General features: G+C 57.4%; 55 protein-coding genes. 27 read left to right on the forward strand and 28 right to left on the reverse strand.

The annotated features are described in order from the left end of the window. Positions 1-333 precede the first annotated feature (333 nt). Positions 334-1179 (reverse strand): EamA family transporter, encoded by an 846-nt coding sequence (locus AC2FLG_RS15370; RefSeq protein ID WP_496702429.1) that lies wholly within the window; start codon positions 1177-1179, stop codon positions 334-336. Positions 1180-1318: 139 nt separating this feature from the next. Here AC2FLG_RS15370 and AC2FLG_RS15375 point away from each other — a divergent pair, with 139 nt between their 5' ends. Then, positions 1319-1753 (forward strand): group II truncated hemoglobin, encoded by a 435-nt coding sequence (locus AC2FLG_RS15375; protein WP_496702431.1) that lies wholly within the window; start codon positions 1319-1321, stop codon positions 1751-1753. Positions 1754-2184: 431 nt separating this feature from the next. On the opposite strand, the gene glnT is transcribed toward AC2FLG_RS15375, so the two are convergent. The 6 genes from glnT to AC2FLG_RS15405 all read right to left on the reverse strand — a co-directional run bounded on the left by glnT (position 2185) and on the right by AC2FLG_RS15405 (position 8306). Next, positions 2185-3513 (reverse strand): type III glutamate--ammonia ligase, encoded by a 1329-nt coding sequence (gene glnT, locus AC2FLG_RS15380; RefSeq protein ID WP_142638474.1) that lies wholly within the window; start codon positions 3511-3513, stop codon positions 2185-2187. A gap of 80 nt (positions 3514-3593) precedes the next feature. Next, positions 3594-4922, reverse strand: coding sequence for an FMN-binding glutamate synthase family protein (locus AC2FLG_RS15385; protein WP_142638687.1), 1329 nt, complete (start codon positions 4920-4922; stop codon positions 3594-3596). A gap of 20 nt (positions 4923-4942) precedes the next feature. Then, positions 4943-5626, reverse strand: coding sequence for a GltB/FmdC/FwdC-like GXGXG domain-containing protein (locus AC2FLG_RS15390; RefSeq protein ID WP_142638476.1), 684 nt, complete (start codon positions 5624-5626; stop codon positions 4943-4945). A gap of 1 nt (position 5627) precedes the next feature. Next, positions 5628-6557, reverse strand: a complete 930-nt coding sequence (locus AC2FLG_RS15395; RefSeq protein ID WP_496678510.1) for a class II glutamine amidotransferase — start codon at positions 6555-6557, stop codon at positions 5628-5630. Positions 6558-6705: 148 nt separating this feature from the next. Continuing rightward, a complete protein-coding gene (locus tag AC2FLG_RS15400) occupies positions 6706-6921 on the reverse strand; it encodes a hypothetical protein (protein ID WP_142638480.1) in 216 nt (71 codons plus the stop codon). An 11-nt stretch (positions 6922-6932) separates the two neighbouring features. Beyond that, positions 6933-8306: an ammonium transporter gene (locus AC2FLG_RS15405; protein WP_271951763.1), complete on the reverse strand. Its 1374-nt coding sequence runs from the start codon at positions 8304-8306 to the stop codon at positions 6933-6935. A gap of 339 nt (positions 8307-8645) precedes the next feature. On the opposite strand from AC2FLG_RS15405, the gene AC2FLG_RS15410 reads away from it, so the two are divergent. Genes AC2FLG_RS15410 through AC2FLG_RS15430 form a run of 5 tightly spaced genes read left to right on the forward strand, consistent with a single transcriptional unit; the run spans position 8646 to position 13008 of the window. Then, the gene (locus tag AC2FLG_RS15410; protein WP_496706896.1) at positions 8646-9791 is read left to right on the forward strand and encodes an aminomethyl transferase family protein; all 1146 of its coding nucleotides are present in this window, start codon (positions 8646-8648) and stop codon (positions 9789-9791) included. A 54-nt stretch (positions 9792-9845) separates the two neighbouring features. Continuing rightward, positions 9846-10442 carry a dimethylamine monooxygenase subunit DmmA family protein gene (locus AC2FLG_RS15415; RefSeq protein WP_496706900.1) on the forward strand — a complete coding sequence of 199 codons (597 nt, stop codon included), beginning with the start codon at positions 9846-9848 and terminating at the stop codon, positions 10440-10442. Beyond that, the gene (locus AC2FLG_RS15420; protein WP_281973362.1) at positions 10439-11401 is read left to right on the forward strand and encodes a PDR/VanB family oxidoreductase; all 963 of its coding nucleotides are present in this window, start codon (positions 10439-10441) and stop codon (positions 11399-11401) included. Before AC2FLG_RS15415 ends, AC2FLG_RS15420 begins: the two co-directional genes overlap by 4 nt. 13 nt (positions 11402-11414) lie before the next feature. Beyond that, entirely contained in the window at positions 11415-12482 is a 1068-nt protein-coding gene (locus AC2FLG_RS15425; protein WP_142638490.1) for a heme-dependent oxidative N-demethylase family protein, read from the forward strand. A 7-nt stretch (positions 12483-12489) separates the two neighbouring features. After that, on the forward strand, positions 12490-13008 hold the full coding sequence (locus AC2FLG_RS15430) for a GNAT family N-acetyltransferase (protein WP_496706902.1): 519 nt from the start codon (positions 12490-12492) through the stop codon (positions 13006-13008). Here the strand turns inward: AC2FLG_RS15430 and AC2FLG_RS15435 are convergent. Both AC2FLG_RS15435 and AC2FLG_RS15440 read right to left on the reverse strand, forming a co-directional pair. Beyond that, positions 12986-13642: a helix-turn-helix domain-containing protein gene (locus AC2FLG_RS15435; RefSeq protein ID WP_185956716.1), complete on the reverse strand. Its 657-nt coding sequence runs from the start codon at positions 13640-13642 to the stop codon at positions 12986-12988. The genes AC2FLG_RS15430 and AC2FLG_RS15435 overlap by 23 nt on opposite strands. A 237-nt stretch (positions 13643-13879) precedes the next feature. Further along, complete coding sequence (locus tag AC2FLG_RS15440) at positions 13880-14902, reverse strand: helix-turn-helix domain-containing protein (RefSeq protein ID WP_496706904.1); 1023 nt, start codon at positions 14900-14902, stop codon at positions 13880-13882. A gap of 137 nt (positions 14903-15039) precedes the next feature. Between AC2FLG_RS15440 and AC2FLG_RS15445 the strand changes: the two genes are divergently transcribed. After that, on the forward strand, positions 15040-16062 hold the full coding sequence (locus tag AC2FLG_RS15445; RefSeq protein WP_496706907.1) for an alpha/beta hydrolase family protein: 1023 nt from the start codon (positions 15040-15042) through the stop codon (positions 16060-16062). A gap of 95 nt (positions 16063-16157) precedes the next feature. Here the strand turns inward: AC2FLG_RS15445 and AC2FLG_RS15450 are convergent, their stop codons facing one another. Next, positions 16158-16574: a helix-turn-helix domain-containing protein gene (locus AC2FLG_RS15450; protein WP_142638500.1), complete on the reverse strand. Its 417-nt coding sequence runs from the start codon at positions 16572-16574 to the stop codon at positions 16158-16160. A gap of 70 nt (positions 16575-16644) precedes the next feature. Between AC2FLG_RS15450 and AC2FLG_RS15455 the strand changes: the two genes are divergently transcribed. Together AC2FLG_RS15455 and AC2FLG_RS15460 are read left to right on the forward strand one after the other, a co-directional pair. Then, positions 16645-17895 carry an MFS transporter gene (locus AC2FLG_RS15455; protein ID WP_496706910.1) on the forward strand — a complete coding sequence of 417 codons (1251 nt, stop codon included), beginning with the start codon at positions 16645-16647 and terminating at the stop codon, positions 17893-17895. A 23-nt stretch (positions 17896-17918) separates the two neighbouring features. After that, a complete protein-coding gene (locus AC2FLG_RS15460) occupies positions 17919-18815 on the forward strand; it encodes an alpha/beta fold hydrolase (protein WP_496706912.1) in 897 nt (298 codons plus the stop codon). Positions 18816-19326: 511 nt separating this feature from the next. Here AC2FLG_RS15460 and AC2FLG_RS15465 read toward each other — a convergent pair. The 6 genes from AC2FLG_RS15465 to AC2FLG_RS15490 form a co-directional block, all read right to left on the reverse strand. Continuing rightward, the gene (locus tag AC2FLG_RS15465) at positions 19327-19791 is read right to left on the reverse strand and encodes a hypothetical protein (RefSeq protein WP_142638504.1); all 465 of its coding nucleotides are present in this window, start codon (positions 19789-19791) and stop codon (positions 19327-19329) included. 131 nt (positions 19792-19922) lie between these two features. Further along, a complete protein-coding gene (locus tag AC2FLG_RS15470) occupies positions 19923-20993 on the reverse strand; it encodes a polyprenyl synthetase family protein (protein ID WP_496706914.1) in 1071 nt (356 codons plus the stop codon). 3 nt (positions 20994-20996) lie between these two features. Beyond that, positions 20997-23045, reverse strand: coding sequence for a hydroxysqualene dehydroxylase (locus AC2FLG_RS15475; protein WP_496706916.1), 2049 nt, complete (start codon positions 23043-23045; stop codon positions 20997-20999). After that, the gene (locus AC2FLG_RS15480) at positions 23038-23865 is read right to left on the reverse strand and encodes a DUF3237 domain-containing protein (protein ID WP_496692824.1); all 828 of its coding nucleotides are present in this window, start codon (positions 23863-23865) and stop codon (positions 23038-23040) included. The genes AC2FLG_RS15475 and AC2FLG_RS15480 overlap by 8 nt, the downstream gene beginning before the upstream one ends. A 14-nt stretch (positions 23866-23879) precedes the next feature. Further along, complete coding sequence (locus AC2FLG_RS15485; RefSeq protein ID WP_271951782.1) at positions 23880-24761, reverse strand: encapsulin; 882 nt, start codon at positions 24759-24761, stop codon at positions 23880-23882. A gap of 53 nt (positions 24762-24814) precedes the next feature. Next, entirely contained in the window at positions 24815-28018 is a 3204-nt protein-coding gene (locus tag AC2FLG_RS15490; protein WP_496706918.1) for an adenylate/guanylate cyclase domain-containing protein, read from the reverse strand. A 448-nt stretch (positions 28019-28466) separates the two neighbouring features. Here AC2FLG_RS15490 and AC2FLG_RS15495 point away from each other — a divergent pair, with 448 nt between their 5' ends. From AC2FLG_RS15495 to AC2FLG_RS15520, 6 genes are all read left to right on the forward strand, one after another. Then, positions 28467-28901 (forward strand): hypothetical protein, encoded by a 435-nt coding sequence (locus tag AC2FLG_RS15495; protein WP_496706920.1) that lies wholly within the window; start codon positions 28467-28469, stop codon positions 28899-28901. Next, positions 28898-29563 (forward strand): MotA/TolQ/ExbB proton channel family protein, encoded by a 666-nt coding sequence (locus tag AC2FLG_RS15500; RefSeq protein WP_496692821.1) that lies wholly within the window; start codon positions 28898-28900, stop codon positions 29561-29563. Before AC2FLG_RS15495 ends, AC2FLG_RS15500 begins: the two co-directional genes overlap by 4 nt. Next, on the forward strand, positions 29556-29921 hold the full coding sequence (locus tag AC2FLG_RS15505; protein WP_496692820.1) for a biopolymer transporter ExbD: 366 nt from the start codon (positions 29556-29558) through the stop codon (positions 29919-29921). Before AC2FLG_RS15500 ends, AC2FLG_RS15505 begins: the two co-directional genes overlap by 8 nt. 4 nt (positions 29922-29925) lie before the next feature. After that, positions 29926-30303 (forward strand): ExbD/TolR family protein, encoded by a 378-nt coding sequence (locus AC2FLG_RS15510; protein WP_271951792.1) that lies wholly within the window; start codon positions 29926-29928, stop codon positions 30301-30303. Then, positions 30300-31433: an energy transducer TonB family protein gene (locus AC2FLG_RS15515; protein WP_496706922.1), complete on the forward strand. Its 1134-nt coding sequence runs from the start codon at positions 30300-30302 to the stop codon at positions 31431-31433. The genes AC2FLG_RS15510 and AC2FLG_RS15515 overlap by 4 nt, the downstream gene beginning before the upstream one ends. 442 nt (positions 31434-31875) lie before the next feature. Further along, the gene (locus AC2FLG_RS15520; RefSeq protein ID WP_496678480.1) at positions 31876-32883 is read left to right on the forward strand and encodes a porin; all 1008 of its coding nucleotides are present in this window, start codon (positions 31876-31878) and stop codon (positions 32881-32883) included. A gap of 60 nt (positions 32884-32943) precedes the next feature. Here the strand turns inward: AC2FLG_RS15520 and AC2FLG_RS15525 are convergent, their stop codons facing one another. The 5 genes from AC2FLG_RS15525 to AC2FLG_RS15545 are packed head-to-tail and all read right to left on the reverse strand — an operon-like array spanning position 32944 to position 37150. After that, complete coding sequence (locus AC2FLG_RS15525) at positions 32944-33486, reverse strand: DUF3833 domain-containing protein (protein WP_496706924.1); 543 nt, start codon at positions 33484-33486, stop codon at positions 32944-32946. Then, positions 33483-34100 carry a DUF3833 domain-containing protein gene (locus AC2FLG_RS15530; RefSeq protein WP_496706926.1) on the reverse strand — a complete coding sequence of 206 codons (618 nt, stop codon included), beginning with the start codon at positions 34098-34100 and terminating at the stop codon, positions 33483-33485. Before AC2FLG_RS15530 ends, AC2FLG_RS15525 begins: the two co-directional genes overlap by 4 nt. Next, entirely contained in the window at positions 34097-35320 is a 1224-nt protein-coding gene (locus AC2FLG_RS15535) for an MFS transporter (RefSeq protein ID WP_496692816.1), read from the reverse strand. Before AC2FLG_RS15535 ends, AC2FLG_RS15530 begins: the two co-directional genes overlap by 4 nt. Then, positions 35320-35865 (reverse strand): hypothetical protein, encoded by a 546-nt coding sequence (locus tag AC2FLG_RS15540; RefSeq protein WP_496706927.1) that lies wholly within the window; start codon positions 35863-35865, stop codon positions 35320-35322. Before AC2FLG_RS15540 ends, AC2FLG_RS15535 begins: the two co-directional genes overlap by 1 nt. Further along, complete coding sequence (locus tag AC2FLG_RS15545; protein WP_496706929.1) at positions 35816-37150, reverse strand: NAD(P)/FAD-dependent oxidoreductase; 1335 nt, start codon at positions 37148-37150, stop codon at positions 35816-35818. The genes AC2FLG_RS15540 and AC2FLG_RS15545 overlap by 50 nt, the downstream gene beginning before the upstream one ends. A gap of 178 nt (positions 37151-37328) precedes the next feature. Between AC2FLG_RS15545 and AC2FLG_RS15550 the strand changes: the two genes are divergently transcribed. Further along, positions 37329-38054: an SDR family NAD(P)-dependent oxidoreductase gene (locus AC2FLG_RS15550; RefSeq protein WP_496706931.1), complete on the forward strand. Its 726-nt coding sequence runs from the start codon at positions 37329-37331 to the stop codon at positions 38052-38054. A 34-nt stretch (positions 38055-38088) separates the two neighbouring features. Here AC2FLG_RS15550 and AC2FLG_RS15555 read toward each other — a convergent pair whose 3' ends face one another. After that, positions 38089-38376 carry an I78 family peptidase inhibitor gene (locus AC2FLG_RS15555; protein ID WP_281973339.1) on the reverse strand — a complete coding sequence of 96 codons (288 nt, stop codon included), beginning with the start codon at positions 38374-38376 and terminating at the stop codon, positions 38089-38091. A 130-nt stretch (positions 38377-38506) separates the two neighbouring features. On the opposite strand from AC2FLG_RS15555, the gene AC2FLG_RS15560 reads away from it, so the two are divergent. Together AC2FLG_RS15560 and AC2FLG_RS15565 are read left to right on the forward strand one after the other, a co-directional pair. Further along, a complete protein-coding gene (locus tag AC2FLG_RS15560; protein ID WP_496706933.1) occupies positions 38507-39619 on the forward strand; it encodes an S-(hydroxymethyl)glutathione dehydrogenase/class III alcohol dehydrogenase in 1113 nt (370 codons plus the stop codon). A 95-nt stretch (positions 39620-39714) separates the two neighbouring features. Continuing rightward, entirely contained in the window at positions 39715-40440 is a 726-nt protein-coding gene (locus tag AC2FLG_RS15565; RefSeq protein ID WP_496692811.1) for an NYN domain-containing protein, read from the forward strand. A 9-nt stretch (positions 40441-40449) separates the two neighbouring features. Here AC2FLG_RS15565 and AC2FLG_RS15570 read toward each other — a convergent pair whose 3' ends face one another. After that, positions 40450-41388 (reverse strand): DMT family transporter, encoded by a 939-nt coding sequence (locus AC2FLG_RS15570; RefSeq protein WP_496706935.1) that lies wholly within the window; start codon positions 41386-41388, stop codon positions 40450-40452. Positions 41389-41500: 112 nt separating this feature from the next. Beyond that, a complete protein-coding gene (locus AC2FLG_RS15575; RefSeq protein ID WP_142638539.1) occupies positions 41501-41932 on the reverse strand; it encodes a group III truncated hemoglobin in 432 nt (143 codons plus the stop codon). Between the two features lie 165 nt (positions 41933-42097). Between AC2FLG_RS15575 and AC2FLG_RS15580 the strand changes: the two genes are divergently transcribed. Next, the gene (locus tag AC2FLG_RS15580) at positions 42098-42565 is read left to right on the forward strand and encodes a DUF1203 domain-containing protein (protein WP_496706937.1); all 468 of its coding nucleotides are present in this window, start codon (positions 42098-42100) and stop codon (positions 42563-42565) included. Here AC2FLG_RS15580 and AC2FLG_RS15585 read toward each other — a convergent pair. Continuing rightward, entirely contained in the window at positions 42562-43554 is a 993-nt protein-coding gene (locus AC2FLG_RS15585) for an ABC transporter ATP-binding protein (RefSeq protein ID WP_496703582.1), read from the reverse strand. The genes AC2FLG_RS15580 and AC2FLG_RS15585 overlap by 4 nt on opposite strands. Before the next feature lie 87 nt (positions 43555-43641). Between AC2FLG_RS15585 and AC2FLG_RS15590 the strand changes: the two genes are divergently transcribed. The 3 genes from AC2FLG_RS15590 to polA all read left to right on the forward strand — a co-directional run bounded on the left by AC2FLG_RS15590 (position 43642) and on the right by polA (position 47569). Further along, complete coding sequence (locus tag AC2FLG_RS15590; protein WP_142638543.1) at positions 43642-43821, forward strand: zinc-finger domain-containing protein; 180 nt, start codon at positions 43642-43644, stop codon at positions 43819-43821. Positions 43822-44232: 411 nt separating this feature from the next. Further along, on the forward strand, positions 44233-44700 hold the full coding sequence (locus AC2FLG_RS15595) for a hypothetical protein (protein WP_281973333.1): 468 nt from the start codon (positions 44233-44235) through the stop codon (positions 44698-44700). 70 nt (positions 44701-44770) lie between these two features. After that, the gene (polA, locus tag AC2FLG_RS15600; RefSeq protein ID WP_496706939.1) at positions 44771-47569 is read left to right on the forward strand and encodes a DNA polymerase I; all 2799 of its coding nucleotides are present in this window, start codon (positions 44771-44773) and stop codon (positions 47567-47569) included. Positions 47570-47611: 42 nt separating this feature from the next. Here polA and AC2FLG_RS15605 read toward each other — a convergent pair whose 3' ends face one another. Beyond that, positions 47612-47842, reverse strand: a complete 231-nt coding sequence (locus AC2FLG_RS15605) for a DUF2798 domain-containing protein (protein WP_281973331.1) — start codon at positions 47840-47842, stop codon at positions 47612-47614. Positions 47843-47913: 71 nt separating this feature from the next. Then, positions 47914-48669, reverse strand: a complete 756-nt coding sequence (locus AC2FLG_RS15610; protein WP_496706942.1) for a hydroxypyruvate isomerase family protein — start codon at positions 48667-48669, stop codon at positions 47914-47916. 178 nt (positions 48670-48847) lie between these two features. On the opposite strand from AC2FLG_RS15610, the gene AC2FLG_RS15615 reads away from it, so the two are divergent. After that, the gene (locus tag AC2FLG_RS15615) at positions 48848-49792 is read left to right on the forward strand and encodes a DMT family transporter (RefSeq protein ID WP_496706943.1); all 945 of its coding nucleotides are present in this window, start codon (positions 48848-48850) and stop codon (positions 49790-49792) included. On the opposite strand, the gene AC2FLG_RS15620 is transcribed toward AC2FLG_RS15615, so the two are convergent. Further along, positions 49775-50350 (reverse strand): DUF1285 domain-containing protein, encoded by a 576-nt coding sequence (locus AC2FLG_RS15620; protein ID WP_281973328.1) that lies wholly within the window; start codon positions 50348-50350, stop codon positions 49775-49777. The genes AC2FLG_RS15615 and AC2FLG_RS15620 overlap by 18 nt on opposite strands. Positions 50351-50414: 64 nt before the next feature. Between AC2FLG_RS15620 and AC2FLG_RS15625 the strand changes: the two genes are divergently transcribed. From AC2FLG_RS15625 to AC2FLG_RS15640, 4 genes are read left to right on the forward strand one after another with little or no spacing between them, the layout of a single operon-like run. Next, positions 50415-51422: an AAA family ATPase gene (locus AC2FLG_RS15625; RefSeq protein ID WP_271951824.1), complete on the forward strand. Its 1008-nt coding sequence runs from the start codon at positions 50415-50417 to the stop codon at positions 51420-51422. Next, positions 51419-52294 carry a DUF58 domain-containing protein gene (locus tag AC2FLG_RS15630; RefSeq protein WP_496706945.1) on the forward strand — a complete coding sequence of 292 codons (876 nt, stop codon included), beginning with the start codon at positions 51419-51421 and terminating at the stop codon, positions 52292-52294. Before AC2FLG_RS15625 ends, AC2FLG_RS15630 begins: the two co-directional genes overlap by 4 nt. Beyond that, positions 52291-55053 (forward strand): DUF4159 domain-containing protein, encoded by a 2763-nt coding sequence (locus AC2FLG_RS15635; protein WP_496706946.1) that lies wholly within the window; start codon positions 52291-52293, stop codon positions 55051-55053. Before AC2FLG_RS15630 ends, AC2FLG_RS15635 begins: the two co-directional genes overlap by 4 nt. Then, a complete protein-coding gene (locus AC2FLG_RS15640; RefSeq protein WP_496706948.1) occupies positions 55050-57092 on the forward strand; it encodes a hypothetical protein in 2043 nt (680 codons plus the stop codon). The genes AC2FLG_RS15635 and AC2FLG_RS15640 overlap by 4 nt, the downstream gene beginning before the upstream one ends. Positions 57093-57120 lie beyond the last annotated feature (28 nt).

The following is a 57120-nucleotide window of genomic DNA, read 5'->3' on the forward strand; positions in this document are numbered from 1 at the left end:
ACAATCGCATGCCTGCTGGCCAACACCCTGACCGCCGCATGCCGCGCAAACAAACTCCCAGAACCAGAAGGCCTGACGGCTTAAAACGAGGCCGCCGCTGTTCAAACTGCGGCTGTTCTTTTTTCCGTTCTGATTTTGGTAGGTATTGGCGACCTTGTAGATCGCGACTTGTGCATGGTGATCGTATCCATTGGCGTGTCGCCTCCCAATTCCCTCCGATCCCCCCTACTACGAGCGTGGTGTAAATCCGGACCGCCACGCTCAGGCGAGATTGAGTGCCTGCGAAACAGCCCGGCTGCAGCCCATCAGGCACGTCAATTCGCAAGGCCGTTCTCAGAGCGCGAGATAGCCGATTCCGGCAAACGCGACGACACAACCAAGCCACTGGCTTGGTGACATACGCTCTTTCAAGATTGCCCAGGCAAGGACAACGGTCAGTAATCCAAAAACCGAAGCCGCGACGGATGCATATTGGGCATTGGGCAACCTACCAGCCGCGACCACACTGAGAATTGCGACGGCATCCAGTAAACCCATTAAGCACAAAAGGGGCAGTGCTTTTGTGCCGGGCCAAATCGACTTGCGAGACGCAAAAGCTATCGCTGCCAGAACCAGAATTGCCGTGAGTCGACCGATTAGAGACACGGTGTATTCGTTGCTGATCTCTGCCGCGTATTGCCCCAGGGCAAATGCTGCGGCGAACCCGGTTGCGGCGAGCAAAGACAAGACAATGGTTGGGCCACGGGCAGGGTAGGTTGTCTCGGTTTTGTCTGAGCGGGCTGCGACGATGGATACTCCGAGGCCGATTGCAATTACGGCCAACCAGTGCCACGCACTGACCATCGAGCCGCGCCAAATTGCGACGGTGACGGACAAGACCGGATAGCTGGCAACTAGCGGCGCAACCAATCGCACGGGCCCTCGATGAAAAGCCTCGTACATGCTGAGCCCGGCCAAGAGGTAAAAAAAACCTGCTGCAATCGCATAAGCCATCGCGTTGCCCGATATGGAGTTGATGTCGCCCCAGGCTGCAACCATCCCGATCTGCAGGATGGCACCAAAGAGCAAAACAAACATAAGCGAGGCGACCACGCTGACGGACTGGCTGATATAGCGGACCGAGAGATCATGAATGCCCCAGCACAACGCAGCTAGCAACCCGAGTGCAAGGGCGCTCATGTAAGGGAAGATTGTTGTAGTGTCGACCATATTGGCATGTGTTCGGTCCCAGATATCAACAGCGCCAAGATGTCACTGTTGATAAACTAATATTCCTGTTATGCAATAATTTAGGCAATGGAGACCCGGAGGATCCACTATGTCCTCGGCTTTGGATCAACTTGGAGGCGAAGAGAGCCTGCGCGCGCTTGTCGAACAATTTTATGATCGAATGGAGGCCGATCCGGCTGTGTATTCCTTGCACCGGCTGCATTTTCGTGGTCACGGATTGAACCATACAAGGCAAGCGCAGTTCGAGTTCCTCAGCGGTTTTTTGGGCGGGAGAGCATATTACCGGGAACGATTTGGCCACATGGATTTACGGGAAATACATGCCCATGTGCCTATTCGCGAGGCCGATGCAGAGCTTTGGCTGGAAACCTTTGACGCCGCTTTGGAAGATTGTGAACTGCGCGGCCCGACGGTGGATAAAATGCGAACCTCCCTGCGACGTGCGGCATTGATGCTTGTTAACGACGTTCCCGACTGGCGCATCGAGGTGGATAGGGAAAAAGAACAAGAAGTCCCAGAATAGGCTATTTGCAGGGTCTCGAAATCAGTCGTCAAACAACCGACCGTTCAGATTAGATGAAGCTGGTCTAAAGTGTTGAACGTCATAAAGATTTGCTCGATCGCGATATCGTCGATTAGGTGTCATCTCTTGCACAGCACCCTTAGCCCATGCCCTGATTGACTGCTTTTCGGCCGCAAGCCAGGGATGATTCCGATTTCCCAGACAACCAAGGGGCCGCACAAAGCAGCTGTGCAATGCGGGGATTGGGTTCCCGTCTTAAAGCGCACAATTTCAACGGAATCCCCGTTTGACGATATGTGTGCAAAAGACGCGCCTCGATCTTCGCCCGGCGCGTGTTGACTGAAAAAACATCCCGGCGTGATCGTTGTTGGTGAATGAACAACAAGGCCGCGGCACAGGCCGCAACCTCGATGTCTTCCAGTTTTACCAGATCAGATATCCAGCGTGTTTTCCTTTTCCCAGCGCGAGAAATGCGACACGAAGGAATTCCACTCCTGATGCTTCATCTTCAGGAAAGCAGACGAGAATTCGGCGCCCATCATGCCCTTCAGGTCTTTGTCTTTGTCGTATTCGCGCAGTGCATCAAGCATGTTCAACGGCAGCTTTGGTGCTCCGCGCACTTTATGGCCTTCGGCATACATATCGATATCCCAGCGCTTGCCAGGGTCTGCTTTGGATCGGATACCTGACAGTCCAGCCGCAATGATCACGGCCTGAAGCAGGTATGGGTTGGTTGCTCCGTCCGGCAGACGCAATTCAAACCGTCCGGGGCCGGGCACACGCACCATGTGAGTCCGGTTGTTGCCCGTCCATGTCACGGTGTTGGGCGCCCATGTTGCACCCGACATCGTCCGCGGCGCGTTGATGCGTTTGTAGCTGTTCACCGTGGGGTTAGTAATCGCGGCCAGTGCTGAAGCGTGCTTCATGATGCCACCGAGGAAGTGCTTGCCACGCTCTCCCAGACCAACCTCACCGGTCGGGCCGTCGCCCTCGCCTGCAAACACGTTGGTCTTGGCCGCATCGCCTGGCGCATCCCAGACCGAGATATGCGCATGACAGCCATTACCGGTCAGGCCTTCCACCGGTTTCGGCATGAATGTCGCACGCAGCCCATGTTTTTCAGCAACCGATTTGGTCATGAACTTGAAGAAAGAGTGTTTGTCAGCAGTGCGCAGAACGTCGTCAAATTCCCAATTCATCTCGAACTGGCCGTTGGCGTCCTCGTGGTCGTTCTGATAAGGTCCCCAGCCCAGTTCCAGCATGTAGTCACAGATTTCGCGCACGACATCATACCGGCGCATCACGGCCTGTTGGTCATAGCAAGGCTTTTCAGCTGTATCGAAAGGATCGCTAATCTGTTCTCCGTCCGGCGTCATCAGGAAGAACTCGGCTTCGATACCGGTTTTGACATGCATTCCTTCGCTTGCAGCTTCGTCGATCAGGCGGCGCAATACGTTACGAGGGGCTTGCGCGACATCGCTGCCTTCCATAACGCAGTTGCCAGCAACCCAAGCCACTTCGGGCTTCCAGGGCAGCTGAATGACCGATGATGGGTCTGGAACTGCCAGCATGTCAGGATGAGCCGGTGTCATATCCAGCCAGGTGGCGAACCCGGCAAAGCCCGCACCATCTTGCTGCATGTCGGCAATCGCCTGCGCCGGCACAAGCTTGGCCCGTTGTCCACCGAACAGGTCGGTGAACGAGATCATGAAGTATTTGACGCCTTTTTCTTTTGCGAAAGCTGCGAGATCTGTCGTCACGATTGCTTTCCTTTCCCTGTTGAATTCTAGTTTTTCAAAGCAAAAACGCGGCCCCCATCAGGGAGCCGCGCAGCATCGGTTCAGAACCCTTCCTTGCCCGGGTACCAACTGGTGCCCGCCAAGGGGACTCGCGCCATGGCGGCCGCCTCCATTGTCAGGGCACACAGGTCTTCAGGTTCGAGATTGTGCAGGTGATTGTGGCCACATGCGCGCGCGATGGTTTGGGCCTCAAGCGCCATCACCTTCAAATAGTTGCGCAGCCTGCGACCCGCAGCAACCGGGTCAAGACGCGCAGCCAGATCGGGGTCTTGCGTGGTTATCCCTGCCGGGTCCTGACCTTCGTGCCAATCGTCATAAGCGCCAGTGGTTGTGCCCAGCTTCTGGTATTCGGATTCCCATTTGGGATCGTTGTCCCCAAGGGCCACCAGAGCAGCCGTGCCAATGGCAACTGCATCTGCACCCAGCGCCAATGCCTTAGCCACATCGGCCCCGGTGCGAATGCCGCCCGAGATGACCAACTGAACCTCACGATGTACGCCCAGATCCTGCAATGCCTGAACGGCAGGGCGGATGCATGACAGTGTTGGCAACCCGACATGTTCAATGAATACGTCTTGCGTCGCAGCGGTGCCGCCCTGCATGCCATCCATGACGACAACGTCCGCCCCGGCTTTCACTGCCAATGCAGTGTCGTAGTAGGGGCGCGTGGCGCCAACTTTCACATAGATAGGCACTTGCCAATCAGTGATTTCCCGAAGTTCGAGGATCTTGATCTCAAGGTCGTCCGGCCCTGTCCAGTCTGGATGGCGGCAAGCGGACCGTTGGTCAATTCCTTTGGGCAGGGTCCGCATCTCGGCCACACGGTCACTGATCTTTTGACCCAACAACATACCGCCCCCGCCGGGTTTGGCGCCTTGGCCAACCACAATCTCAATCGCATCAGCCTTACGCAGATCGTTGGGATTCATGCCATAGCGTGAGGGCAGGTATTGATACACCAGCTTGGTTGAGTGGCCACGTTCCTCGGGCGTCATGCCACCATCACCGGTGGTGGTTGACGTGCCCGCTGCGGATGCGCCGCGGCCCAGAGCTTCTTTCGCCGGACCTGACAATGCGCCAAAGCTCATACCCGCAATGGTGATCGGGATATCCAGCTCGATCGGCTTTTTGGCAAAGCGCGTGCCCAACGTTACTGAGGTATCGCAACGTTCCCGATAGCCTTCCAACGGATAGCGCGACACCGATGCACCCAGAAAGAGTAGATCGTCGAAATGAGGAACTTTCCGTTTGGCGCCACCGCCACGAATGTCATAGATACCTGTCGCAGCGGCGCGACGGATCTCAGCATTGATCGGATTGGTAAATGTCGCCGACTGAATCGGCAGGGTGCGGGGGATCTGATCGTCCATATCTTTCATACCCTTCTTCCTCAGTAAGCTGCGGAATTGTCGATGTCGAAATTGTAAAGCTGACGAGCCGAGCCATAGCGTTTGAACTCTTCCGGCTTGGCGTCGCTGCCAGCGCGGTCCAGCAGATCCCTCAGAATATCCAGATGCTCAGGGCGCATTTCTTTCTCGATGCAATCAGCACCGAGGCTTTTGACCGAACCACGCACGAACAGCCGTGCCTCGTAGAGTGAATCCCCCAGCGCATCGCCCGCATCTCCGCAGACGACCAGATTTCCTGCCTGTGCCATGAAGGCGGACATGTGGCCGATATTGCCATGCACCACGATGTCGATACCTTTCATCGAAATACCGCAGCGCGAGCTTGCGTTGCCCTTGATGACCAGCAACCCACCATGGCCTGTGGCCCCGGCATACTGGCTGGCGTCGCCATCGACGATGACCTGGCCGGACATCATATTCTCAGCCACACCCGGACCAACTGAGCCTTGAACCTTGATGGTCGCCTGTTGGTTCATGCCGGCACAATAGTACCCGGTAGACCCCTTGACCGTCACTTCGATCGGCGCGTCCAGTCCGACAGCAATCGCATGGCTGCCTTTTGGATTTACAATTTCCCAGCTGGTTTGGTTGGTCTCGGCGTTTTGCGCCTGCAGGGACGAGTTCAATCCACGCAGTCCGTCTGCCTCTAAATCATAGGTCTGCATTTCAGGCGGCCTTTTCGTGGGTTGTGGGACTGTCGTTGTGCGACCAGAAATATACGGTGGCCGGTTCAGGTTCCCAAACTCGGGCGTCTTCGATTCCTGGCAGGTTCACCAAGGCGCGGTATTCGCTGCCAAAGGCAACATATTGATCCGTTTCTGCCATCACTGCAGGCTTGCAAGCGATTGGGTCACGTACGACGCCAAACCCGTCTTTGGTCCCTACTACAAAGGTGAAAAACCCGTCCAGATCATCAATGCTGGATTCCAGAGCTTCCCCTAAAGTGGCGCCATTCATCATTTTCCAGGTCAGGTATGCGGCACCAACTTCGGTGTCGTTCTCTGTCTGGATGGTAACGCCTTCGCGGCGCAACTTGCGGCGCAACGAGTTGTGGTTGGACAGCGACCCGTTGTGAACCAGACATTGATCGGACCCCGTGTTGAACGGATGTGCGCCCATTGTTGTCACGGCGGATTCCGTCGCCATGCGTGTGTGTCCAATGCCATGAGTGCCGCTCATGCCGCTGAGGCTGAAGCGCTCTGCAACATCCTTGGGCAGGCCAACTTCCTTGTAGATTTCGAGGCTTTCGCCACGACTCATGATTCGAACCGTCGGCCGGATTTCAGCCAGCGCGGCGCGCGCGGCTTCGAACTGACGGGCGGGAATTTCCAAGACGGCATGTGTATCATTGTCTGCCTGACCAACGGTCACGCCAAGACTTTTGCCTAGCTCATCAGCCAGATCGACAAAGTCCGTTTCGGGATTGGGGGACTGAACTGTAATCTTGGTTTTGCCATCGGACTCAGAGCCGTAGATTGCAATACCGGCACTATCGGGGCCACGATCTGTCATCGTGATCAGCATGTCTGTCAGCATATTGCCCAGTTGGGGCGCAAGAGACTGGTCTTTGAGGAATAATCCAACAATTCCGCACATGGCTGGCAGATCTCCTTATGTGTTTCATTATGATTCGACGGTACCAACAAATCAGTGGGACATCAATAATCATAGGAAAGTTTTTTTCCTAAGAGGCAATGGGCGCGACCTGTGTTTTTCGCGCCCATTGCAAGCATTCAAGGCTGGATCAATATCGCTCCAACTGTGCTTTCACCTTTTCTTCGTCACCGGTGTGGCGCGCCTTTTCCAGGTGCTCAGCTTCGCGGACGAATTGGATGCGATGCCAGCCAACCCAGAAGACGACACCAATGATGACCATTAGAACTTCGTAACCTTGGAAGGGATAGACCGGCCCGACTTCGGCCAGATCCACGGCCCAGTTTGTATAACCATTCGTAGACATATCTTACTCCCTCATTTCGCTGCTACGCCACGGGCGGCCAGTTCTTCTTTATCGGCTTCGATAATGGCAGCTTTGGCGTCCTCATAGGCATGGTGTTCAGCGTAATCGAGACCCTGAAGTTCAACTTCTTCCGGGATGCGCAGTACGCCGGCAGCGGATTGCATTTTCGCCAGAGCCCAGCCTGGCAGGAACCCAAGGACAAAGAACATGATGACGGCACCCGTGATCTGACCGATCGGGTTGATGGTTGCATAACCTTCATATGGTGACGAAGGCACGCCCCACAGGACAAAGCCCGCGATGACCAGCCCGACGACACCTGCATAGCCATGCACGGCAACAGCACCGACAGCATCATCCAGCTTGAACCGACGCTCTACCCAGTAGTGCAGATTATAGACGATCACGACGCCGATTGCGGCAATGATCATCGCTTGGATCGGGTGATACAAGTCGTTCCCAGCAGACGCGGTGATGATACCGGCCAGACCGCCCGAGAAGGTCCAGAAGGCATCTCCCTTCGAGACGACATAGGCTGCCATCAACCCACCCGACAGCGACATCAGGAAGTTAAAGGTAATCGCCGACAGCGTGGTCGGGGCCAGATAGATGTTGGTTGCAGTCCAGGTGGCGCCAACGATCTGACCGTCGATAACCTCGGGCGAGATTACAGGCACGTTGCATGCCGCATAGAAACCCCAGAACCCGGTATAGATCAGGAAAATACCGATGGTCAGCAACCATGGATTATGCGGAGGAATATCCCGCGGCGTTCCATCCTTGGCAAACTTGCCAAGTCGCGGACCCAGCACCATGATCACACCAAGTGCGTAACCACCTGCGATTGCATGGATAACGCCTGATGCATAAGCATCGTGATACCCCAAGATGCGCACCATCCAGCCACCATAGTGCCAGCCCCAAGCAGCGTCGATGATCCACCAGACGGACCCGATCATGACTGCATGGACCCACAAAGCCGATGACCTGATCCGTTCGATCACTGAACCAGAAACAATCGAGGCAGCTGTCCACGAGAACAGAAGGAACGCGGCCCAGAAGACCCCTGTGATTCTGTCGTCCAAATTGGTTGCCATTGTGTTCGCCCACGGTAGATTTGCGGCACCTGCTTCGGTGTCGAGACCGCCCCAGAACGGAAAGTTCGGGAACGCCCAGTAGATCCACCATCCAAAGAAGAAGAACGTGACCGTCACCAGCGGGATGATCATGATGTTTTTCATCAATGTGTGCATATGGTTACGGGCCCGGCTGGCGCCGACTTCGTACATGCAAAAGCCCACATGGATGAGGAACATGAAGACGACCGTTACCCAGTAATAAAACTCGGTAAAGACCGTCGTAAGTGCATTTAGATTGCCATCCACTTCGTAGTCTCCCTGTTGTTGCAGCAGGAGGTCTTTCTGCGAAGCATTTCCTGCTGGGAATAATTGTATACTAAGGGGACAATCTCATTGGCGACCTGTCAATAGATATGTGGGGCAAACATCTTTAAGGTCTGTGCTTGATGTATGTCCTCACACGTCCAAAAACGCACTAAACCACAGATAAAGAAAAGAAATATCAATATTCCCGGATGTTCTTAGGGTGCAAAAATTGCAGGCAAATATTCCCAACAGGAAAAAATTCTGCACACAAGTGTTGATTTTCAACCCAACATCGGCCTCAATATGGGCAACAAAAACGATCAACGGGAGAACCGAACCATGGCCATTCTTTGGAGGACGTCGGCCCTTGCGCAACGCCACGCCCAGATCGGCGGCGAGCTTGAAGACTGGAACGGGATGGGGACTGCTTGGTTCTATGACCAAAGCCCTGAACGTGCCAAAGCTGACTACGAAGCAATTCGAACCAAAGCTGGTCTTATGGATGTTTCCGGCTTGAAAAAGGTTCACGTGGTTGGTGAGGATGCCGCCTATGTCATTGATCGTGTCACCACGCGGAACGTCGAAAAGATCATGCCGGGACGGTCGACCTATGCCTCGATCCTGAATGCCGAAGGCAAGTTTGTTGATGATTGCATCATTTATCGCCTGTCGGTGAACACGTGGCTGGTGGTGCATGGCACAGGCACCGGAATGGAGCAGCTGACATCCGTGGCGGCGGGTAAGAATTGTTCGGTCATCTTTGATGATGACATGCATGACATGTCGCTGCAGGGCCCGGTGGCTGTAGACTTCCTGGCTAAGCACATCCCCGGAATTCGCGATCTGGCCTATTTCGGCATCATGCAGACCAAGCTATATGGCTGCCCGGTGATGATTTCACGGACCGGTTATACCGGCGAGCGCGGGTATGAGATCTTCTGTCAGGCCAAGCACGCCGTGCACTTGTGGGACAGCATTCTGGCTGATGGCAAGGATATGGGCATCGTCCCGGTCCAGTTCTCGACGCTCGACCTGTTGCGCACCGAAAGCTACTTGCTGTTTTACCCCGGCGACAATTCCGAAACCTATCCGTTCGATGGCGATACCTGCGGCGATACACTGTGGGAACTGGGCCTGGATTTCACTGTCTCACCTGGAAAAACCGGCTTTATCGGCGCCGAGAACCACTATGCATCGCAAGGCAAAGAGCGGTTTAAGATCTATGGCGTCAAACTGAACGGCTCGACGCCGGCGGATGAAGGCGCGGATCTGCTGCAAAACGGCGAGAAAGTCGGCGTTGTCACCTTCGGCATGTATTCTGATATCAATGGTCACAATGTGGGTATCGCGCGGATGCCGGTCGCATGTGCATCACCCGGCACCAAGCTGACGGTGCGCAACGGCGATGGGACAGAAATAACGGCAACTGCGGAAGAGATGCCGTTCTACGATCAGGACAAATCGATCAGAACCGCAAAGGGCTGAATTTCAGGGGGCGCGACGGACACACCGTGGCGCCCTTTTCCTATTGAGGGCACAATGTCAAAGTTCGAATTTCCCAAGTCAATCGCAAGCCGCCCGGTCTGGGGCGCGCTAGAGGTTCGCCAGGGCGAACATCATCTCATGATAGCCGAGGCCGAAGGGGCCGAAGCCATTCTCGACATCGCAACACCTGGCCTGATGGCCAAAACCCATCTGATCTACATCCCGAAAGGCACGGATTTCGCGGAAAAGCTAAGGGCATTGAACCCTGCTCAGTTCTATGAAGGCCCGTCTTTCGAGGCGTCTCTGACGCGCATTCGCCGGGTTCTGGAGGACGCGCATATGGGATTGCAGGTCTACCTGACCGGCACCGAAGGCATGATGGGGCAGGCCATGAATGAAGTGATGGCTGTGGGTCTGCCACACACGGCGATCCAGACCGAACATCGCGGATCGGTCGCCCGTCGGATGCAATGCGTGCATTGCAAAGGCATCACCGAAGACGTCGAGATTGACCCGTTTGTCTGTTCACATTGCGGCCTAAACCTGTTTGTGCGCGATCACTACTCACGCCGTCTTGCCGCCTATCAGGGCGTCCGTATCGACGCCGAGGATCATGGTAATGTGCCCGAGTCGAAGGGGATTTACGAATGAGCGGTGCTGAGAAAATTCAGGTCAAAGTGACCGAGATCACTCCGCTGAACGAATTGGTGACGCGGTTCCGGTTCGAACGTATCGACGGCGCGCCATTACCAACCTTTTCGGGCGGGGCACATACTGTGGTCGAAATGCAGGATGGTGCCATTACACGGCTTAACCCCTATTCGTTGATGTCGGATCCGTTTGATCAGTCATCTTATACAATTTCGGTTCGACGCGATGATGAGGGCAGGGGGGGGTCGCTGTTCATGCACCGCCAGGTCAAGCTGGGCGACGAGATGACCATCAGCTATCCGGTCAACTTGTTTTCACTGGACTTGCGCGCCCGCAAGCATCTGTTTCTGGCCGGTGGCATCGGGATCACCCCGTTTCTGGCGCAGATCAAACAGTTGGAATTGCTGCACGGGCATTGGGAGTTGCATTACGCGTGCCGAAACACTGCCTTGGCATCTTATGCTGAGCAACTGACAGACAGGCATCCGAACGAAACCCATCTGTACTATGACGATCAGAGCCAGGCGATCGATCTGAAAAATCTGCTCAGCGGGCAACCCTTGGGAACGCATGTGTATGTGTGTGGTCCAAAGGGCATGATCGACTGGGTCCGAAACACGGCTGCCGCCGAAGGCTGGCCCGAAGATTGCGTGCACTACGAAGAGTTCCTGGCGCCTCAGCCCGGCAAACCGTTCGAGGTGCGCTTGGCGGCATCGGATAAGGTCATTCATGTGGGTGAAAACGAAAGCCTGCTGGAGGCCATCGAACGTGAAGGCGTGGACGCACCGTATCTGTGCCGCGGAGGGGCCTGCGGTCAGTGCGAAACCGTTGTGCTCGACCATGAAGGTAATTTCGTTCACCGCGATCACTGGCTGACCGGCGAAGAAAAGGCCGCGGGCAAGAAAATCATGCCCTGTGTATCGCGCTTCGAGGGCAAGTCCCTCGTGCTGGACCGTTGAGAGGAGGCCCAACATGACCATTCAATTCAACGACGAATCCTTCCGCGACGACTATACGTTCCACAACTCGGACTGGGCGATCAAACGCTTTCCGTTTCCGTTTCACGAAGACAGCTATATGTATTCGGTCAACATGGAACAGCATCGCGGCGGGCCCAAAGGATCGGTCTACGAGATGCGGTTCGACGTCGACGAACACTATGTGTCCGAGATGAAAGACCGCGCCATGGTATTGGATCAGGATCCGCTGCGCTGCCAGTCACTGCCGCATATGACTTTGGCCGGTTGGGACTTGCTGGAGCTGATCATGGTCAGCAAATCCGAAGACTATCCCGATCTGTTCGAACTGCATCGCAATGGCAACCAGTGGCGCTGGGTCAACAAACCGATGGGCATTGATCACAGCTTTACCTTCATGGACGAAACAACGCTTCCGTACGGGCCGATGGAATACATCACCCGTCAAGCACAGGGTGATTTCGCCGTGCTGGATCAGCGTGATGAGATGCTGTGGATGGATGCTGGTATGGTGACGACGCAAGCCGATTGGAGTCTGGATTTCGACATCGGCATGAACTTTTTCGAATGGCATGCGCCGGTTCCCAAAGCCCATGAAATGGGTATTTTTCAACGTGCCCTGAAATTCCTGCTGAACATTCAACAGGGTGCCCCGGCACGGCGTCTGAATTGGACTATGACAGTGAATCCGCTGCTGGATACCAGCCCGGAGAACTATCACAAATGGGGTATCCAGAAGACGACGCTGACACCTGAAAACATAGCGCACAAACAGTATCTGCGGGTCGAGTTGCAAACCTTTTTCCGTCTACCGCGATCCAACGCCCTGGTATTCCCGATCCGCTGCTACCTGTGTAGTTTTCAGGACCTGATGACCGTTCCCAAATGGGGCCGCCGTCTGCATCGGGTCATCCGGGACCTGCCGGTCGAGCTGGCAACCTATAAAGGGTTCATCGATAACCGCCCCATGATGTTGGACTATCTCAGCCAGTTTGACGACGGGTTGCCCACGTCTCCGGGGATATGGCCGGATTTGGAAACGGAACCGCCTTTGTCTAAGTAAGCGAGACTTGCGAAATTTCTCAACTCATATGATTGATCCGGGCGAAGCGCCTTGGCTCATCTCGAGTGACGATTTTGCATTGTATGACGTGCTTGCGCTGCTTCGCGCGTCATTTCAGTACATGGATGCCCGGATCGACCCTCCGTCTTCTATCCATAGTCTGAACGTGGAAGGAATGCAGGTGCATTGTCAGGGTGGCGGCGAAATCTGGGCCGTTGGGCGACCACTTTTCGCGTGTATGTTTCTGACGCCCAAGCCAGACAGTTTGTACCTTGGAAAGCTTGCGGTGAAGGATGGATTGCGGGGTCAGGGTATCGGCCGCAGGTTAGTGCATCATGCTGCACGCCGTGCAGCAGAGCTTGGCTTACCTGCGCTGGAACTGGAAACACGCGTGGAACTTACTGAAAACCATCGCGTATTTTCGAGGCTGGGGTTCACGATCGTAAGCACGGGCAGTCGCGAAGGCTATGACAGACCCACAGATTTCTTATTGCGCAAACCGATCAGTTTGTCTGCGGATAGCTGATAACTGATATATACCGCGCCGGCAGGCTGACAAGCCGTTCGGGCCCATGCGGAGCATCTGCATCAAAGAACAGGGTATCGCCGGGTTTTAGCGGGTAAATCTGGTCCCCGTGGCGGTAATCCACCTCACCGTCCAGCATGTAAATCGTCTCGATCCCGCCATGTTGGAAAGTTGGGAACACATCTGATTCAGCGGTCAGGGTAATCAGATACGGTTCGACGATCACGCCGGATCCGTTGGCACCAATATGTCCCAACAGGTTATACTGATGGTTCGCACGTGTTCCTTCACGCTCCAGTTCGACGCCTTCTCCTGCTTTTGTATGAACCGCCTCACGGCGTTCTTCAAACTGTCGGAAAAAGCTTGTCAAAGGAACCGAAAGCGCATCCGCCAGCGATTGCAGAGTCGTCAAGGACGGCGACGTATTTCCGTTTTCGATCTTGGACAGCATGCCAATCGACAGGCCGGTCAACTGGGCCAGCTCTGCGACCGTTATGTTCTGCTGTTTGCGAAAGGCACGAACCTCGCGGCCGATGGCAACTTCAAGAACTTTCTCTCTGTCACCCGAACGAACGGAATGTGGGTCCTGCGTCAGGTTTGCTGCCATTTCTTTGTCGCGTTTTTTCAATTTCATTCTTTCAACGTCTTGCTACACGTGTCCAAACCGGTTCTGCAAGCAGGCGCGGCGCAATACCCAATTCTATTCGGATTACCATAGCATCAGTTTTTCCTGATAGTAATATAATCATGCTGACAGAAAACAGAATAGAGATCGGGTTCTCACTGTTTGACGGCTTTCACGGCTCTGACGCCGATGTCCTAAATCAAGGTTCGGCAGCTGTGGCAAGGATGCTTGGTACACCAGAACGTCTTAGGTTTTGACCCTTTCATCGGGCACTTCCACAAGAGACCTCAACCAGCGACGCGGATTGACGCCGATCACCCTTAAGAACTCGCGGTTGAAGTTCGACTTGGTGTTAAACCCGCTGGCCAACATCGCCTCGGTCACCGATTTTCCAGTCTTCATTACGGCGCAAGCGTGAGATATCCGATGCCTATTGATGTAGCGAGACACATTCTCGCTTTTGCCTTTGTTGATTGCGCTTGAAAGCTGCTTTTCTGGAACCTGCAATTTTCGGGCCAACCGGGCCAGTGTGAGATCGGGATCGAGATATGGCTTATGTGTTTTCATATAGGCGTCGAGCTTTTCGACAATAGCGGTGTCACGGGTTTTATCTTGCTTGGAATACGCATCGCGCGTGTCAGCGCCAACGCTCTGGCTTTCGATTGCATGCGATAGGCTGAGCGCCCCTAGTATGAGCAATGTGATTGCGGAAAACAGGCTTGGCAGCCAGAGCAAGACCTCGGTGTCTCCTGATGCAAGGCGGACTGCAATGAATATGTCGCTGCCTGCTGAGGCAATCAAAGCGATGGCCAGAACACGCCAAACCCAAACAATCATGCGCCCGTTTTCTAAGCGGCTATGGGGCAAACTATCTTCGCCGCGCAAGAGCATAAACGCGATGGCGATACCGTATGCCGCAAAGAGAAAGGGGATCAACACGTCCAGCGCTTCGGGTTGGGTTGCCAGAAAACTTATCGCAAGGGCCGGACCTACCGCATGCAAATACAAGTCCTGTCTGCGCAGATAACCCACCGAGGCCTGACGAAAGGACAGCCACGCGGATGCGGCAATTACAGTCGCAAGAATGGGCTGAACGACCCTGAGACCCGTAAAGCCATAATATTGCACAAGCGCGATAACCGCACTTTGTGCTGCGCAGCATCCGATGAGGACCAAAAGCGTGGGATGGGTTTTGCGGGTCAGAAAGCGATGTAAAAGAAAGCCCGAAAGCAGCAGGGCAGTAATCATTGGGATCGGTAGAACTGGCATCAGGGGGGTCCGTTTTCGTCTGTCATAGGACCTAAATCCTGATCTGCGCGACCTTAAACCGGATTCAGGTCGTATGAAATCCCGACAGCGTCTGAATGTAGGCCGACACTAATGCCACCCTACAAAAAAGGCGCGCCATGAAACTTCCTCTTCTTACCCTCGTCATGACCCTTTCGGCGGGCACGGAAATTGCTGCACAAGATGTCGGCCTCGTCGAATTGACGATTGCCGCACCTCATCATGATCAGGACATGCAAATGGCTGTCATGTTCCCTGCGGCAGGTCAGCGCCAGACTATGTTTGCAGAAAATGCAGTGTTCTATGGAACAGCAGTAGTCGAAAACGCCAAGCCGGTGCCAGGGCAACATCCGGTTGTTCTTCTCTCACACGGATGGGGTGGCAATTATGCGCGAATGGCGTGGCTTAGTGCGGGGTTGGTCTCGCAAGGTGCAATCGTAGTGGCAGTAAACCATCCAGGCAGCACGACCTTAGATTTGGATTTCGATACCGCATTTAATCATTGGACCCGCGCCCAGGACATGTCCGCCGCGTTGGATCACGCTCTGCAAGACCCGGATTTCGCCCCCCTCATCGACACTTCACGGATCTACGCCACGGGCTTCTCTTATGGTGGCTGGACAGCCCTTTCGCTTGCGGGCGTCCAGGGCAATCGTGACGGATTTTTCGATTATTGCGAGGCCGCAGGGGCAGGGTCACAATTTTGCGCAAAGTTGACGGCAGAGGGCGTCGATGTAACCGCAATCGACCAGGAAAAATATGAGGCATCTTACAAGGATCCACGGGTCAGTGCCGTCGCAGCCATTGATCCGGGACTAACTTGGGATCTTGCGCATAAGGATGTGCGGGACGTGACAGCCTCGCTTTTTCTGATTGGATTGGGTGACGGGGCCGACAGGCTGAATGCAACAGACACGAGCGCCCTGGGAAGCAATTTTGAGGCGCTGGTTCCTCAGGCTGCGGTGATGACGATCGCGCCCGCAATGCATTTCACCGCGCTTGGATTATGTAAGCCCGCCGGTGAAGCGATTTTGATCGAAGAGCAGGACGATCCTGTTTGCACTGATCCTGGGGGAACGGACCGCGCCCAAGTTCTTGACATGATAATTGACAGCTTGGCCGCTCACTTCGATCTGAATTAGTGTATTTCGGACACTTACATATCGGCATTGCATCCAATGGTTCGGGCCGACCATACCCCTCAGCGGTATACCAAAAATTCGTAGTTGGCTTGCCGCTACCTGCCACTGGCTTTCTTCGTGCCCCGGTGATGGGCGAGGTCGATGAGCCGTCTGAATGTTGGGCATTCCAAATGCGATGGTGCCGGGCAATCCGCCACATGTCGCAGGGTATCGCGCAGCGCCGTTAGCTCGCGGATTTGCCGATCCAGCGCATCCGCACGAATGTGAAACTCTTGCCGGGGGATATTCGGAGTTCCATCAAGGCCGAACATCCCCGAGATTTCCTCAAGTGAAAACCCCGCAGATTTGCCCATCGTGATCAGGGCTAGTTGCAATAAGACATCCGGCGTGAACTGCCGACGAAGCCCGTGCCGCGCAACAGACGAAATCAGGCCAAGCTCATCATAGTAACGCAGCGTTGAAGTTGGGGTGCCGGTCTTTTTCGACACCTCGCCTATATCCAAAAGTTTCATGCTTGACCTCAAGTCGACTTGAATTCGTAACGTCGCCTTCTGTAGCGATTCCGACAAGAGGAAAATAGTGGTGCACATCAAATCAAATGCATTGAAGACAACGAGACCCGGCGCTTTGTTGTGTTTCTCCCTGTCCATGCTGCTGGCCTCATTGGGCACCAGCATTGCCAATATCGCCTTGCCTGCAATCGCCCAGGACCTGAAGGCGCCGGTACATCAAGTGCAATGGGTGGTGATCGCATATCTCGCGACACTGACGCTGTTCTCTGTGCTGGCTGGACGACTTGGGGACCGCTTTGGACGACAGCAGATGCTGATCTTCGGGCTTATACTTTTCGCGCTGGCCTCTGCGTTTTGCGGCTTGGCGCCCAATCTTAAGGTGTTGAGTGCCGCGCGGTCTCTTCAAGGAATTGGCGCTGCATTCCTCATGGTGCTGACCGTCGCACTCGTTCGCGATATTTTTGAAACAGAGCGTGTCGGGCAAGCCATGGGCCTGTTGGGCACGATGTCGGCGGTCGGAACTGCACTGGGACCTTCGTTGGGTGGGGTGCTGATTGGAAAACTCGGGTGGCAAGGAGTGTTCTTTGTCCTGGTGCCGATGAGCCTGACTACGGCCATTTTGGCCGTTCGGCTTTTGCCCGCGAGTGTTTCCTCTGGGATAACACCTCTGGTCGGACTAACTGCACTGCGAAAGAGCGGCGCTATCCCCGGCCTTGCGGCAAATTTTCTGGTGGCAAATGTGATGTTGACCACTTTGCTGATAGGCCCCTTCTTTCTGGGGCAGTCTCTTGGGCTAAGCGCGGCGAAAGTGGGGCTTGTCATGTCGGTCGGACCAATCATATCGATCTTCCTCGGCGTCCCATCGGGTCGGCTTGTGGATGCATGGGCGGCGGCGCGTGTTCTGTCGCTTGGGCTCATTGCTCTGACCACCGGGACCTTTGCACTTGCGATCCTGCCAGTCGCATTCGGTGTCATTGGTTACATTGGCGCAATCAGCATCCTGACACCGGGATACCAGTTGTTTCAGGCGGCCAACAACACCATGATAATGGTAGGGGTTCGGGCAGATCAGCGGGGGACAGTTTCAGGGCTGCTTGGCTTGTCGCGCAATTTGGGACTTATTTTCGGAGCCTCTGTCATGGGGACGGTCTTTTCCTTTGGGATTGGCGCCCGCACCGTCGAGGCGGCATCTGCTGAAGCTATTGCCAACGGGATGCAGCTCACCTTTGTAATCTGCGGGGTATTGGCCATCGTGGCGTATTGGCTTTCGCGTCGAACTTCGTCGAAGAGCGTCACCAGTAAGACAGTCGCGAGACAATGATAAAGGAGGTCGCAGACCTACCGATGAACACTTTTAAACCTGTCCCAATAGACGGCTTGAACGTACAGATTTGGGGGCATGGCGATACGCCCGCGCTCATTTTCCATGGGGGGCCAGGGTCGGGTCTCAACCCGCAGCACACAGCCTATTTCGACGCCGACCGCCATCGGGTGGTTCTTTTTGACCAACGCGGAACAGGGTTGTCGGGCAGAGCTGGTCGGGTCACAGCAAACACGACTCAGCACACCCTACGCGATGCCGAGGCCATCCGGATGGCCCTGGGATATGAAGATTGGATTGTGCTGGGTGGTTCATGGGGTGGCGCACTGGCATTGGCCTACGCATCCGCTCATCCTGATCGGGTACGCGCATTGATCGTGCGCAGCACGCATATCTGCCGTCCTTCAATGGACCAGTGGATGTTGCGCGATAGGGCAAAGCGTTTCGAAGCCGGGCAGCGTGCGCGCGGCCTGTTTCTCGATCCTCTCGACGCGACTGAACAGCTCCATCCTGCCATAGCATGGTTTGCCCGTATGGAAGACAATGACGCGCAAGCACGTGAGGCAGCCCGCCGTGTGATGGCCCTTGAAGATGCGTTTCATGGACCGGAACCCGGCACTGTGCGGCTTCCGGCAGCCGTCACCCAAAGCGACATAAATCGCACCCGCGTGTACCTTTGGTACTGGCTTAATAATTTCTTCCTACCTGCTACCGGCCCCGGAGATCCAAATACAATCGCCGTACTCCCACATCGTTTGATCCATGGAGAGGATGACCTAATATGCCCGATTGAACCTGCCCGTGCCTTTGCCCAAGCTGGAAAGCTTCAATTTGAGGAGATTGAGAGACTGGGTCACAACGGTTTGGCGCCGCAGATGATCGCTGCTGTGCGCCAAGCCGTAGAAGATTTGAGCGGTTGAGTATCAAGCAGAAGCGCGTTCTCTAACAGGACAATCGCGGCAATTCCGAGTGCGCGCAATTTGGGTTCAGGGCATCGTTATTTTTTTGGTTGCGTGAGGTGGCTGAAGCAAAGCGCGATGCCTGACCGCCTTCGATTCCGTATGCGAGAGACGGGGGACAATTCTGGCTGGTCATTTCGCTTCGCGCGTCGATGTTGCTCAGCAGTTTATATCGTTTGCCCGGTAATCTTTTAGTCGATTTTTGTGCCAAGGCGACCCATCTCACCCGATTTAAAAAGCTGTTTGTTCTTGCTCTGCGTTCACGTTGGCTGTGGCACCTAACAGCCCAATGGCAGGAATAGTTAAGCTATCTATGAGGCGCATGTTTAGCCTCGCCCGGTGCCAGCTTCGTATGAGGCAGATGATTACAAATCGAAATATTTTTCGAAGCTATTTTTCTGCATATGTGCAATCGAAATAGAAAACTCCGACCACGGGCAATACTGCATCGTACCATCGAGGCAGGATCACTTTAGTCAGCCACAACTTCAAAGGTGACAACGATGGCGGTGTTTTCGCTGCCTTTGGTGTATACGCGCCCCTGATATTGGCCGGGTTCTGCCAGATCATGAATGGTGAGGCTTACGGCAACGTCGACGGCCTGTCCCGGGGGAATACGGACTGCGGAAGGTTGGATGCTCATCTTGTCGGTTGGCAACACGTTGCCGTCGCGGCTGATCATGTCGCCCGGTTCGAACTGCAAGTCGACAACGTCTGCTCCGGCAGGTGCAGCAAAGGACAACAGAATGGTTCCTGTCTCACCGGGCCTGCAGGGCTTGCGGCAGTGAAAGGGTCCGTCCAGCTGTTGTGTGGTGCTGTTTTCCGCATTCAGAATGCCCCGTGCGATCTGAGATATCGGAAGTGTATCCTGCTCCGGAACGGCCTTGGTGGCCGTGCGGAGAGCGCTGACAAATGGTTTTCGCTCGAAATAAGGCATAGCTTAATGTGCACAGCCTACAGCGTTTAGTAAATGACAAACTTGAAAGGAATGCGTATTGGATTCGGTGGTGGATTCACGGAATTTCGAAATTTAAGATATTGAATATCTACAAAAAAATAGGGCGAGTGTTAGACTTGGCGCGCCACCAGATAATCCATGAACTGACCAAGAAACGCGCGCGGCGCCGCGTTGGTATTTGCAAATACAACATCGAATTCTCGACGAGCCGCCGCAAGCAGGTCATTTGCTGCGGCCTGAGCATATTCAATGCAAGAATAGTGGTTCATCCGCGCCAATACCCATTCGACCTCTTGCTCCGAACGGGCCGTTCTTGGCTTTTCTAGAAACTCTGACAGTCGTGACTGTTCCTGCCGATCCGCCTGCGCCCCAAGACGTCCCAGCATCAGCGTGCGTTTGCCTTCGTAGATATCCCCACCGATCTCTTTGCCGTATTTACCCTGGCTTCCCACAAGATTCAGAACGTCATCCTGGATCTGAAAGGCGGCCCCCAGAAAAAAGCCGAATGCGTTGAAGTCATCCAGATTCAGCGCTCCGGAGGCGACATCGTCCGGGCGCGCGATCAGGGCACCTATACGCATCGGGTGAATGAAGCTGTACCAGCAGGTTTTCTTCAGACACATGGTCAGGTAGTCGGACGGGCTAAGGTCAAGGCGATTGTCTTTTATCCATCCCAATTCAAGAGCTTGGCCCTCGATCGACTCTTTCAGCAGGTGATCAAACTCGTCCACCACGCGCGCGCCGGTCATCGGGCCCAGAGGGCCGAGGTTCTGGCGCAGCAGGCTCAGCGCCAGAGATTGCATGCCGTCGCCGATATTGATCGCCAAAGGCACACCAAGACGTTTGTGCATACATTCCCGACCCCTTCGGAAATCGCTGAGGTCTTCGATATCGTCATGAACCAGAAATGCATTGTGCAGCAATTCGATGACCGCAGCAGCAATTTCGGCATCGTCGGCCTTTCCGCCGAATGCTTCACACGTGGCCAGAAGAAGGGCAGGTCTAAGCCCTTTGCCCGAGGTTTCGATATAGTCCCGCATAGGCCCATAGAGATAGGCTTGCGGCTCACCCGTTGGCATTTTGTCCAACAGTACCTTGCGCGCCTGATCGCCATAACGCGTCAGTTGCTCAAGGAAGCCTTGCGTGGCCGCGGATGCCGGCTGCGCCTTGGGAACAGTCACCTGTCAGCCCTTCTGTGTGATGATGACTTTGCGACCGGACGTGTCGGTTGGCGGTGTGGTCGCCTCGACAATGCCGATCGCCAGATCTTCAGCAAAGTCCGCGCCGGGGATCGGTGTGTCCCGGCCCGGCAGATGCGCGGCCATCAGATTATAGAGCTCTGGAGGTGCCGCGACCATGCGCAACGCGTCCGAGATCGCAGGGTCTTCGACAATTCCGCCGGGCTTGGAGTATTCGGCCGTCAGCGGACCAATCGCGGCCAGCGGTCCTTGCCCACCACGTTTGGTGCCGGTGGCGTCTTGTCCCATGCGCAAAGCGGCCTCGACAGCGATGGCAAAGCGTTCATCCCAGGGCTCACCCGCCTGATATCGGGCATAGTCATAGGCCCGCAGGGGTTGCAGGATGTCGGGCTCATGCAGATCCCAGATTTCACAGGGCTGCGCCTCAGAACCACTGCGCCGCAGGATGGCATTGACGGCTCTTCGGGCAGCCTCATTTGCGCCTTCCATGGTGGCCAGGTCGGTGTTGGTCCGGACGTAGTCGGACGCAAGCATAAAGTTCGGTATCAGCGTCGCCGCTTCGGGCCGCAGCCGCCAGCTGTTAATGCGGTTTACCAACAACGGTTCGACATTGCTTTCTCGGGCAGGATGATCGGGGTCCTCGACGATGTCGGGATCCAGGAACCAATAGTGCAGTTCTTCATCCCTGAGGACGATGTTGCCATCAACGTTCAGGCTGCGTTTGAGCTGTTCCCAGACTTCTTTGGCGATTTCTTCACGAGAGCTGTCGCGCGCGGTTTTTCCGTTTGTGCCCGGCTTGTCCCATTCGGAAATATCGACCGAGAGCAATCCCTTGGTCTTACCATCGGCCCAGTTTTCAAAATCTATCTGGGACCAGAATTGTTTTTGCGAAACAGCCGTCAGCGCCCAAGGGCTGTCGATAAAGATCACATGGCCATGGGCCAGTTCAACATCCTTGGTCAGGTAAAACTGGATGCCATTCATCCACTGCACGTCTTCGGCAAGCAAAGGCAGCTTGGCCAGACCCGGATCTACCTTTGTCATGGCCGGCGTCACCAAAGGTGCAATGCGTTCAATGGGCAAGGCGCTGATGAACCAATCACCGGTGACCTGCTTTTGCGTGCCGTCCTGTTCAACCGTGGCGCTGGCAATTCGGCCGTTTCGGCATTCAATCCCGGTCACCTTGGAATCGAAATGGTACACCACACCCCGGCTTTTCAGATATTCCAGCCAAGGCTGAATCCAGACCAGATTGGTCGGCCCGTTCAGCAGCCTGTTGCTGGTCGCCTCGGGTGTTGCGATCCCAAGCTGCAGTTGAATGGCGACATCGCCAACGGTCTTGGTGCTTGCGGTTGTCGCTTTGGCCGCCACCAGTGACCGGGTCAGGCCGATTGCCAGAAACTTCTGATAGGCTTCGGACCGCTCCGCGGCGCCGATGAATTCCCACCAGCCGATACGTTCATACTCATCGAACCGGCGCTCTTTGCACGAGGTCGCAATGCGCCACATGCAACCAAGGAAATGTTCGATATCCTCAAAGTCGATTTCGTTGCGCGGCGAGATTGTATAGGCAAAGGTCTTGAGCGCATTGGCGACCTCTTTTAGCGATTGTGGAAACCGCTCGGGTACGATGATACCGGGGTGGTCGAACTGGCTGACCAATACCTGGGTTGTCGGAACCAGATTGTCGTAGCAGGTGCCCTTGTCATAATAGGGCGTGCGCGACATCGTATTGGTGATGTGCCGGTAGAAGTTAGGGAAGAACCGGAACCCATGTTCACCGGGCAACCAGGGGCGTTTGACACCGGGTGGCAGGTCATAGCCGTGCATCCCGATCCAGTCTTTCAGCGCTCTGATATGTTCCTCTTTCGAACCGTGATCGTCTTCACCTTCAAGCACGGGAATGCTGCGTGCCTTGCCGCCGGCGATAAGCTGACGCTCATACACTTCGACTTCGAAACCCCGTTCGATCAGCTCATGCGCGGCGCTCATCCCGCCGACGCCTCCGCCTAATATGACCACCTTTTCAGCCATCGGATGTTCCTTTCGCGGAATAGACGTCAAATCGCAGGGTGATGTCGGACAGGCTGGCCTCTCCGATTCCGAAACCCTGCAGACGGTTGATCCACATATAACGCGGATTCGAGGTCAGATACCGGGGTGCCAGCCGAACCGGGGCACTGGGTGGTAGCTTGCCCTTGGCAAGGGCGGCATAGCCATCCGTACCGAAATCGCAGATCCCGGTATCGTCGAACATGACCGGGGCACCGCCGGTTGTCGGATTGATCAGCGCCTTGGCATGCAGAATACCCACGCCATCAGGGCGCACGCGCATCCAGTCTCCGCCCACGGGCTCGATCGTTCCGTTCAGGTTCGGGCCGGTCACGGTACCGCCTTCTTTGATCGCAAAATGCAGCCATATGCCATCGGGAGTTTCACCCGATGGGTTGAAGTTGCCCGAAAACGGCACCTCAAAATGGGCGATATGATCCAGCACCGGACTGGATGTCTCGTGTTTTGGCGCGCGATCTTCTGGTTTCGGCGCGACCGCGTTTCCGGGGTCATAATCGCGCCCGCCCGAGGTCAGAACCGGCCGCCAGGTCATCTGTTTTCCCACAGCGGGAACGGGCAGGGCCGCTGCAAATTGTTGCAACCCCGTTTGTGGATCCTGACCCAGTGGCCACCCACGGACAGCCCGTTCAGGTCCGCCGCCTTCGCGATAGAACAGGCGCAGCGTGTCATGCGGAGATATCGCAGGCCCGGCCTCAACCAGAACCCGCTGTACCCCGGTGGCTGCTTGAAAGGCGGCCTCGGACCAGCGCAGGGTGACCCCGCCGTCGCTGAATTCCCGCATACCCATCGCGCCGGTCAGCACGTGATGGTCGAGATAGCCTGAGCTTCTTTGATCCTAAGGCGGAATTTCTGCTGAACGCGGAAGATATGATCGCCATCTGCCGAGGTCTGCAGATATTTGACAGCAATGTCAGAAGGCACAACAATCTCAACCGGTGCGCCCTGCAAAGACACCAGCACGGCCTTGTTCACCGGAAATGCGCCAGACCGCAGCAGCGGCCCGTCCAGAAATGGCAGAATGCTGTCGCGGGGCAGGACCATCGAGTTTTCCATCGGTGTCGTGACCGCCTGGAACAGGCCGTTACCCATCACACAGGCATAGGGTCCAAGATGACCCAGGGATTCCAGTTGACTGATACCCGCAACCACGGCCTCGAATACCTCGGGGCCGGTAGGCTTTTTCTTGGAACCGCTGGAAATGGGTTGTGCCTCCCCCGCTTCCAGCAGGCCTTCGTATTTTCCACCACCGCTTACGGTATAAACTGGGGGCAGCGTGACGGGTGCGCCGGGCGCGGGTTGGGGGCCTTCACCGGTGCCGGCCTGACCGTTAAAAATGATCTCATCCTCGACCCGTGCGACAATGGCAGCCGCCCGGCGGAACATGATCAGCGCGGCGGCCAGTTCGGGATCTGCAAGCTGTGCGCCTTTGACATGGACGTTCACGGACACTGTCGACAGCCGCGTCGTATCAAAATCATTCACGCCAAAGCGCATCTTTGGGCCGGTCGCTTCAGGAACCAGTTCAAGCTTGTTCAGAGGAACCGATTGGGTATCAGCCGGTAGCGGGCCATAGAGCGGCAGAAAACTGGCAGCAATACGCGCGCGCAACGCTTCATCGTGGACGGCCTTGTTCACAGCGTCCCACTGCTGCTGGTCCAATTCAAGTGCTTCGGTCATCGTCTCCCCCTTCTGGATGGCACTGCGCGGTTAAATCTGGCAGCTATCTAATTTCATAACGTTTTAGCAAATTTGTTCAGGCAATCCAGAGCGCGTTTCTCTTGAACAACTGCCCCGATGTCACGTGCAAGCTGCAGGGCTTGATTTGCCTCGGTGACAGCTTGGTCAAGGTCGCCACGGGCGGCCAATGCTTTAGCGCGCACACGGTGATATTCCGGCTTGTTCAACATCTCTCCACGCTCCCACCCGGGCGTGCAAACATGTTCAAGCCGGTTCAGGGCATCCTCGATATGACCCTGATCTATCAACAGCTCGGACAGGACAATCTGGTTTTGCGGGAAGGTAAAGTTGCCGCCAGCCTGGGACACAAGGTCCATATAGGTCCCGACACGAGCAGCCCCCCCGATCACGTCACCTTTGCCCGCCTGAGCTAGACCCAGATAGATATCCTGCATTGCGTGAAGATACAGGAACCCTTCCTCGTCCGCGATCCGACGCGCTTCGTTCATCGTATCGTCAAGCAAGTCCCATTCGCCCGCATACGGAAGGAACATCGACGACGCGCCCATAATGTAGACAAGGTTGGGGGCGTGTTCGAACGGCTTGCTGATTTCGATCGACTTCAGGCGGGCCTCTTCGGCCTCGTCGAATTTGCCAAGCTGCCACAAAAGACAGCCCTGAATGGCAAAGAACGACGCGCTGGTCGAGGACTGGGTCATCGGCATCATGGCCATGTCAAGCTCGGGCGTGATCAGGGTAAGGCCCCGTTCAAGCTGTCTTTCGCAATCGGCAAACTCGCCGCGGAAATAATGAGTATAGCTGAGTGCCCGAGCAGCAAGGACGTTTGTAACCGGATCCGGTGCAAGGCTGGCCATGCCGTCAAGGGCCTGCGCCATCTCAAGTGCGCGGTTCATCTGGCCCGACACAAAGAAATGCGTCCATCGGCAGAAGGTTGCGGCAAACAGGGTTTCGCCCGCACCCAGCGCCTGTGCAAGATGCATCGCACGGGCTGCGGTCTGCCCAACCTGTGTGGATGACCAACCGTGTATCGCCATGAACGCAGGCAACACATTCATCTGAACGCCAAGCTCTACCCCATCTCGTTCGGGACCGCCGGGCATCGTTTCGATATTGCGCAATGCGGCCTGAAAAGCGGCAATCGCCGGTAGGTTCGCAAGGCGGCTGAGGGCCTGTTCACCAGCCAGAACCCAGTGGGTAACAGCCTCGCCCTTCAGACCGCCTAGATCGCAGTGATGCGCCACGGTATCCGGTGTCGGGTTACCAAAAGCCTTGTGACCGGCCAGCAATTCTTTGGCGATTTTCAGGTGAATCTGTTCCCGGTCTTCAAGTAAAAGCGACTGGTACGCTGTGTCCTGCACCAGCGCATGGTGGAACGTGTAAGTCGGCGCCCCGGCTTCGCTGGTGATGGATACCAGACCTGCACCAATCAGTTGGATCAATGCCGATTCCACATCCGTGTCCTTGGGCGCTACCGCATGGATCATCGCCGACGTGAAGCTGCGGCCAATCACGGATCCCAACTGCGCTACAGGTCGCGCATTTTCCATCCGGTCCAGCCGCGACATCAGCGAGTCATGAAGAGTTGCGGGGATACTGAGGGTTCCCATTACCCCGGCGTCGATGGGTACGTCCTGCGGCAGCTGATCCAGAACCGCCTTGGTCATTTCCTCGATATAAAGCGGCACACCATCGGCTTTTTCGACAATCTGTCTGACCAAAGTGACCGGCAGGCTGCGCGGTACGGCAACACGGCGCACCAGTTCAGACGCTTCGAGAACCGAAAGAGGTGTCAATTCGACGATTGACGCGCGGCCTTCAAAATGTTCCGGAGGCTCGTATTCAGGGCGGTGCGTCAGAACCACAAGGATGGGCAACTGATCCAAGGCGTCGATCAGCGCGTCCAAGGCATCCAGCGTGGTTGCGTCCGCCCAGTGCACATCTTCGAATACCAACAGCAATGACCCGCGTTCATCGCAGATGCTCCCGGCACAGCGGATCAGCAAATCCAAAGATTTGCGGGCTTTCTTGATCGGATCGGGTTCGACCGGAGCGTCAGTTTCAAACCCGGCCAAATCCAATAGCAGCGCAGCATCTTCTTCGGTCAAACGAGAGGCGTTTTTCGCGTATTCCCTGATCGACTCGGTTACCTTGTCGGTATCAGTCTCATCCCCTGCAAACCGCCGAAGCTCGGCACGCAGCGGGTGCAGGGGCAAACTGGCAAGATGCGGGACACATTGCAGGGTCATAGGCCTTTGTCCCAGCGTTTTGCTGAGGGAATTGATCAGGCGCGATTTCCCGATACCGGCCGGGCCACCAACCAGCGCAACCTGACCCGATCCGCGCAGCACATGATCCCAAAGCCCTGTCAGGCCGGTCAGGTCGTCTTCGCGGGCAACCAATTTGACCGTGGACTTGCCGGTGCGCGCGTCGAACCGGCTGGCGGCGATCTTTTCGTCAATAACGCGGAAGACCGAGCGCTCACCATCAAATCCCTTCAATTCGTGATTGCCGCGCGGTTCAAAGTTAAAGGCCCCTTTTGTCAGGCGCCATGTCTCGGACGAGACGACAACTTCACCGGGATTGGCCAATCCCTGAAGGCGTGAGGCAAGGTTGGCCGTTTCGCCAACAATGAAATCCTGTGTTCCCAGGCTGGCAGAGGAAACAACCCCGACAACGACAACTCCGGTTGCGATTCCCGCGCGCAGGTCCAGGTTTTCACCGAACTTGTTTTCCAGATTCTGAACCGCTTCGATGGTTTCCAAAACCGCACGCACCGCGCGCTCGGTATCATCTTCAGTGGCTTTCGGATATCCGAAATACATCATGATGCCATCGCCCTGCTTATAAGCCAGGTGGCATCCGTGTTGTTTCATCGTGCCGATGGCGGTGTCCAGATACAGATTCATGATCTGCATCAACTCTTCCGGATCATGCCGCTGTGCTAATTGTGTGGACCCGACCAGATCGCAGAATACAAGCGTCAGCTGTCGCCGTTCGGCCACACGGGACATTGCGGGTTTGTCGGACGCTTCCTGAAGCTTGAGTTCTGCCTGTGTTTGCCGAAAACGTTTCCTTTGACCGACCGTCAAACCCAGATCTCGAAGTTCCGGATCTGTCAATTCGTCCAATATTACGTCGTCTATCCCTTCTTCGAGAAACCGCGCGCTGAAGTCATGTAGATCGGCGTTTTGCAGAATAGTTGAAAGGCGTGTGGATTTCCCGATGACAGTCGTCATTGATCAGCGCTTGCCCCCTGGTACTTCTTCGGCACATCGTTGCATGCCTCTTTCGCGTCAATATCGCGCCGAATCCAAAAGATTGACGTGGTATCAGACCAATTTGGTAACAAGTGTGGCAGATGTCAGGCCGAATTGCTATGATATTGCGGTCAAGCCTCCCAAATGAATGGTTTTGTTGTCAAATCGGAACCAGCCCGGTGTGGTCACACCACTCAGACGCAATTTCGGTCGGTCCGAGGTTAATTGGCACCAGGTACAAGGCCTCAGGGGTTCAGGTTAATCCGGCCGGAAACCAGTGGCCTGACCGGATGGCCGTAAATATGCCGGTTGGTCACAAATGCGTCGCGAGCCCTTTCGCGGGCCATAGCTCTTGGATAAAAGAATAACGCGCCAGCACCGAAACGCCGGCCTTCGATGTCTTCATTGAATTACCGGGAGAATACCTGTGACGTCTTTCCGCCTGGCGAAACTCGCGATCCTTTGTCTTGGCATTCCAACCATGTCCCCTGCGCAATCCGCCGAGGACCCAAGCGCTGGGCTGTTGATGGAACTGAACAATCTGCAACAGGTCGAAGGCAACTGCCGACTGTCATTTCTGTTGCAAAATCAGACCGGTGTCGAGATTGAGGCCGCCAATTTTGAAACCGTTATCTTTAACGCGGAGGGCAATGTTGTCAGCCTGTCGCTGTATAATTTCCGCGATATTCCTGCGGGACGTCTGCGGGTGCGGCAGTTCAGCATCGCGGACATGATCTGCGGCGATGTTGGCCGGATTCTGATCAACGGATCCAATACATGTACGGTCGAAGGCGCCGAAAGCGATCTTTGCGACGAAGCCCTTACGCTAAACAACCGAACAGATGTGGAGTTTCTCAGATGAGCCCGCTTGATGCTTTGCGTGAAATTGTTGCCCTTGGCGGGCCGGTGGTTGCGGTCCTGATCGCCATGTCGATCGTGACGCTGGCCGTCACGCTGTACAAGCTTTGGCAATTCACGGTTTCCGGTGTCGGTCGGCACAAGATCCTGTCCCAGGCGCTTGCGGCCTGGGATGCCGGTGACACGCAGGCCGCAAGGGCCAAGCTGGCGGAAAGCCGCAGCTATCTTGCGCCGCTGGTCAACTCTGCCATGGATGCGCCCATCGTGCCGGGGCTGGACCAAAGGCTGGATGCCGAGGCCGGGTTGGCCCTGGCGGGCCTTGAGCGCGGCTTTCGTCTGTTGGACACCGTGGCACAGCTGGCACCGCTGCTGGGCCTGTTCGGCACCGTACTTGGCATGATCGAAGCGTTCCAGAGCCTGCAGACTGCCGGATCATCCGTTGATCCCTCGCTGCTTGCGGGCGGTATCTGGGTAGCGCTGGTCACCACAGCGGTTGGTCTGGCCGTGGCGATGCCGACCTCGATGGTTCTGTCCTGGTTCGAAAGTCGCACTGCGCGCGAACGGGTTTTTGCCGACAAGGCCTTGAGGACCGTTCTTGTTCCGGGGCGGGGATCGTCAGACTCTGCCCAGGTGGCCGCTGTCCCAACGACAGCAGATCATGCGTAATTCTGCACCATTTGTGCGACGGCCAATGTCGATGACGCCGCTCATCGACATCATATTTCTCTTGTTGCTCTTTTTCATGCTAACCTCGACATTCTCGAAATATGCCGAGATCGAATTAAGCAGCGCCACCGATGGCGCCTCTGTCGACGAAGTTACGGGTCAGCGGGTGTTTCTGCAGCTGGGATCAGAGCGCCTGATCCTGAACGGCGTTCCGGTCACATTGGACGAGGTGGTCGAGCAGGTGAACACAGGGCAGGTCCTGGTCAGCCTTGACCCCGATACAACCTCACAAAGGCTGGTCAATCTGCTGGTGCGGCTGCGTGGCCGTGACGGGTTGAGCGTTCTGGTGCTGGAGTGAGGCGATGATCCGCAATATTCGACCCCGCCGCAAACGCGATTCGACCATTGCTTTGATCAATGTCGTGTTTCTGATGCTGATCTTCTTTTTGATCACCGGAACCATCGCGCCGCCGCTGGATCCGGATCTGCAACTTGTGGATACGTCGGAACTGGAGGGCAGTGAGCCCCCCGACGCATTGGTTCTGCACAAGAACGGATTGCTCAGCTTTCGGGGCCAGCCGATGACACCCGAAGCCTATATGACCGGCCGTGACCCCGCGCCGGTGCGGATCGTGCCCGACCGGGATGCACCCGGCCACCGGCTGATCGAGGTGACAGGTACTCTGCGGCGGTTGGGGGCGACGTCGGTCTTTGTCGTGACCGAAAAGGCGCTGGAATGATCAGACGCTCGGTTGTCATTGCGACTATTGCGGTGCTGGTGTCGCTGTTGATTCACTTAGGCGGGTTGAGCGTGACAGCGCCCCATCTGACGGAAACCGCAGAACCCGCAGGCCCGGCCGATGCCATCGCGCTGGGCAATGAGTTCGAAGAGATTGCCGATGTCGTTGCGGACCCGGTTGAGCCCGAGCCCGCCCCCGAATCCGAACCGGAACCGGAAGAGCCGCTGGAGCCCGAACCGGCACCCGAACCCGAAGAAGTGCCGGTCAGCGAAGCATTGGTCGCCTCTGATAACCCTCAGCAGGTCCCTTCACCCGATCTGGGCAAGTCCGAAATCGTGCGCCCGGTGGTGACGGAAACGGTTGAGCCGTCGGAAACCACGTCTGAGACACCTTCGGACGCAAATGAAGCCGCCAGCCAGGACGAAGATTCCACGCCTCAGGCCGAACCCAGTGAGCAGGCCGAAACACCCGAAGGAGTGCCCGAGGCCAGCCCGGTTCAAGCCGAAGAACAGGCAGCGGTTGACCCGGCCCCGGCTGAAGTTCCCACGCCCGAGCCATCGCCGGTTCCCGACATACCGCTGATAGCTGACATTCCCGACGTCGACATCCCACTTGTCGAGCCCGAACCCGAACCTGAGGCGGAGGAAGAGACAGAGACGGCACTGACCTCTTCGGTGCGTCCGAAGCTACCGGATCAACGGCCTAGTTCCAAACCGCAGGGCGTCTTGCCGGGCTCCAACGATTTCAGTGATCTGCGGTTCCCTGAGAAAGAGGTCGAATCCCCGCTGTCGCAGTACAAACGCGCGGGAATTGACCCGTTCACACGCGGCAACACCAGTGCCGGTTCAGGGGGAAGGGGGCCAGGCAATTCCACCAAAACCAATTATGCTGGCCGTGTGCTCATGCATCTGAACCGGGCGCCTTTGGTCTATGTTTCGGCGCGCGGTTTCGCTCAGGTCTTTTTTCAGATCAACCCGGATGGAACCTTGGCCTTTGTCGATGTGGTCGACAGCTCTGGATCCCCCGAAGTCGACCGTGCTGCCAAGGCGCAGGTTCGCGCGGCGTCGCCATTCCCGTTGCCCCCTGGCGGTGTCAGCCGCAGCCTGTCATTTTTCTATAGCAGCAACTAGCATATGGTGCCGTAGCAGGATCGCATCCGACCCGAGGCGCGGCTGGGCATTATGCCGTCTGAATGGGCGTGGTCTTGGACGAGACAATACCCGGAACGCGGAATCTCAGATTGCGACTCACCTGAAATTGGGCTGCAGTCACAACAGGGCTAGGGACCGAGAATCCCTGAATCATGCGACCTGTCAATAATTCCCGGTTTAAAGAGGTGGTCTGGCTTTTTTGCGTTCAAATTTTTGTAACGTTTCCAATGGGCGAACAAAGTGCTCGAAAAGCTTGAATATCTGGGCCCTGCGGCCTTTTTGCCCGGTGCAAAGTGGCAACACCGTTGCAGGCAGAGGGCGTGGAAAATCCCGTCTCGCTATTGTGCCCATGTTGAAATTATTCGACGAATTTAGCCGCCGCTTCGGTGGCACTACTCCTCTCAAAACTTATGGATTAACCATGAAAAACGTACTCATCGCATCGACCGCGCTGATTGCAACCGCCAGTGTTGCTGCCGCGGAAGTCAAATTCAGCGGCTATGGCCGCTTTGGTCTGGGCTATGAAGAAGACCGTTCAGCAACCACCACCACAACGACCGCGTCTGGTGCGGTCAATTCAAACAACGCCTCGACCGACGATACCATTTTGGTGTCGCGTTTTCGTCTGAACATCGACGCCAGTGCCGAAACAGATGGCGGCGTTGAATTCCAGGGCCGTGTTCGTCTGCAGGCGGATGACGATTCAAGCACCGGCGAGCAGAACGAAGCTGGCCTGAATGGCGCCCGTTTCTCGGTTATCTATGGCGGCCTGCGTGTTGACGCCGGTAACGTTTCGGGTTCGTTCGACAACCTGGATGACTACTTCGGTACCGAGCCGGGCCTGGAAGAATTCCTGGGTCAGTATTCGGGCGTGAACTATTCCTTCCTGGAATACAGCTCAACCGGCACGGGCGCGAATGCTGTGTTCTTCCGCTACACCGTTGGCGATCTGGCATTCTCGGCATCCTATGACCAGGACACGAAATTCCTGGGCGCAGGCATCACTGACGACCGTGATCGCTGGGACGTAAGCGCATCTTACACCTTCAACAACTTCACAGCCTCGCTGGCATATGGTGAAACTGATGAAGGCGCAGGCGTTGACAAGGAAAGCCTGACTGTTCTGACCCTTGGTGCAGAACTGGGCGATTTCTACGGCACCCTGTTCGTGGCTGACGATGACGTCAACAACGACGCCGAAGATGGCACCGCTTATGGTTTCTCGGTCGCCTATGATCTGGGTGCGGCAACCACGCTGCAGCTGGTTTACGGTGACGGTTCGGCTGACGACGACACCCGCAATATCGGTGTTGGCGCCATCTATGACCTGGGCGGCGGTGTATCGCTGCGTGGTGCAGTTGGCGAGATCAAAGACGGCGACGACGACGGCAAGATTCGTGCCGACTTTGGTGCTCAGTTCAACTTCTAAGCTGATCTGAACCAGATTGATCTAAGGGCGGGCCTTCGGGTTCGCCCTTTTTCTGTCTGACTATTTCTTTTCAAAGAACAAAATGACCTCACCCAGCCGGATGCCATAGCGCGAGACATAGGCCCGGTTTAGCAGCCGGTCATCGCTCAGCAGCCACATCCAGTCATCGAAATCGACCCGCATGGTCCCATCCTTGACGGGCAGGTCGATCTTGTAGGTCCAGTTGAACGTGTCACCACGCTCGATCCCGCTGGCGGTGCCCAGCACGCCGGGGGCTGTGCCGGTCCAGGTATCCTCGCCGGTTTTGGTCAGGGTCCAGGCGCGCTGCTCGGTTGCGCCGTCGTCATAGACGAAATCCTCGATCAGGGTCAGCGTCTCGCCATCCCATGTGCCATTGATATCAACAGTGAACCGGCGTGGCACATTGCCCAGAACATCCTGAAATTGACCATAGGCCACAGTCTGACCCTCAAAGAACTCTTCCAGGTTCAACTGCCGATCGGACAAAAAGGTCTTGGGGGTTCGGGGTTTCGCAGAGCAGGCAGCCAGAACGGTCAGCCCCAGAACAGCAAGGCCCGCGATGACAAGACGACGTGGTTTCATTGCAGCACCCGTGTTTCAGCGGCGGTGTCATGGCCATTCGCCCGGTCCAGATAGGTTGATTTGGTGGAGGGCGCCGGGCGCATGGTGGCTATCAGCTCGGCGACTTTGATGCCGAACTTTCGCATCTCGGATCGGTTCATGATCACGCCACTTTCCGTCAGGTACATCCAGTCGGTCACGTCCAGCGTGTGCCCCCCTGCGTCCTCGGGCAGGATGATCTTGTAGGTCAGCTTTACGGTCGAGCCCGAGACCGTGCCGCGCCCTTCGCCCACGATGTCATCTGCTGTCGCGATGAATGTGTTTCCTGTGCCCAGAGTCAGATACCATTTGCGGGCCATCTTCTTGCCGTTGGAATAGGTGAAATTCTCGGTCAGGGTGCCTGTGTTGCCGTCCCATTCCCCGACCATACGGGCGACAAAGCTGTTCGACATCTTGCCGTCGGGGCCATAGATCAGCCCTTCGGACAGGATCTCCCCGTTCAGGTTTTCCTTCATTTCAAAGGCGGGGCCGGTACCGCTGTAATCCTCAGGCGATTGGGCCCGAAAGCTAAGATAGCGCCCCTTTGCAATGGACAGGGCGAAGATGATGAGCAGGGCTATAGCAAGTAGTTTCATTTGGCTGAGACCTCAGTTGGCAGCGTCAGGACCATTCCAAACGCGCCGAGTTTCAGGATGCACGGCAAAATGGCATAGGCGAGGTTGAGCGTTCGCAGCGCCTCGGCTGAATTTGCCTGTCCCGGAGTGAATCCGCTGCGTTCCAGCAATGGAAGGGTGAAAAAGGCCGCCAGGGCCAGCCCCAGCTTGCCCGCGAATGACCAGATGCCGAATGCGGCGGATGCGTTCAGACCTGCGCGTGTCAGAGCGACCGAGAACATGGCCGGCAGCACCACCATATCCGCCCCAAGTGCGGCGCCCGATGCAATGCAGATCAGGGCGAACCCGGCTAGGCTGCCGGTTGACAGCGTCGCGGCGCTGACAAAGGCCGCAATCGACAGCGGCATGGCGATCATTAGGGTCTGTTTCGGGCCAATCCGATTGCTGAGCCGCGCCCAAAGGGGCACGCTTGCCCCCGCGCTGAGGAAGAACAAGATCAACAGCGGTCCTGCCATGCCTGGCAGTTGCAGCCGGTCTTCGACAAAAAACAGAAACAGGGTAGAGGTGATGGCGACCGGCAAGCTGTTGATCAGCGCAAGAACCAGCAGGCGCAACGCACCGGCATCGCCGAGCCCGGAAAAGGTCAGGGCTTGTCCGGTTATCGGCGCGCGTCGCCAGATCGGGGCCGTCAGGACAAAGGTCAGAATGGCGATGAGGCCCAAAAACAGCCCGAACGCAGGATAGCCCTGCGCCTGCGCGCCAAAGGCGACAAACAGCGCGGGGGCACTTGCGGCAAGTATCACGCCGGTTAGCTGCCCGCCCTCGCGATAGGCGGCGAGTGTCATCAGCTCGGACGGGGTGGGCGTTTTGGCCAACGTGGCGCTGCGGCCATAGAGCAGGATGGTTCCCAGGCTGTAGGCTGAAAACAGCAGGATAAGGATGGCCACCAAACTGGCAACGGACGCACCCTCAGACAGAGTGAACAGCAGCGGGAAGCCAACGGCCAGCCCAAGTGCGGCGAGGGCAGCAAACAAAAGCTGGCCACCAGGCCACCGGTCAATCGCCCAGCCAATCAGGGGATCCTGCACAAGGTCAACCAAACGGATCAGCAACAGGACGGCGCCGATCACCCCAAGGCCAATGCCCAGATTGACCGCCGCAAAACGCGGCAGGTGAATGTAAAGTGGGATGCCTGCGGCGGCGAGCATCAACGCATAGAGACTGACCCGGGGATACAGCATCACTGACCCTTCAACTGCCGGGTAAAGTTGGCCGATCTAGTGTTGCTGCCAAGAAAGATCGACATGAATGCGCGCGTGATGCCCGGGCTCGACAAGGTGCAGGTTCTGCTGCCATTGCGCCAGAACCCGATCTTGTCCGGCCCCTCCGGGATTGCTAGATAGCTGTCGCCTTTGCTGACGGCCTGAAAACAGGCCTGCAACTGATCGGCGGTTGGAGTCGGGTTGCCCTGTCGCACCATTTCGTCAAGCGTCGACTTGATCAGAGCCTTCTGCGCGATGGATTTGCGGTATGTCAGTTTCAGTCCGAACTCTTGATTCCAGTTAAACGGTGCGCCGCCGGGCGTATAAAGCCTGGCATCGTAAACCGGCAAACCCAGGAACCGGAACGTAGAGCTGCCAAGAACCTGTGGATCGCCCAGCCGGTCAGCCAAAGGCGACGCCGCCAAGCCGCAGGGCAGCATCATCGCCAGCGCCAGAATGGCCGGGCACATCAGCTTAGAGAGCGGCCGCAACAGGGATGGCCGCGATCTGTTCGGGGGTGCCATTGTCTGCTCCGATGGTTTGCGGGGTGCCGGTGATCCGCTCGACGACATGCATCGCGCTGGCAATCCCGTCTTCGTGAAACCCGTGCCGGTTATAGGCGCCCGCAAACCAGGTGCGGTTCTGTCCTTGCATCTCGCGGATTTGCCCCTGTGCCCAAAGTGCGGCCTTGTCAAAAACCGGATGGGCGAATTCGACCTTATCATAGATCTTGTCGGCGGCGATCTCGGATGAGGCGTTCAGCGTCACAAACAGCGGGTCACTGTCGGGAATATTCTGCAGCCTGTTCATCCAATAGGTCACCCCGACATTCCCGGCCTGCGAGCGATAGGTCCAGCTGGACCAGCAGGCCCGGCGTTTGGGCATCTGCGACGGATCGCAATGCAGGATGGCCGTGTTGGGCTGATACTGGATCGCGCCAAGCGCGGCTGCTTCGGCTGGGGTGGCATCCTGGCCCAGAATGGCAAGGGATTGATCCGAGTGGGTGGCCAGAATGATCTCATCATACTGATCCGACTGGCCTTGGCTGTGAACGGTCACGCCTATCTCATTGCGCTGAACCCTCTGAACGGGGCTGGCCAGACGTATTTCGGCCCCGCGGGCACGCAGGGTGGCGTCAATCCGGCGGACATATTCAATGCTGCCGCCCTTGACCGTGTACCATTGGTGCTGATTGGCGCGGCCATTGGCCAGCAGAGCGTGATTGCGAAAGAACTGCACCAGCGACCGCGCCGGGAATTGATCCACAAATTCAACCGGGGTCGACCAGATCGCCCCGCACATGGGCATCAGGTAATTGTGCCGAAACCAGTGCCCCAACCGCAGCTGATCAACCAGCTCTCCGATGGTTGTGTCATCGTCCTTGGCTGCGTCCGGGGCCTCTCTGCCAAAACGCAGGATGTCGGCGATCATCTTGTAATAGGCCGGCCGCGCAAGATTGCGTTTCTGCGCCGTAAGAGTGCGCAGGTTGTTCAGCCCGTATTCGATGCGCCCGTTGTCGATGGTCGCACCAAAGCTCATCTCGGATTTTTCGACAGGCACGTTCAGCGTATCGAACAACCGTGTCAGGTAAGGGTAGGTGGCATAGTTGAAGACGATAAAACCGGTATCGACGGGCTGATCGCCATTTTTTCCCGCCGTGACCGTGCGGGCATGCCCGCCAAGCCTGGGTTCAGCCTCAAAGAGTGTCACGTCATTGTTTTCGGAAAGATAATAAGCCGCTGAAAGGCCTGAAATGCCTGCGCCAACTATGGCGATTTTTTTCCTGCCCCTTTGGGTTTCGTCGAACATGATAGCCTCGTTACGTGACGTTTTGATAATGAATACGCAGTAGGAGCAGGATTGGATCATTCAAGACAGGGGTTTTTCAGGTGCGGCTGCAATTTAGCGGCCTCACCGCGAGCAACCGAAGGTGATCCAAACTGGCCGTGTAACCGTATTGAAATAACACAATTCAGAAATGGTCGGCATGAACAGCTTTGACGGGAAAACTTATTGGATAGTCGGCGCAAGCGAAGGTCTGGGTCGTGCATTGGCGCAGGCTCTAAGCAATCGCGGCGCCCGGGTGATCCTGTCGGCGCGAAACGCGAAACGCCTGGATGAAATCTGCAGCATTCTGCCAAATTCAAAAGCCATTCGTTGCGATGTCGCCGATTTAGACTCTGTTCGACGTGCTGCTTCCGCTGCCGGAAACGTGGATGGCCTTATCTATAATGCCGGGGCTTATGACCCGATGCGCAGCACCGAGTGGAACACCGAGGCCGCTCTTCGGATGTCCGATGTTAATTTTCAGGGCGCTTTGCGGGTTCTGGGCGAAATACTCCCTGGGTTTGTTAAGGCCGGGCAGGGGGAGATCACGCTGATCGGGTCGCTGTCCGGCTATCATGGCCTGCCATCTGCAGTCGGGTATGGTGCCAGCAAGGCGGCTTTGATTTCACTGGCAGAAACCATGCGGCATGATCTGGCTGGTTCGGGCGTCACGGTTCGGATCGTAAATCCCGGCTTCATCAAGACTCGCCTGACCGAAAAGAACAGTTTCAAGATGCCGATGCTGATGACGCCTCAGGGCGCGGCCCAGCATGTGGTTCGGGCAATGTCCCGCCACAGATTCCGCACAGACTTCCCAGCGCCGTTTTCATGGCTGATCCGCCTTGTGGGCTATTTGCCGGATTGGGTGATATATCGCGGAAGATAGGCCCTAACATTGGGGTTTTGAGCTTCTGCCAGGCTTAACCGCAGGTCAGGCTCTGTATGATCCCTGAGCCGTCCACAAAGACGTTCAGCCGGTCGATGCGATAATCCTGTGTGGCGATGTCATCGGGGCCTAAAACGCGCGACCGTTCGGGTAATTGCGACTGAATGGTCGATACAGGCTTGCCAATCGCATCGGCAAATGGCTCTCCTTTGCAAAAAGCCAAATCCACCGGGGCGGGTTCAAGTGGCGGTGGCGCGTCCTCAGGAGCGGGCGACTCCGTACATGCGACCAGCAAAATCAAAACAGGGGTCAAACGGCGCATTGGCGCTCCTCTTTCTGGCAATGTCGTTTCTGTAATATCAAATATTTAGCATTGCTGCCATCAAAGCGCAGTTGAAAAAACCCTGCATTTAACGCAGGGTCAGGCCAAATTTGACTGGGAGAAGTACATCATGCGCACCCGTGCCGCCGTTGCCGTTCAGGCCGGCAAACCTTTGGAAGTGATGGATGTGAACCTCGAAGGCCCCAAGGCGGGCGAGGTTCTGGTCGAGATCAAGGCGACCGGCATTTGCCACACCGACGAATTCACCCTGTCGGGTGCAGACCCCGAAGGCCTGTTCCCCGCCATTCTGGGCCATGAAGGCGCAGGTGTGGTGGTCGAGGTCGGCGCGGGCGTGACCAGCCTGAAGCCGGGCGATCATGTGATCCCGCTTTACACCCCCGAGTGTCGCGAATGTGAATACTGCCTGCATCCCAAAACCAACCTGTGTCAGGCGATCCGTTCGACGCAGGGCCAAGGGTTGATGCCCGATGGCACCTCTCGGTTCTCGACGCTGGATGGTGATCCAATCCTGCATTACATGGGCTGCTCGACCTTTGCCAACCACACGGTCCTGCCGGAAATCGCGCTTGCCAAAGTGCGCCCGGACGCGCCCTTCGACAAGATCTGCTATATCGGTTGTGGTGTGACCACCGGCATCGGCGCGGTGATCAACACCGCCAAAGTTGAAATCGGAAGCCGTGCGATTGTGTTTGGTCTGGGTGGCATCGGTTTGAACGTCATTCAAGGTCTACGATTGGCAGGCGCCGACCAGATCGTCGGCGTCGACCTGAACCCCTCCAAGGTGGAAATGGCCACCCGGTTCGGTATGACCGATTTCGTCAACCCGGCTGAGGTTGAAGGCGATCTGGTGCCCTATCTGGTCAACCTGACCAAAGGCGGCGCGGATTACACCTTTGACGCCACCGGCAATGTTGGCGTGATGCGCACGGCGCTGGAATCTGCCCATAAGGGCTGGGGTGAATCGATCATCATCGGCGTGGCACCTGCAGGGGCCGAGATCTCGACCCGCCCGTTCCAGCTGGTCACTGGTCGTTCCTGGCGCGGTACGGCCTTTGGCGGCGCCCGTGGCCGCACGGATGTGCCCAAGATCGTCGATTGGTACATGGAAGGTAAGATCGAGATCGACCCGATGATCACCCACACCATGGGCCTGGACGACATCAACCATGGGTTCGACCTGATGCATAAGGGCGAAAGCATCCGCTCGGTTGTGGTTTACTGAGAAAACCGAAATAGTTTCCGAGGGCGGGCTTTTGCTCGCCCTTTTTGGGTCTTACATTCCTCACTATGAATTAAATTTAAGGTTGAGGATTTCAGGTGACGACAGGAAAGACAGACCGTCTGGCGGTTCTGATCGATGCGGACAATGTCTCTGCAAAACATGCAGCAGAGATTTTCGAAGAAATTGCCACGCTCGGTGAGGCTGGTTTAAGGCGGATATACGGGGATTTCTCGAACGGATCACCGCAGGGATGGGAGGCCAAATCTCTGGCCGAATACGCCATCGTTCCGCATCAGCAATTCGCCAACACATCCGGCAAGAACTCCAGCGACATTGCCTTGGTCATTGATGCCATGGATATTCTACATTCGGGTCGGTTCAGCGGCTTTGTGTTGGTCTCGTCAGACAGCGACTTCACGCGCCTTGCCAGTCGGATACGCGAGCAGGGGTTGGATGTGTTCGGAATAGGAGAACGCAAAGCCCCCAAGGCCTTTGTGGCAGCGTGCAATCGGTTCATCTATATTGATAATATTGAGAAGCCAGCGGCACATAACCCACAGGCCAAAAAGTCCGAAAGCCCAAAGCCAAAGCAAGAGCTGAACCATGCCTATCAGCTTATTCGCAATGTCGTTCAGAATACCAATGAGCCGGACGGCTGGACCAGCCTTGGGATTGTCGGAAGTCAGCTGGGTAAGATGTATCCGGATTTTGATTCCCGCTCTTATGGCCACAAAAGGCTGAGCGATCTGGTGCGTGCCATAGACCGGTTTGAAAAGAGCGGCGAAAATGGTGGTCTCAGGATCAGATGCAAAGAGCCGTAAAGGCAGGGGTCATTCTCCTGGTCGCGTCGCCCCTGTATCCGAACGCGGTGAGCGAACCCGCAGAACCGGGGTATTGACCGAGGTGGTGTTCGACCGGCTCTCGCGCCAGACGACGAAGACACCAGATGCGATGATGATGCTGGCGCCGACGGCAACCCAGCCGTCTGGCTTTTCGCCGAAAAACGCCATGCCAAAGATCGTGGCCCAGATGATCTGGCTGTATTGGCTGGGGGCGATGACCCCCGCTGGCGCGGCACGATAAGCCAGAATAATCAGGTGTTGGGCAATGACAGAAAACACTCCGACCAGTGCCATCATGGCCAGATGCAACAGGGACGGAGGTTGATAAACGGCCGGTTGCGCGATGCTCATGACCACTATGGCCAGCAGCATCGGATAAAGGATCAGAACGGCCGAGCGTTCCTCATTGCCGATCTTACGGACCAGAACTGACGCGAAGGCGCTGCAGAACGCGGCCGTCAGCGCCGCCAGATGGCCTAGCGTGATGTCCGTGGTACCCGGACGCAGAACGATCAACACGCCGATCAGGCCCACGCCAACCGCGGCCCAACGCTGGGCGCGGACCACCTCGCCCAATATGGGGATCGACAGGACCGTGACGATCAGCGGGAAAGAGAACAGGAGTGAATATACCTCGGCCAAAGGCAGGACCGAAAAGGAATAAAATGCGCAGGACATGCCTGTGACCATCAACCCCGACCGCAGCAGGACCAGCCAGGGATGGTGCGGAAGGAAGTTGCCGGTAGAGCGGTCTGTCAGGATTGTCACGGCCATCGGCACAAAGGAAAACAGCGTGGCGAAAAAGATGATTTGCATCACCGAATAGGTTCCGCCCAGCACCTTGATCAGAGCATCGTGGCTGGCAAAGACAGCAAAGCCCAGAAACGCATAGCCAAGGCCCCTGAGGGTGGTGTTTTGAGTGCTCATCGGTCTGGCCTTGGGCAGCGGAATGGTGGGTTCATCCGTTGCATAAACCCATTTTTCAGAGTCTGATAGCCCTTATTTTACCGCTAACATGGCAACCGGCCATGATCTGAGATCATCGCAGGATCGGTGGCGCGTCCTTTGGCTGGCGCGCGGATTGTACACCCACTTTCATCCCTACGCCGATGCGCCGGGCCAGCGCCACCCAGGGCAGCGCGGTTTCTGCGGGCAGGGTACTATGGGCCACCTCCTCGAACAGGTCCAGCCAATGATCGAACAATTCGGGCCTGATATCAGGCCTTTCGATGTGAATACGCTGCGGATTTCCGTCATAACAACGCTCATGCAGAATGGCGTTGCGCCAGAACGCGGCGATCTTGTTCTCGTGCGGGGGCCAGTCGCTGACATGGTTTGCAAAGACCGGCGCCAGTGCCTCGTCCTGCCGGACGCGGGCGTAGAATGCGCTCACCTGCGACATGATCTGTTCAGCGGTGGCGGGAAACCTCGGAGGAATTCCTGGGCGGGCAGGAGAGGTAGGTTTGGACATGGGCGTTCCGAAACTGAATTGCGTCCCGTTCAGATCGGATTGTAGCCCGTGCTGTCAAGCCACGGCGCGTATATGTCGCGCTGTCTCAAAGAAGCGTTTGCGCAGGAAACGGGTCGGTTCCCCTCGCCGGGTCAGGCATCTTTTGTACAAAGAAGGAGACCTAACATGCACAAAATATCTGCCCTCCCCACCGCTCAGGTTCAAGCCTATCGCCAAGGTGCGCCTGATGGTTATGGCAACCCGCCCGAACGGGCGATATCGAACGGGGAAGGAAACCCCTGCCGTCATTGCCTGACCTATATTCCCAGGGGAAAGGAAATGCTGGTGCTGGCGCACCGGCCATTTCCAGCGACACAACCTTTTGCTGAAACCGGGCCGATTTACCTTTGTGTAGAGCCTTGTCAGCGCTATGAGGATCTCACCAACCTGCCCGAGGCGCTGACCGCCTCAACCACTTATCTGATTAAAGGGTACGGATCGGACGACAGGATTGTTTACGGCACCGGGATCATTACGCCGCAGGCGGAATTGCAAAACGCTGCCGGGGATATCTTTGCCCGCGCGGATGTCGCCTATATCCACATCAGATCCGCGTCGAATAACTGCTATCACGCGCGGATCGACCGCGCCTAAAGCTTAACCCGGTGCAATCCCCGGCGCGGCTGATCAAGATCAGCTGCCGGGACATCGCCAGCCCGGGTCGAGGTCAGGGCCAGGAACACATCCTCAAGATCCGCTTCTTCGGTGCGGACGTCGCGGATGCGGATGCCCACGGCCCTGACGGATTCCAGAACCTGTTCGGCACTGGTCTGGGCACTGCGATAGCGCAGCACCAGGCTGCCATCGTCGCGCAGTGTGGCCTCGACTCCCTCGGCCGCAGGCAGTTCAGTGACGGGGCCATCCGGAATAATTACCATCGTCCGGCCATCCATGCGGCTCAGCAGGTCTGCCGTGCTGTCCTGTGCGATCTTTTCGCCATGATTGATGATGGCGATCTGGTCGCACATCTCCTGTGCTTCTTCCAGGTAATGCGTCGTCAGGATGATGGTCATGCCCTGCTGGTTCAGCTTGCGCACGTTGGCCCAGAGCATTTGGCGCAGCTCGATATCCACGCCCGCTGTGGGTTCGTCCAGAACCAGCACTTTGGGGTTATGCACCAAAGCCTTGGCCAACAGCAACCGGCGCCGCATCCCGCCGGACAGGGTGCGGGCATAGGCCTCGGCCTTGTCGCTGAGGCCAACCAGTTCGAGGATTTCATCACTGCGCCGCTGCGCCTTTGGTACACCATATAGGCCAGCCTGAACCTCCAAAGCACCGCGCGGAGTAAAGAACGGGTCCAGGTTCAGCTCTTGCGGCATAACGCCGATGGCAGCGCGAGATTGGCGCGGGTTGCGGTCTTGGTCATGACCCCAGATCGACACATGGCCAGCCGATTTCACCACCAACCCGGCCAGAATGTTGATCAGGGTCGATTTCCCGGCCCCGTTCGGCCCCAGCAATCCAAAGACTGAACCGCGCGGGATTGTCAGGTCGATACCCTTCAGCGCCTGCTTTTCAGGCTGGCCCTTGCTGCCGCGATAGGTCTTGCGCAGCCCTTCGATCCTGATTGCCGCATTGTCCATGTGGCTCTTGCCCCCGGTTTGCTCATCGCTCATAAACGCACCTAATGCATGCCCGCGAGGCCGACAACCAGTGAAGGATCGCCAGCCGTGACAATCGAAGCGCCGGAAACCAAGATCGTCGAAACCTCTCGTGTCGCCTGTGATGGCGGCGAAGGTGCATTGGGCCACCCACGTGTTTGGTTACAGATCCCCGAAGACACCGGCTGGGTCGAGTGCCCCTATTGCGACTGCAAATTTGTCTTAAAAGGGCACGAGGCCAGCGCCTGATTGTGCAAAGCCGCGGGCAGGTTTGGCCTCTGCCTGATCATTGGAGCTGTTGGCTATTTTCTGGCCGCCGCTATCGGAATGCTTCTAACCGGATCGGGAAATCGGGCGAAGGGCGATGATACGATCGAAATCACCTGGTCAGCGGGCCGATCTACAGGCCTCCTGGGTGCCGGGTTTTTTCGACCGAAATCAGTTTTAAGGCCAGAGGGCGTTTCAACGCGCTGCGAACCTGCCATGTCTGGGCCGGTGAGGTGCTGTGGGCTGCGAATGAAGACTTCGGCACAAGGATGCCATTGCCTTACTCGATCACTTTGTCCCGCTTGATAAACCAATCCGGCAAGGTCTAACCTGCCCAACTAATGTCGTGTTCTGACGATAGCTTTGCGCCGGCTCAATGGAGGAAGTGTGTTGATGGACGCCAGTATCCAAAATACCAACCAACCGGTCTTCGGATGGATTGGTTTTAGTGTTTCCGCGATGGCCCTGTTGGGCGCCCTGTTCCTGTTCTGGGCCGGGCCATTCGCACCGCAACAATCGACTGGCGTGTCTTTGGGAGAGCTTGCAGCCGAGCTTGGAAAATCCACCCTGCGCTCGGCCGCCGGGCTGGACCAACCCGAGCCGGTGGCCCGGGTCCGTGATCTGGACGACTTTCTGCAGATCGGCGTAGCCCTTTTGGGAGGATTGGCCGTCATCCTGTCGGCCATAGGCATTCTGCGCCACGAAAAACTGCGCCCGGCCATTGCGGGTATCGCAATCGGCATCGGCGCAATCCTGTTTCAGTTCTTTGCTTTTGCGTTTTTCGCTTTCCTCGGTGTGCTGGTCATCATGGCGCTGCTCAACAGCTTTTCGGATGTATTTGGCGGCCTGTTCGGCGGATAGTTCACCTTCTGTACTGGTCACCCGTGCGCCCCTGTGGCAGAACCATCCCTGACCGACAGGGAGCGCGCGCATGAGCAATTTCGGAAAAGGGTGTCACCTTCATCTTATTGACGGATCGGCCTTTATCTTCAGGGCCTATCACGCGCTGCCGCCGCTGACGCGGAAGTCCGATGGGTTGCCGATTGGGGCCGTGTCGGGCTTTTGCAACATGCTGCAGAAATATGTCGAAGGAAACACCGGGCCAGACGCGCCGACGCATGTGGCGGTGATTTTTGACAAGGGCTCTCATACGTTCCGCAATGACATGTATGACCTCTACAAGGCCAACCGCGAGGCCATGCCCGAGGATCTGCGCCCTCAGATGCCCCTGACCCGCGAGGCGACCCGCGCCTTCAATATCGCCTGCAAAGAGCTTGAGGGCTATGAGGCCGACGACATCATTGCCACCCTTGCCATACAGGCGCGTGAGGCCGGTGGTCGCGTCACGATCGTCAGTTCCGACAAGGACCTGATGCAGCTGGTCGGCGATGGGGTCGAAATGCTGGATGCGATGAAGAACAAACGCATCGACCGCGATGGCGTGTTCGAGAAATTCGGCGTCGGGCCTGAACGTGTGGTGGACGTGCAGGCGCTGGCCGGGGACAGCGTGGACAATGTGCCGGGGGCCCCGGGCATTGGGATCAAGACGGCGGCGCTTTTGATCAATGAATTTGGTGATCTGGAAACCCTGCTGGACCGCGCCGAAGAGATCAAACAACCCAAACGCCGCCAGACCCTGATCGACAAACGCGACCAGATTGAGCTGTCGAAAAGACTGGTGCAGTTGGATGAGAACACGCCGCTGGATTTCACCTTAGACGATCTTGAGGTGCAAGACCCTGAACCGGACACTCTGCTGGGCTTTCTGGCTGAGATGGAGTTCCGCACCCTCACCAAGCGCATAGCGGACAAGCTGGGGGCCGAGGCACCGGTGATTGCAGACGCGCCTGCGCCCGTTGCAGATGTGGCCGAGGCTGAAGACATTCCATTCGACGCGTCGAAGTATGAATGCGTCCGCGACGCGGGGGCTTTGCAGAAATGGATAGACCAGGCCTATGAGCGTGGCTGGGTTGCAGTGGACACCGAGACCACCGGGCTGAACGAGATGATCGCAGATCTGGTTGGCATTTCGCTCTGCATTGAGGCGGGCGAGGCCTGTTATATCCCATTGATCCATCGTCAAAGCGCCACCGACGATCTGTTCGGCTCGGACGCGCTGGCCGAGGGGCAAATGCCGATTGAACAGGCTCTAACACTGATAAAACCGATGTTAGAGGACCCGTCGATCCTCAAGATCGGGCAAAACATGAAATACGATGCCAAGATTTTTGCCCGCTATGGCGTGGATGTGGCGCCGATTGATGACACGATGTTGATGTCCTATGCGATGCATGGCGGCGAGCATGGGCATGGCATGGACACCCTGTCCGAGCGTTATCTGAACCACACGCCGATTCCGATCAAACCGCTGCTGGGATCCGGCAAATCGGCGATCACATTCGACAAGGTTCCGATTGATGAAGCGACCGCCTATGCGGCCGAGGACGCTGATATAACGCTGCGCCTGTGGAAACTGTTCAAGCCGCAACTGCATCAGGTGCAGGTGACGACCGTCTATGAAACGTTGGAACGCCCGCTGGTGCCGGTTCTGGCCGAAATGGAGATGCATGGTATCAAGGTTGACCGCGATGTCCTCAGCCGCATGTCCAACGCGTTTGCCCAGAAAATGGCCGGGTTAGAGGCTGAAATCCACGAATTGGCTGGTGAAAGCTTCAATGTCGGCTCGCCCGCTCAGCTGGGCGAGATTCTGTTCGACAAGATGGGTCTGGAAGGCGGCAAGAAGGGCAAGACCGGAAAATATTCAACCGGGGCCGATATCCTTGAGGATCTGGCGACCGAGCATGAATTGCCGCGTCGGGTGCTGGATTGGCGTCAGCTGTCGAAACTGAAATCGACCTATACGGACGCGCTGCAGACCCATATCAACCCCGATACGGGCCGGGTACATACGTCCTATTCGATCACCGGGGCGAACACCGGTCGTTTGGCCTCGACCGATCCGAACCTGCAGAACATCCCCGTGCGCACCGAGGAAGGTCGTCGCATCCGCGAGGCGTTCATTGCCGAACCGGGAAATGTGCTGGTCAGCCTCGACTATAGCCAGATCGAGCTGCGCATTCTGGCGCATATTGCCGATATTCCGGCCTTGAAGCAGGCGTTTACCGATGGGCTGGACATTCACGCCATGACTGCGTCGGAAATGTTCGACGTGCCGCTGGATGAGATGATGCCGGATATTCGCCGTCAGGCCAAGGCGATCAACTTCGGTGTGATCTATGGCATCTCGGGTTTTGGTCTGGCGCGCAACCTGCGCATTCCACGGGCCGAGGCGCAGGGCTTCATCGACCGCTATTTCGAACGCTTCCCCGGCATTCGGACCTATATGGACGACACCGTCGCCTTTGCCAAAGAGAATGGCTATGTGCAGACCCTATTCGGGCGCAAAATCCATACGCCCGAAATCAATGCCAAGGGGCCGCATGCCGGATTTTCGCGTCGGGCAGCGATCAACGCTCCGATTCAAGGCACCGCGGCCGACGTGATCCGCCGCGCGATGGTGCGGATGCCGGATGCGATCCAGGGCCTGCCCGCAAAGATGCTGCTGCAGGTGCATGACGAATTGCTGTTCGAAGTGGCCGAGGACGCTGTTGACCCGCTGATCAACGCGGCGCGTGACATCATGGAGGGCGCATCCGACCCGGCGGTGAAACTGGACGTCAAGCTGAGCGTGGATGCGGGCCAGGGCGCAAACTGGGCCGAGGCGCACTAGCAACGCCTCTCATCAGGCCCGGCGGGCCCTCTTCGCGGCGGGTCAGCCCTGCGGTCTGACCATGCGGTTGACCATCCGTTGCACGCTGGGTCCCAGCAGCAGGATGACCGTAAAGGCGATGGGCCAGCAAAAGGCCCATGAGCTCATCCAGTCGCCCAGTGTGTTGGGGCCGAAACCGATGGCCTTGGCTGTGGCGATGCCGGTGACGATACAGGACATCAGGCCTGACATGATCAGGCTGAACAGGGCGCGGGCATAGCGGGCAGGGATCATCCGGGCATCCTTGGTCTGTGGTTGCCTTGATCTGCGCTATTTTTCCGGGATATTCCAGTGCGGACGGACAATCAAAGATGCATCCAGCCGAGTGTATCGGCGGTACGTTGGATCGAGGGCTGATATTCGGCACTGACCCAGCCGGTGTAGCCGCTGTCATCAATCGCTCGGAACAACTCGGCAAAATTCATCTCACCTCGACCGGGCTCTGAGCGATCCGGTGCCGCTCCGATCTGGGCATGCACGATGCGGGCTTGGAACTGCTGCCAGACCTGCAACGCGTTGCCATGGATCATCTGGGCGTGAAAACTGTCATATTGCAGACCAACATTGGGCCGGTTCACACGATCCAAAACCTCGGCGGCCAGATCGTAAGAGTTCAGGAAATATTCAGGCTGTGACACCGGGTTGAGCGGTTCGATCGTGAACGGCTGTTGGGGCGCGTGGTCTGCTGCCCATTGCAGGTTTGGAACAAAGCAATCCATAGCATCCGCGCCCGAGGAATATCCGGACATGATGTGGATTTTTTCGGGCCGCAGCGCCTGAGCATAGCGTAGAACGCGGCGGATGTCGGACTGGAACCGCGCCTCACCGCCCGGAACGGCGGCATATCCGGGAGTGCCGCCGGTGTAGTTGGGTGGCGGCGCGTTGATCAGCACCAGGTCGAGCCCATTAGCCAGCAGGGCACGGCAGGTTTCCTTGGTAGCCAGATCATAGGGAAACAGAACCTCAACCGCCTTGAACCCGGCCTGCGCGGCGGCCTGAAACCGGTCGAGATAGGGCAGTTCGGCAAAGAGCAGTGAGATATTTGCAGCGAATTTGGGCATGGATGGCCTTTGCGTGTCTGTTCGCCGGACCATATCGGTCGGGTGATTTCAGCGAAAGGGACTGAAAACGACAGATTGTCGAAAATCTGCCAGATCACCCGGTTTAATTCAGTGACGTTCGGGACAATGCGGCGAATCATTTCTGGCGCCGCTTTGACCAGAGGTATGACCCATGGCAATGAGCCCTGACCCCGTGCGCGGGACCGATATTTCTATGTCCGCCGACCGCAACTCCGCCTTGTCTGGCAACGGGTTGGCGGTTGCCTCGATGCTGGCATGGGCCGCAGGCTTTCCGGCGGCGGAGGTCTTGTTGCAAAGCTGGTCGCCAGTGGGCTTGCTGGCGGCACGTCTGGGTCTGGCGGTTTTGGTGCTGCTGCCGATCTGGCTGATGCTGGACGGTCCCAGTCGTATTCTAAGGGCCAGATGGGGATGGGCCATGATCGTCGGAGCTTTTGGCTTTGGCTGCCCGATGTTCCTGCTGATCCTGGCGCAAAAGCTGACCGATCCGGTAACCGTCGTCATCATCGCCTCTTGCGCGCCACTAATCGCAACCCTGCTGGAGCTTAAGGCGGGCACACGTCGGCTGAGCTGGAATTTTGGCCTAGGCGTTCTGGTTTCAATTATCGGCGGGCTGATCGCCACCAGCGCCGTCGCCCCGGCGCAGCTGGGCCTTGGGGCCTTATGCGCGGTCGTGTCGGTCGTCTTTTTCAGCTGGGGCAGCATGACCACAGCGCGCGATTTCCCCGAACTCAGCCAGACCGGGCGCGCGACGATCACGTTGATCGGGGGCTTTGCCATGGCCGTGATCTTGTGCTTTGCCGCTGGGTTGCTGGGCATGGAGGTGATGCCTGAGGTTGCCATCGACGCGCAGCAGATCGGGATGCTGGGGATTTACGCGCTGATTTCGCTGGGGCTGAGCCAGATCCTGTTCGTTGCTTCGGTTGGAAAGCTGGGCGTGGCGCTGGCCTCGTTCCATATGAACATCGCGCCATTTTACGTGATGCTGATCATGATTGTGCTGGGGGATGAGTGGAATTCAACCCGCGCGCTGGGCGCGGGCATCGTGGCGGTCGCCGTTGTTCTGGCGCAGGATCGCAGGCCGCGCTCAGCCCAGATCGGCTGAGCGGATCAGCGGAAAGAACTGACCGCCTGACCATACCCCGAACCAGTCTTCATGGTCGGTGCCGATCTCGACCAGCCGGTAAAAGCTTTTGCGGTCAATGCGCGCCTCTAGATTTGCGCGGATCAGGATATAGGGCGAGGGTTCCTGGGTCTTCGGATCAAACTCAACACGGATCGGGTGATCCGGTCCGGCCTTGGCCGTGTCACCCACATGGGTGCTGAAAGTCAAAATCTGCGCCGCGCCTGAGCCTGTGGCATCAAAGTCGACAGCGACGAACGGGACATCCTCAACCGTGATTCCCACCTTTTCGACCGGGGTCACCAGGTAATATTTGCCTTCTTCTTTCTTAAGAATTGAGGAAAAAAGCTTCACAAGCTCGAACCTGTTGATGGGCGAGCCTAAATAACTCCAAGAACCATCTTTTGCGATCTTGATGTCCAGATCGCCACAAAACGGGGGATTCCACAGGTGAACAGGGGGTAAATCCCGTGTTTTCGCGGCTTTGACTGATGCCGCAATGCCATCAGGAGAAGGTGTCACAGGGATTTGTCCGCTCATTACTTTTGCCATTTCCTTTTCGCGCGATACACTTCAACCATACTCGTCCACGGAAGGGAAAGTCATGAGCGAACCTGCCGACCTCGTATCCGAGATCGAAGCGCTGGAAACTAAACTGCAAGAGGCCAAGGCCTCGATCACCCGACGCTTTATCGGGCAAGAGCGGGTCGTGGATCTGACGCTGGCCGCGCTGTTATGCGGCGGGCACGCATTGCTGATCGGATTGCCAGGGCTGGGCAAGACCCGGCTGGTTGAGACTTTGTCGACCGTGATGGGCCTGCATGGCAACCGTATCCAGTTCACGCCGGATCTGATGCCGGCTGATATTCTGGGGTCCGAGGTTCTGGATACGGCCGAGGATGGCAGTCGCCACTTCCGGTTCATTCCCGGACCGATCTTCTGCGAATTGCTGATGGCGGATGAGATCAACCGCGCCAGCCCGCGCACACAGTCGGCCTTGCTGCAAGCGATGCAGGAACGCACCGTCACCGTCGCGGGCGAGGATCGTGCGCTGGATGAGCCGTTTCACGTGCTGGCCACGCAGAACCCGATTGAACAAGAAGGCACCTATCCGCTGCCCGAGGCGCAGTTGGACCGCTTTTTGGTGCAGATTGACGTCGAATACCCGGATCGTCAGACCGAGCGGGATATCCTTCTGGCCACGACCGGTGTCGAAGAAGACGACGCTCATCAGATTTTCACCAAAGAGGAATTGCTGGCGGCGCAACTTCTGTTGCGCCGGATGCCGGTTGGCGAGTCTGTGGTCGAACTGATTCTGGATCTGGTCCGCGCATTCCGCCCCGGCGAAGCAGGCGTGTCCGATCGTGTGGCCGAAACCGTGGCCTGGGGCCCTGGCCCCCGCGCGGCGCAGGCGTTGATGATGACGGTGCGTGCCAACGCCATGTTGCAGGGGCGACTGGCCCCCAACGCCGAAGATGTTCTTGAGATGGCCCGCCCTGTCCTCAGCCATCGTATGGCGCTGAACTTTGCGGCCCGGGCGCGCGGTGACAGCCTGGCCGATCTGATTGACTCGACTGCACTTGGGCTGATCCGAACCGAGGCTGCGGCGTGAATGCCGGGCTGACCCTTCGTGAAAGATCCGAGGCCGAGGCATCTCGGTTGCCGCCCCTGTTGGCGCGGGCGGAACATCTGGCCGGAACCGTCCTGCTGGGTGACCATGGGCGTCGCCGATCCGGGATGGGCGATGATTTCTGGCAATACCGCCCGGCACAGATTGGCGACAGCCGCCGGATGATCGACCACCGCCGCTCGGCCCGTGGCGATCAACAATTTGTGCGCGAACGCGAATGGCAGATTGCCCAATCGGTGATGCTGTGGGTGGATCAGGGCGCGTCAATGCGCTTTGCCTCGGACGCTTCGCTGCCCACCAAGGCGGATCGCGCGCGTTTGCTGGGGCTGGCAACCTCGATCCTGCTGGCGCGCGGTGGTGAGCGTGTGGGCCTGACGGGCACAACTCTGCCGCCCCGGCGCGGCAACGCACAGATCATCCGGCTTGCGCAGGCCTGGTCCGAGGATGATCAAGCCGACTATGCGCCACCCGAGCACCGCGCCATGATCCCCCATGCGCGGGCGGTGTTCATCTCTGATTTTCTTGGCCCGATGGAAGAGGTTGAACTGGCACTGTCCAAAGCTGCGGATCGTGGCGTGCGCGGGGTGGTCCTGCAGGTGCTGGATCCCGGTGAAGAGAATTTCCCCTATCGCGGGCGTACCATTTTCGAAAGCGTGGGCGGCTCGGCCCGGCATGAAACGCTCAAGGCTTCTGATCTTCGCCACCGGTATCTTGCGCGCCTTGCCGAACGAAAGGATGCCTTGATGCGCTTGTGTCGGGTGACGGGATGGCAACTGGGGCTGCACCACACTGGCGACAGCGCACAGGCGGCTCTGTTATGGCTGTATCGCGCTTTGGACGGGGGCAGAGTATGACGGTTTTGGCTGGGATAGGCTTTACCGCGCCCTGGGTGTTGCTGGGATTGTTGACCCTGCCCATCCTGTGGCTGGTCCTGCGCGCTGTGCCGCCTGCGCCGATCCGGCGAATGTTTCCGGCCGTAACGCTGCTGCTGGGGCTGAAGGACGACGAGAGTGTTTCGGATCGGACACCATGGTGGCTGCTGCTGTTGCGAATGCTGGCGGCGGCGGCGATCATTATCGGTCTGGCCGGGCCGGTTTTGAATCCCTCGCGGGATCAGGTGGGTTCGGGGCCGCTGTTGTTGGTGCTGGATGCCAGCTGGGCAGGTGCAAGCGGCTGGCCATCGCTTCAGGACCAGCTTGATACGCAGCTGACCGAGGCCGGACGCGCCGGACGCACGGTGGCCTTGCTCAACTTGACGGAGCCAGAAGCCCCAGTCTTTCAGGCCGCCGAAGCGTGGCGGGGTCGGCTTCCGGGGGTGACTCCGATGCCCTGGCAACCAACTCAGCTGCAGATGGATCAGGTGCTCGATGTGCTGGATCAGCTTGATGGTGGTTTTGATACATATTGGTTCAGCGACGGTCTGGAATTTGCGGGTCGGGAAACGGTTCTGGCTGCGTTGCAATCGCGCGGGGAAGTGACCGTGTACCAGTTAGGCTCGCCTGTTTATGCGATTCTGCCCGCCGCCTATCAGGATGGTGTCATTCAACTGACGGCCCAACGCGCCACTGCTGGTCCGGAAGACACCCTGACCATTTTGGCACAGGGGCGCGATCCGGCGGGCGCAATGCGGGTTCTGCAATCCGCCAATGTCGTCTTTGCTGAAGGCGAAACGCTTGCTCAGGTGGAGCTGGCGCTGCCCTCGGAACTACGGGCCAGAATCACCCGGTTCGAGATTCAGGGCCAGCGGTCGGCGGGTGCCGTAACGCTGACCGATGACAGCCTGCGCAGGCGTGAGGTGGCCCTGCTTGCGGGCAGTTTGAACCGTGAAGGGTTGGAGCTGTTGTCGCCGCTTCATTATCTGACGCAGGTTCTGGTGCCGACCGCGGATTTTGTCGAGGGCGGGTTGATGGATGTGTTGCCCGCCAATCCGGATGTGATTGTTCTGGCGGATGTGGCGAAATTGGCCGAAGCGGAACAACTGGCGGTGACCGAATGGGTCGAACAGGGCGGGCTGCTATTGCGCTTTGCTGGGCCGCGCATGGCCGCCAGCGATCTGGGGCGGGATGTCGAGGATACTTTGCTGCCGGTGCGCCTGCGCAGCGGTGGCCGTTCGGTCGGCGGCGCGATGAGCTGGGGTGAGGCCAAAGGTCTGGCTCCGTTCCCCGAAACGTCTCCTTTCTACGGGCTGCGCGTGCCACCGGATGTTTCCGTGACCACACAGGTCATGGCGCAACCAGACCCTAATTTGGCTGATCGGGTGATTGCATCGCTGACGGATGGCACGCCTCTGGTCACGCGCAAGGCGTTGGGGTTGGGGCAGGTGGTGCTGTTCCATGTCACCGCTGATGCCGAATGGTCGAGCCTTCCCCTCTCGGGCCTGTTTGTCGAGATGCTGGACCGGCTCGCCGTTGCCTCGGCTGCGAAATCCCGGGAAGAATCGCAACTACAGGGCACGACCTGGGAACCGCTGCAGGTCATGGATGGGTTCGGAGGTTTGTCGGATGCGGATAACCTGGCCGGTGTCGATGGGGTTGATCTGGCCTCGGGCGCAATCGGGCCGGACCTGCGGCCGGGCCTGTATGAAAGCGGCAAGCAAAAACTGGCGCTGAATGTACTGGATGCGGATACGGTGCTGACGCCAGCCATCTGGCCATCTGATGTGCCGATCAAAGGGCAGGAAATCAGCGCCGAAACGCCGGTCGGGGGCATTTTGCTTAGCCTCACGCTGATCTTGCTGACGGTGGACGTCATTGCGTCACTTCTGTTGTCGGGGCGACTTGGGCTGGCCCGGGCCGCGGCGATGGCGCTGGGTGCGTTGCTGATTGCACCTGACCTTCAGGCTCAGACGCCCGAGGAAACCGATTTTGCCCTGATGGCAACGCAAGAGCTGGTACTGGCTCATGTCATGACCGGAAACGCGCAGGTTGACGATATCGCGGGCGCCGGGATGCGTGGCTTGGCGCAAACTTTGTTCTTCCGCACTTCGGTCGAACCGGCAGAGCCCATCGGCGTTGATCTGGAACGGGACGAGCTGGCGTTTTTCCCGCTGCTGTACTGGCCGATCACGCCGGAACAGCCGCAACCCTCGGACGAAGCCTATGCCAAGCTGAATGCCTATCTCCGCTCGGGCGGCATGATCCTGTTCGACACGCGCGACGCGGATGTGGCGCGTTTCGGTGCAGCAAGCCCCAATGGCCGCAAGCTGCAACAACTGGCCGCCCCGCTGAATATCCCTTCGTTAGAGCCTGTTCCGGATGACCATGTTCTGACGCGGGCCTTCTATTTGCTGCAGGATTTCCCGGGCCGATATGCTGGTACCGAGATTTGGGTCGAAGCCGCCCCGCCGGATGCGGAACAGATCGACGGCATGCCGTTCCGCAACCTAAACGACAATGTGACACCGGTAGTGATCGGCGGGAATGACTGGGCCGGGGCCTGGGCCGTCGACCGAAACGGGCAGGCCTTGTTGCCGGTCGGGCGCGGATATGCCGGTGAGCGGCAGCGGGAATTGGCCAATCGGTTTGGCGTCAATCTGGTGATGCATGTGCTGACCGGGAATTACAAATCGGATCAGGTCCATGTGCCTGCGCTGCTGGACAGGTTGGGACAATGACCGGAACCGTTATCTTTGACCCTCTGATTCCGTGGCCCGTTCTGATGGTCGTTGCCGCGATTGCCATATCAGGCGTTGTTCTAGCCCTGTGGCGGGGCCTGTCTGGCTGGGCTTTGCGCGGGTTGGCCGCCCTGGTCGTGATCGCGGCCATGGCGGGGCCTGTTTATCAGGTCGAAGATCGCACTCCGCTGACCGAAATCGTGGTGATGATCGAGGATGAAAGCGCCAGCCAGACCCTGTCCGATCGCCCGGAACAGACAGCACAGGCCGCTGCCGAACTGGCGGCTGAGATCGACGCGCGCGACAATACCGAGCTGCGCCGGATCCAGGTGGGTGACAGCGATGGGGATGAGGGCACACAGGTCATGGCTGCGCTGAACAAAGTCCTGGCCGAGGAACCCCGTGCGCGCATTGCGGGGATCCTCGTGGTTTCGGACGGGATCGTGCATGACGTTGATCAGGCCCCTGACCTGCCTGCACCGATGCACTTGTTGCAGACTGGGCGGGCCAGCGACTGGGACCGCCGTCTGATCGTCCGCAATGCACCGGCTTTTGCCATTATCGGAGAGCCGGTCACGCTGACGTTGCGGGTTGAGGATAGCGGCGCAGTTCCTGTTGCAGCTGCGAATGCGCCTTTGGAAATTTCGGTTGATGGCAATGCGCCAGAACATTTCACCATTCCAATCGGTGTCGATGTCGAGCTACCGGTCAAGCTGTCCCATGGCGGGCGGAATGTCATCCAGTTTACCGTACCCGGCGTCGAAGGAGAGTTGACCGACCGCAACAACACCGCACTGATTCAGATGAATGGTGTGCGCGACCGTCTGCGGGTGCTGCTGGTTTCGGGTGAACCGCATCCCGGTGGACGGACCTGGCGGAACCTTCTGAAATCCGACAGCTCGGTCGATCTGGTGCATTTCACGATCCTGCGACCGCCTGAAAAGCAGGATGGTGTGCCTGTGGACGAGTTGTCTTTGATCGCTTTTCCGACTCGAGAACTGTTTCTGGAAAAGATCAACGATTTCGATCTGATCATCTTTGATCGCTATAAGCGGCGCGGTATTCTGCCTGCGGTCTATCTGGAGAATGTCACCAATTACATCAATGATGGTGGTGCGGTTCTGATTGCGGCTGGTCCTGATTTTGCCAGCGCCGACAGTATCTTCCGCTCGCCGCTGGCGCCGATTCTTCCGGCGCAGCCCACCGCGCGGGTCATCGAAGAACGCTTTGTCCCCACAGTTACAGATATGGGGCACCGGCACCCGGTGACCACGGATCTGGGCGATTCCGAGCATTGGGGTGCATGGTTGCGCCAGGTTGATGTCCTGTTCCGATCAGGTGAAACGCTGATGACCGGCGTCGATGACCGGCCGCTGCTGGTGCTGGACCGGGTCGGAGAGGGGCGCGTGGCAATGCTGGCCTCTGACCACGCTTGGCTCTGGAGCCGTGGCTTCGACGGCGGTGGTCCGCAGCTTGAACTGCTGCGGCGATTGGCGCATTGGATGATGAAAGAACCCGAGCTTGAGGAAGAGGCTCTGTGGGCCGAAGCAAATGGTCAAATCATGCGCGTCATCCGTCAAACCCTGGGGGATGACGTCGGAACAGTTACCATCACGCAGCCCAATGGTGAGACACTTGAGGTGACGCTGAACGAAGTTTCTCCAGGGCGGTTCGAAGCTCAGATCTTCGGCCCCGAGATTGGCCTCTATCGTCTGCAAGAGGGTGAACATTCGGCGGTGATTGGGTTGGGCCCTGCGGCCCCCAAAGAATTTGAGCGTACGATTGCTACCGATCAGATCCTTGAGCCGGTTCTGGCCGAACTGCGCGGCGGTGTGATCCGGGTCGAGGACGGTTTGCCTTCGATCCGCAATGTCCGCGCTGGGCGGCCAGCATCGGGGCGCGGTTGGATCGGGCTGACCCCGCGCGATGCCTACCAGACCAGCTCTGTAACACAGGCTGGTGTTCTGCCGCCCTGGCTGGTGCTTTTGCTGGCCGGTGGTTTCCTTCTGGCGGGTTGGCTGCGCGAAGGTCGGCGTTAGGTCATTCGACCACAACGCTGATTGTGGC

The organism is Ruegeria sp. CDSA193 (genome assembly GCF_059611885.1).

Coding starts and splice junctions, on each gene's coding strand:
- AC2FLG_RS15445 (WP_496706907.1), top strand. CDS start 15,040: ATGAAACTTCCTCTTCTTACCCTCGTCATGACCCTTTCGGCGGGCACG.
- AC2FLG_RS15395 (WP_496678510.1), bottom strand. CDS start 6,557: ATGTGCGGAATTGTTGGATTATTCCTCAAAGACCAGTCTCTTGCGCCC.
- AC2FLG_RS15545 (WP_496706929.1), bottom strand. CDS start 37,150: ATGTTCGACGAAACCCAAAGGGGCAGGAAAAAAATCGCCATAGTTGGC.
- AC2FLG_RS15570 (WP_496706935.1), bottom strand. CDS start 41,388: ATGAGCACTCAAAACACCACCCTCAGGGGCCTTGGCTATGCGTTTCTG.
- AC2FLG_RS15635 (WP_496706946.1), top strand. CDS start 52,291: ATGACGGTTTTGGCTGGGATAGGCTTTACCGCGCCCTGGGTGTTGCTG.
- AC2FLG_RS15460 (WP_496706912.1), top strand. CDS start 17,919: ATGAACACTTTTAAACCTGTCCCAATAGACGGCTTGAACGTACAGATT.
- AC2FLG_RS15515 (WP_496706922.1), top strand. CDS start 30,300: ATGATCAGACGCTCGGTTGTCATTGCGACTATTGCGGTGCTGGTGTCG.
- AC2FLG_RS15440 (WP_496706904.1), bottom strand. CDS start 14,902: ATGCCAGTTCTACCGATCCCAATGATTACTGCCCTGCTGCTTTCGGGC.
- AC2FLG_RS15510 (WP_271951792.1), top strand. CDS start 29,926: ATGATCCGCAATATTCGACCCCGCCGCAAACGCGATTCGACCATTGCT.
- AC2FLG_RS15465 (WP_142638504.1), bottom strand. CDS start 19,791: ATGCCTTATTTCGAGCGAAAACCATTTGTCAGCGCTCTCCGCACGGCC.
- AC2FLG_RS15625 (WP_271951824.1), top strand. CDS start 50,415: ATGAGCGAACCTGCCGACCTCGTATCCGAGATCGAAGCGCTGGAAACT.
- AC2FLG_RS15375 (WP_496702431.1), top strand. CDS start 1,319: ATGTCCTCGGCTTTGGATCAACTTGGAGGCGAAGAGAGCCTGCGCGCG.
- AC2FLG_RS15425 (WP_142638490.1), top strand. CDS start 11,415: ATGACCATTCAATTCAACGACGAATCCTTCCGCGACGACTATACGTTC.
- AC2FLG_RS15420 (WP_281973362.1), top strand. CDS start 10,439: ATGAGCGGTGCTGAGAAAATTCAGGTCAAAGTGACCGAGATCACTCCG.
- AC2FLG_RS15415 (WP_496706900.1), top strand. CDS start 9,846: ATGTCAAAGTTCGAATTTCCCAAGTCAATCGCAAGCCGCCCGGTCTGG.
- AC2FLG_RS15580 (WP_496706937.1), top strand. CDS start 42,098: ATGCACAAAATATCTGCCCTCCCCACCGCTCAGGTTCAAGCCTATCGC.
- AC2FLG_RS15385 (WP_142638687.1), bottom strand. CDS start 4,922: ATGGACGATCAGATCCCCCGCACCCTGCCGATTCAGTCGGCGACATTT.
- AC2FLG_RS15615 (WP_496706943.1), top strand. CDS start 48,848: ATGAGCCCTGACCCCGTGCGCGGGACCGATATTTCTATGTCCGCCGAC.
- AC2FLG_RS15560 (WP_496706933.1), top strand. CDS start 38,507: ATGCGCACCCGTGCCGCCGTTGCCGTTCAGGCCGGCAAACCTTTGGAA.
- AC2FLG_RS15370 (WP_496702429.1), bottom strand. CDS start 1,179: ATGAGCGCCCTTGCACTCGGGTTGCTAGCTGCGTTGTGCTGGGGCATT.
- AC2FLG_RS15535 (WP_496692816.1), bottom strand. CDS start 35,320: ATGCTGTATCCCCGGGTCAGTCTCTATGCGTTGATGCTCGCCGCCGCA.
- AC2FLG_RS15450 (WP_142638500.1), bottom strand. CDS start 16,574: ATGAAACTTTTGGATATAGGCGAGGTGTCGAAAAAGACCGGCACCCCA.
- AC2FLG_RS15490 (WP_496706918.1), bottom strand. CDS start 28,018: ATGACGACTGTCATCGGGAAATCCACACGCCTTTCAACTATTCTGCAA.
- AC2FLG_RS15620 (WP_281973328.1), bottom strand. CDS start 50,350: ATGAGCGGACAAATCCCTGTGACACCTTCTCCTGATGGCATTGCGGCA.
- AC2FLG_RS15605 (WP_281973331.1), bottom strand. CDS start 47,842: ATGATCCCTGCCCGCTATGCCCGCGCCCTGTTCAGCCTGATCATGTCA.
- AC2FLG_RS15610 (WP_496706942.1), bottom strand. CDS start 48,669: ATGCCCAAATTCGCTGCAAATATCTCACTGCTCTTTGCCGAACTGCCC.
- AC2FLG_RS15480 (WP_496692824.1), bottom strand. CDS start 23,865: ATGCGGGAATTCAGCGACGGCGGGGTCACCCTGCGCTGGTCCGAGGCC.
- AC2FLG_RS15485 (WP_271951782.1), bottom strand. CDS start 24,761: ATGACCGAAGCACTTGAATTGGACCAGCAGCAGTGGGACGCTGTGAAC.
- AC2FLG_RS15500 (WP_496692821.1), top strand. CDS start 28,898: ATGAGCCCGCTTGATGCTTTGCGTGAAATTGTTGCCCTTGGCGGGCCG.
- AC2FLG_RS15550 (WP_496706931.1), top strand. CDS start 37,329: ATGAACAGCTTTGACGGGAAAACTTATTGGATAGTCGGCGCAAGCGAA.
- AC2FLG_RS15400 (WP_142638480.1), bottom strand. CDS start 6,921: ATGTCTACGAATGGTTATACAAACTGGGCCGTGGATCTGGCCGAAGTC.
- AC2FLG_RS15520 (WP_496678480.1), top strand. CDS start 31,876: ATGAAAAACGTACTCATCGCATCGACCGCGCTGATTGCAACCGCCAGT.
- AC2FLG_RS15435 (WP_185956716.1), bottom strand. CDS start 13,642: ATGAAATTGAAAAAACGCGACAAAGAAATGGCAGCAAACCTGACGCAG.
- AC2FLG_RS15540 (WP_496706927.1), bottom strand. CDS start 35,865: ATGGCACCCCCGAACAGATCGCGGCCATCCCTGTTGCGGCCGCTCTCT.
- polA (WP_496706939.1), top strand. CDS start 44,771: ATGAGCAATTTCGGAAAAGGGTGTCACCTTCATCTTATTGACGGATCG.
- AC2FLG_RS15555 (WP_281973339.1), bottom strand. CDS start 38,376: ATGCGCCGTTTGACCCCTGTTTTGATTTTGCTGGTCGCATGTACGGAG.
- AC2FLG_RS15595 (WP_281973333.1), top strand. CDS start 44,233: ATGGACGCCAGTATCCAAAATACCAACCAACCGGTCTTCGGATGGATT.
- AC2FLG_RS15410 (WP_496706896.1), top strand. CDS start 8,646: ATGGCCATTCTTTGGAGGACGTCGGCCCTTGCGCAACGCCACGCCCAG.
- AC2FLG_RS15640 (WP_496706948.1), top strand. CDS start 55,050: ATGACCGGAACCGTTATCTTTGACCCTCTGATTCCGTGGCCCGTTCTG.
- AC2FLG_RS15505 (WP_496692820.1), top strand. CDS start 29,556: ATGCGTAATTCTGCACCATTTGTGCGACGGCCAATGTCGATGACGCCG.
- AC2FLG_RS15390 (WP_142638476.1), bottom strand. CDS start 5,626: ATGCAGACCTATGATTTAGAGGCAGACGGACTGCGTGGATTGAACTCG.
- AC2FLG_RS15585 (WP_496703582.1), bottom strand. CDS start 43,554: ATGGACAATGCGGCAATCAGGATCGAAGGGCTGCGCAAGACCTATCGC.
- AC2FLG_RS15525 (WP_496706924.1), bottom strand. CDS start 33,486: ATGAAACCACGTCGTCTTGTCATCGCGGGCCTTGCTGTTCTGGGGCTG.
- AC2FLG_RS15475 (WP_496706916.1), bottom strand. CDS start 23,045: ATGGCTGAAAAGGTGGTCATATTAGGCGGAGGCGTCGGCGGGATGAGC.
- AC2FLG_RS15530 (WP_496706926.1), bottom strand. CDS start 34,100: ATGAAACTACTTGCTATAGCCCTGCTCATCATCTTCGCCCTGTCCATT.
- AC2FLG_RS15575 (WP_142638539.1), bottom strand. CDS start 41,932: ATGTCCAAACCTACCTCTCCTGCCCGCCCAGGAATTCCTCCGAGGTTT.